Source organism: Curtobacterium flaccumfaciens (assembly GCF_051548005.1).
GTDB lineage: Bacteria > Actinomycetota > Actinomycetes > Actinomycetales > Microbacteriaceae > Curtobacterium.
The window spans coordinates 1-43,334 of record NZ_JBPUGH010000010.1 but is presented as its reverse complement, the minus strand read 5'-3'; the positions used below and the strand labels follow the sequence as shown (position 1 = coordinate 43,334).

At 71.1% G+C, this 43,334-nt stretch carries 41 protein-coding genes and 2 tRNA genes; 29 read left to right on the top strand and 14 right to left on the bottom strand.

The annotated features are described in order from the left end of the window. The first annotated feature begins 25 nt into the window (after nt 1-25). On the top strand, nt 26-724 hold the full coding sequence (locus ACSW7Y_RS02920) for a single-stranded DNA-binding protein (protein ID WP_438124842.1): 699 nt from the start codon (nt 26-28) through the stop codon (nt 722-724). Nucleotides 725-1,060: 336 nt separating this feature from the next. Here the strand turns inward: ACSW7Y_RS02920 and ACSW7Y_RS02915 are convergent, their stop codons facing one another. Then, complete coding sequence (locus ACSW7Y_RS02915) at nt 1,061-1,786, bottom strand: hypothetical protein (protein WP_438124841.1); 726 nt, start codon at nt 1,784-1,786, stop codon at nt 1,061-1,063. 182 nt (nt 1,787-1,968) lie between these two features. Between ACSW7Y_RS02915 and ettA the strand changes: the two genes are divergently transcribed. Both ettA and ACSW7Y_RS02905 read left to right on the top strand, forming a co-directional pair. After that, nucleotides 1,969-3,654 carry an energy-dependent translational throttle protein EttA gene (gene ettA / locus ACSW7Y_RS02910; protein WP_290132409.1) on the top strand — a complete coding sequence of 562 codons (1,686 nt, stop codon included), beginning with the start codon at nt 1,969-1,971 and terminating at the stop codon, nt 3,652-3,654. A gap of 30 nt (nt 3,655-3,684) precedes the next feature. Next, a complete protein-coding gene (locus ACSW7Y_RS02905) occupies nt 3,685-4,140 on the top strand; it encodes an acyl-CoA thioesterase (protein ID WP_438124840.1) in 456 nt (151 codons plus the stop codon). Between the two features lie 55 nt (nt 4,141-4,195). On the opposite strand, the gene ACSW7Y_RS02900 is transcribed toward ACSW7Y_RS02905, so the two are convergent. Then, nucleotides 4,196-5,050, bottom strand: a complete 855-nt coding sequence (locus ACSW7Y_RS02900; RefSeq protein ID WP_438124839.1) for an acyl-CoA thioesterase — start codon at nt 5,048-5,050, stop codon at nt 4,196-4,198. A gap of 44 nt (nt 5,051-5,094) precedes the next feature. On the opposite strand from ACSW7Y_RS02900, the gene ACSW7Y_RS02895 reads away from it, so the two are divergent. After that, nucleotides 5,095-5,796: a hypothetical protein gene (locus ACSW7Y_RS02895; RefSeq protein ID WP_438124838.1), complete on the top strand. Its 702-nt coding sequence runs from the start codon at nt 5,095-5,097 to the stop codon at nt 5,794-5,796. Here ACSW7Y_RS02895 and ACSW7Y_RS02890 read toward each other — a convergent pair. After that, entirely contained in the window at nt 5,786-5,950 is a 165-nt protein-coding gene (locus ACSW7Y_RS02890; protein ID WP_438124837.1) for a hypothetical protein, read from the bottom strand. The two genes, ACSW7Y_RS02895 and ACSW7Y_RS02890, sit on opposite strands and share 11 nt — an antisense overlap. Between ACSW7Y_RS02890 and ACSW7Y_RS02885 the strand changes: the two genes are divergently transcribed. Next, nucleotides 5,945-6,787 (top strand): NAD-dependent epimerase/dehydratase family protein, encoded by an 843-nt coding sequence (locus tag ACSW7Y_RS02885; RefSeq protein ID WP_438124836.1) that lies wholly within the window; start codon nt 5,945-5,947, stop codon nt 6,785-6,787. The genes ACSW7Y_RS02890 and ACSW7Y_RS02885 overlap by 6 nt on opposite strands. A gap of 99 nt (nt 6,788-6,886) precedes the next feature. On the opposite strand, the gene ACSW7Y_RS02880 is transcribed toward ACSW7Y_RS02885, so the two are convergent. The 3 genes from ACSW7Y_RS02880 to pepN all read right to left on the bottom strand — a co-directional run bounded on the left by ACSW7Y_RS02880 (nt 6,887) and on the right by pepN (nt 11,042). After that, nucleotides 6,887-7,357, bottom strand: a complete 471-nt coding sequence (locus ACSW7Y_RS02880) for a globin (RefSeq protein ID WP_438124835.1) — start codon at nt 7,355-7,357, stop codon at nt 6,887-6,889. 10 nt (nt 7,358-7,367) lie between these two features. After that, nucleotides 7,368-8,417 carry a mechanosensitive ion channel family protein gene (locus ACSW7Y_RS02875; RefSeq protein WP_438124834.1) on the bottom strand — a complete coding sequence of 350 codons (1,050 nt, stop codon included), beginning with the start codon at nt 8,415-8,417 and terminating at the stop codon, nt 7,368-7,370. 84 nt (nt 8,418-8,501) lie between these two features. Next, entirely contained in the window at nt 8,502-11,042 is a 2,541-nt protein-coding gene (gene pepN / locus ACSW7Y_RS02870) for an aminopeptidase N (protein WP_438124833.1), read from the bottom strand. 124 nt (nt 11,043-11,166) lie between these two features. Between pepN and ACSW7Y_RS02865 the strand changes: the two genes are divergently transcribed. Further along, on the top strand, nt 11,167-11,808 hold the full coding sequence (locus tag ACSW7Y_RS02865) for a mycothiol-dependent nitroreductase Rv2466c family protein (protein WP_438124832.1): 642 nt from the start codon (nt 11,167-11,169) through the stop codon (nt 11,806-11,808). A gap of 159 nt (nt 11,809-11,967) precedes the next feature. Here the strand turns inward: ACSW7Y_RS02865 and ACSW7Y_RS02860 are convergent, their stop codons facing one another. After that, nucleotides 11,968-12,495 carry an N-acetyltransferase family protein gene (locus tag ACSW7Y_RS02860; RefSeq protein ID WP_438124831.1) on the bottom strand — a complete coding sequence of 176 codons (528 nt, stop codon included), beginning with the start codon at nt 12,493-12,495 and terminating at the stop codon, nt 11,968-11,970. On the opposite strand from ACSW7Y_RS02860, the gene ACSW7Y_RS02855 reads away from it, so the two are divergent. The 3 genes from ACSW7Y_RS02855 to ACSW7Y_RS02845 are packed head-to-tail and all read left to right on the top strand — an operon-like array spanning nt 12,494 to nt 14,597. Continuing rightward, nucleotides 12,494-13,138 (top strand): helix-turn-helix domain-containing protein, encoded by a 645-nt coding sequence (locus ACSW7Y_RS02855; protein WP_438124830.1) that lies wholly within the window; start codon nt 12,494-12,496, stop codon nt 13,136-13,138. The two genes, ACSW7Y_RS02860 and ACSW7Y_RS02855, sit on opposite strands and share 2 nt — an antisense overlap. A 22-nt stretch (nt 13,139-13,160) precedes the next feature. Further along, nucleotides 13,161-13,649 carry a ribose-5-phosphate isomerase gene (locus ACSW7Y_RS02850; RefSeq protein ID WP_438124829.1) on the top strand — a complete coding sequence of 163 codons (489 nt, stop codon included), beginning with the start codon at nt 13,161-13,163 and terminating at the stop codon, nt 13,647-13,649. A gap of 18 nt (nt 13,650-13,667) precedes the next feature. Next, the gene (locus tag ACSW7Y_RS02845) at nt 13,668-14,597 is read left to right on the top strand and encodes an Fpg/Nei family DNA glycosylase (RefSeq protein WP_438124828.1); all 930 of its coding nucleotides are present in this window, start codon (nt 13,668-13,670) and stop codon (nt 14,595-14,597) included. Between the two features lie 11 nt (nt 14,598-14,608). Here ACSW7Y_RS02845 and ACSW7Y_RS02840 read toward each other — a convergent pair whose 3' ends face one another. Continuing rightward, entirely contained in the window at nt 14,609-16,081 is a 1,473-nt protein-coding gene (locus tag ACSW7Y_RS02840; protein WP_438124827.1) for an amidohydrolase, read from the bottom strand. 8 nt (nt 16,082-16,089) lie between these two features. Next, a complete protein-coding gene (locus ACSW7Y_RS02835; RefSeq protein WP_438124826.1) occupies nt 16,090-16,785 on the bottom strand; it encodes an FMN-binding negative transcriptional regulator in 696 nt (231 codons plus the stop codon). A 180-nt stretch (nt 16,786-16,965) separates the two neighbouring features. On the opposite strand from ACSW7Y_RS02835, the gene ACSW7Y_RS02830 reads away from it, so the two are divergent. From ACSW7Y_RS02830 to ACSW7Y_RS02800, 7 genes are all read left to right on the top strand, one after another. Next, nucleotides 16,966-18,561 carry a peptide ABC transporter substrate-binding protein gene (locus ACSW7Y_RS02830; protein WP_438124825.1) on the top strand — a complete coding sequence of 532 codons (1,596 nt, stop codon included), beginning with the start codon at nt 16,966-16,968 and terminating at the stop codon, nt 18,559-18,561. A gap of 16 nt (nt 18,562-18,577) precedes the next feature. Then, a complete protein-coding gene (locus tag ACSW7Y_RS02825; RefSeq protein WP_438124824.1) occupies nt 18,578-19,978 on the top strand; it encodes a M14 family zinc carboxypeptidase in 1,401 nt (466 codons plus the stop codon). Further along, nucleotides 19,978-20,919, top strand: a complete 942-nt coding sequence (locus ACSW7Y_RS02820; RefSeq protein ID WP_438124843.1) for an ABC transporter permease — start codon at nt 19,978-19,980, stop codon at nt 20,917-20,919. Before ACSW7Y_RS02825 ends, ACSW7Y_RS02820 begins: the two co-directional genes overlap by 1 nt. Continuing rightward, on the top strand, nt 20,916-21,806 hold the full coding sequence (locus ACSW7Y_RS02815; protein WP_438124823.1) for an ABC transporter permease: 891 nt from the start codon (nt 20,916-20,918) through the stop codon (nt 21,804-21,806). The genes ACSW7Y_RS02820 and ACSW7Y_RS02815 overlap by 4 nt, the downstream gene beginning before the upstream one ends. Nucleotides 21,807-21,882: 76 nt before the next feature. Beyond that, nucleotides 21,883-23,292 carry a serine hydrolase domain-containing protein gene (locus ACSW7Y_RS02810; protein ID WP_438124822.1) on the top strand — a complete coding sequence of 470 codons (1,410 nt, stop codon included), beginning with the start codon at nt 21,883-21,885 and terminating at the stop codon, nt 23,290-23,292. After that, nucleotides 23,289-23,894: a GbsR/MarR family transcriptional regulator gene (locus ACSW7Y_RS02805; protein ID WP_438124821.1), complete on the top strand. Its 606-nt coding sequence runs from the start codon at nt 23,289-23,291 to the stop codon at nt 23,892-23,894. Before ACSW7Y_RS02810 ends, ACSW7Y_RS02805 begins: the two co-directional genes overlap by 4 nt. Continuing rightward, nucleotides 23,891-25,558: a dipeptide ABC transporter ATP-binding protein gene (locus ACSW7Y_RS02800; RefSeq protein ID WP_438124820.1), complete on the top strand. Its 1,668-nt coding sequence runs from the start codon at nt 23,891-23,893 to the stop codon at nt 25,556-25,558. Before ACSW7Y_RS02805 ends, ACSW7Y_RS02800 begins: the two co-directional genes overlap by 4 nt. Nucleotides 25,559-25,719: 161 nt before the next feature. Here the strand turns inward: ACSW7Y_RS02800 and ACSW7Y_RS02795 are convergent, their stop codons facing one another. Then, nucleotides 25,720-26,568 (bottom strand): hypothetical protein, encoded by an 849-nt coding sequence (locus ACSW7Y_RS02795; protein WP_438124819.1) that lies wholly within the window; start codon nt 26,566-26,568, stop codon nt 25,720-25,722. Nucleotides 26,569-26,631: 63 nt separating this feature from the next. Beyond that, nucleotides 26,632-27,207, bottom strand: a complete 576-nt coding sequence (locus ACSW7Y_RS02790; protein WP_438124818.1) for a hypothetical protein — start codon at nt 27,205-27,207, stop codon at nt 26,632-26,634. Between the two features lie 95 nt (nt 27,208-27,302). Between ACSW7Y_RS02790 and ACSW7Y_RS02785 the strand changes: the two genes are divergently transcribed. The 3 genes from ACSW7Y_RS02785 to ACSW7Y_RS02775 are packed head-to-tail and all read left to right on the top strand — an operon-like array spanning nt 27,303 to nt 30,351. After that, a complete protein-coding gene (locus ACSW7Y_RS02785; protein WP_438124817.1) occupies nt 27,303-28,814 on the top strand; it encodes a sensor histidine kinase in 1,512 nt (503 codons plus the stop codon). A gap of 18 nt (nt 28,815-28,832) precedes the next feature. Continuing rightward, nucleotides 28,833-29,495 carry a response regulator transcription factor gene (locus ACSW7Y_RS02780; protein WP_438124816.1) on the top strand — a complete coding sequence of 221 codons (663 nt, stop codon included), beginning with the start codon at nt 28,833-28,835 and terminating at the stop codon, nt 29,493-29,495. A gap of 10 nt (nt 29,496-29,505) precedes the next feature. Further along, complete coding sequence (locus tag ACSW7Y_RS02775; protein WP_438124815.1) at nt 29,506-30,351, top strand: EamA family transporter; 846 nt, start codon at nt 29,506-29,508, stop codon at nt 30,349-30,351. Nucleotides 30,352-30,461: 110 nt separating this feature from the next. Here ACSW7Y_RS02775 and ACSW7Y_RS02770 read toward each other — a convergent pair whose 3' ends face one another. Then, nucleotides 30,462-30,614 (bottom strand): hypothetical protein, encoded by a 153-nt coding sequence (locus ACSW7Y_RS02770; protein ID WP_438124814.1) that lies wholly within the window; start codon nt 30,612-30,614, stop codon nt 30,462-30,464. Between the two features lie 137 nt (nt 30,615-30,751). Beyond that, on the bottom strand, nt 30,752-31,789 hold the full coding sequence (locus tag ACSW7Y_RS02765) for a LacI family DNA-binding transcriptional regulator (RefSeq protein WP_438124813.1): 1,038 nt from the start codon (nt 31,787-31,789) through the stop codon (nt 30,752-30,754). A gap of 101 nt (nt 31,790-31,890) precedes the next feature. Between ACSW7Y_RS02765 and ACSW7Y_RS02760 the strand changes: the two genes are divergently transcribed. The 7 genes from ACSW7Y_RS02760 to ACSW7Y_RS02730 all read left to right on the top strand — a co-directional run bounded on the left by ACSW7Y_RS02760 (nt 31,891) and on the right by ACSW7Y_RS02730 (nt 41,108). After that, nucleotides 31,891-33,177, top strand: a complete 1,287-nt coding sequence (locus ACSW7Y_RS02760; protein ID WP_438124812.1) for an ABC transporter substrate-binding protein — start codon at nt 31,891-31,893, stop codon at nt 33,175-33,177. Next, nucleotides 33,177-34,049: a carbohydrate ABC transporter permease gene (locus tag ACSW7Y_RS02755; RefSeq protein ID WP_438124811.1), complete on the top strand. Its 873-nt coding sequence runs from the start codon at nt 33,177-33,179 to the stop codon at nt 34,047-34,049. Before ACSW7Y_RS02760 ends, ACSW7Y_RS02755 begins: the two co-directional genes overlap by 1 nt. Continuing rightward, the gene (locus tag ACSW7Y_RS02750; protein WP_438124810.1) at nt 34,046-35,023 is read left to right on the top strand and encodes a carbohydrate ABC transporter permease; all 978 of its coding nucleotides are present in this window, start codon (nt 34,046-34,048) and stop codon (nt 35,021-35,023) included. The genes ACSW7Y_RS02755 and ACSW7Y_RS02750 overlap by 4 nt, the downstream gene beginning before the upstream one ends. Continuing rightward, entirely contained in the window at nt 35,023-36,429 is a 1,407-nt protein-coding gene (locus tag ACSW7Y_RS02745; RefSeq protein WP_438124809.1) for a glycoside hydrolase 5 family protein, read from the top strand. The genes ACSW7Y_RS02750 and ACSW7Y_RS02745 overlap by 1 nt, the downstream gene beginning before the upstream one ends. An 85-nt stretch (nt 36,430-36,514) precedes the next feature. After that, entirely contained in the window at nt 36,515-39,544 is a 3,030-nt protein-coding gene (locus ACSW7Y_RS02740) for an alpha-mannosidase (RefSeq protein ID WP_438124808.1), read from the top strand. A gap of 105 nt (nt 39,545-39,649) precedes the next feature. Beyond that, entirely contained in the window at nt 39,650-40,609 is a 960-nt protein-coding gene (locus ACSW7Y_RS02735) for an endo-beta-N-acetylglucosaminidase H (RefSeq protein WP_438124807.1), read from the top strand. Between the two features lie 208 nt (nt 40,610-40,817). Further along, nucleotides 40,818-41,108: a DUF1905 domain-containing protein gene (locus tag ACSW7Y_RS02730; protein ID WP_438124806.1), complete on the top strand. Its 291-nt coding sequence runs from the start codon at nt 40,818-40,820 to the stop codon at nt 41,106-41,108. A 224-nt stretch (nt 41,109-41,332) separates the two neighbouring features. Here ACSW7Y_RS02730 and ACSW7Y_RS02725 read toward each other — a convergent pair. Continuing rightward, nucleotides 41,333-41,406, bottom strand: a tRNA-Gly gene (locus ACSW7Y_RS02725). Nucleotides 41,407-41,460: 54 nt separating this feature from the next. On the opposite strand from ACSW7Y_RS02725, the gene ACSW7Y_RS02720 reads away from it, so the two are divergent. The 3 genes from ACSW7Y_RS02720 (at nt 41,461) to tig (ending at nt 43,296) form a co-directional block, all read left to right on the top strand. Further along, nucleotides 41,461-41,736, top strand: a complete 276-nt coding sequence (locus tag ACSW7Y_RS02720; RefSeq protein WP_438124805.1) for a hypothetical protein — start codon at nt 41,461-41,463, stop codon at nt 41,734-41,736. 139 nt (nt 41,737-41,875) lie between these two features. Next, nucleotides 41,876-41,952: transfer RNA gene (locus ACSW7Y_RS02715), tRNA-Pro, on the top strand. A gap of 36 nt (nt 41,953-41,988) precedes the next feature. Next, a complete protein-coding gene (gene tig / locus ACSW7Y_RS02710) occupies nt 41,989-43,296 on the top strand; it encodes a trigger factor (RefSeq protein WP_438124804.1) in 1,308 nt (435 codons plus the stop codon). Nucleotides 43,297-43,334: the final 38 nt, after the last annotated feature.

Genomic DNA, 43,334 nt, shown 5'->3' with positions numbered 1-43,334 from the left:
GCCCGGGCCCCGCGACGATCGCAGCATGAACGACACGATCACCATCTGCGGCATCGTCGCCACCGAACCCCGGCACCTCGTCACCGACACGGGTGTCGCCATCACGAGCCTCCGGCTGGCGTCGCCGTCGCGTCGCTTCGACCGGGCCACCGGGACCTGGACGAACGGCGCGACCAACTGGTTCACGGTCACCGCGTTCCGGTCACTGGCTGCGAACGTCCACAAGTCCCTCAAGAAGGGCGACCGCATCGTCGTCACCGGGCGTGTGCGCATCCGGACGTGGGAGCGCGACGGCCGCGGCGGCACCTCGGTCGAGGTCGACGCCGAGGGCATCGGCCACGACCTCGCGTGGGGGATCAGCAACTGGATCCGCGTCCCTCGGCAGGCCAGCGACGGACCGGCCGTCCCGGTCGGCGGTGCCCGGGTCGACCCACGCACCGGTGAGCTCCACGAGACCGAGCCGGACGGCCCGGGCGCGGACGGGTCGGACGCGCACCCCGCAGCGGACGGGTCCGGGGAGGAACTCCTTCCGGACCCGGCAGAGGCGGACCGCCACACCGCGGCGATCCTCGGTGACGAGGTCCCGTCGCCCGGCTTCGCAGGAGCGCCCGGGCTCGGCGCGCTCGCTGACCCTCGAGGACCCGGTGGGGCGGACGAGCCCGACGGGCCGGGCGCACGGGACGCCACGGCGGACGATCCCTTCGGCGAGCCCGAGGCGGCCTGACCGACCGGTCGTCCCAGGCCGGTCGTGCCAGGCCGGTCGTCCCAGGCCGGTGGTGCCAGGCCGGTGGTGCCAGGCCGGTCGTCCCAGGCCGGTCGTCCCAGGCCGGTCGTGCCATGCCGGTCGTGCCAGGCCGGTCGTGCCATGCCGGTCGTGCCAGGCCGGTCGTCCCAAGCCGGTCGTGCTCGCTCGGTCGTGCTCGCCCGGTCGTGCTCGCCCGGTCGTCCCCGCCCGGCCTTCGTTGCCCAGCCGTCCCCGCTCGGGACGACGAACGCGTCGGTCACCCGGAGGTGCCCGACGCGTTCGTCGTCCGTGGGCGCGGGGCACGCCCGCGCGGGATCAGCCCCAGTTCGGGGCGATCATCGCGATGCCCGAGACCTGGTCCGTGTCCCAGTCGTGGCCGCGGGCGAGCCCGGTCACGGTGCCGTCGATCGCGAAGCTCGCGCCCTGGCCACGGTTGTCGGCCTTCGTCTGCTTCGCTTTCAGACCGTGGAAGGTGAAGCCGGTGTTCCACTTCCCCGCCAGACCGGTCCGCTTGGTGGTGTCGTTGATCTTGATGCTGATGTCCTGCACCGTCGAGTGCACCGTGTCACCGTTCAGCCGGGCGTTCGCCTCGGCGTTGAAGAACAGCCGTCCGTCGAGGTTCACCCCGATGTTCTGGAGCACCTTGCCGTTCGCGACCACCGCGGCGACGTCGTTCTTGTACCAGCGCAGCCCGACCGAGGTCAGGTTGTTCGTCGCCGCGCTCAGGTAGCCGTAGCTGAACTTGCCGTTCTGCACCCGCTCCCAGATGAAGCGCGGCTTGCCCTTGCTCTGCGTCGAACCCGTGTCCGACTGGATGCCCCAGGCGAACGCGTTGTTGTGGGCATCGTGGATGTTGATGTACGACGAGTAGCCGGTGCCGGAGCCCTTCGCACTGATCTTCGCCGTGTAGTTGACGTACACCGTGCCCTTGGGCACGGCGGCGGCCGCGGATGCCGGCGCGGCGGGGAGGCTCACCGCCATCCCGAGCGCGAGTGCCCCGACGAGGGGCAGCACGAGACGACGGAGTCGTTGATTCGCCATGAGGTCCTGGTCCTGTCCTGATCGATGCCGAGATGGTGGTTCGGGTCCCGTCGGCGAGTTGATGCAGGTACCGTACGTCGACCGGCCTCGCCCCGTCAGCCCCCGAACGGGTCCGTGCGCGTTCCGGCGATCGTCAGACCGCCGCGCAGCCGGGCTCCGGGGTCACTACACTTGGGCGCGATATGGCTGAGTACATCTACCAGATGGTCCGCGCCCGCAAGTCGGTCGGCGACAAGCTGATCCTCGACGACGTCACGATGTCGTTCCTCCCCGGCGCGAAGATCGGCGTCGTCGGACCGAACGGCGCGGGCAAGTCGACGATCCTGAAGATCATGGCGGGTCTCGACCAGCCGTCCAACGGCGAGGCGAAGCTGACCCCCGGGTTCACCGTCGGCATCCTCATGCAGGAGCCCGAGCTGGACGAGGACAAGACGGTCCTCGAGAACGTCCAGCAGGGCGTCGGCGAGATCCACGGCAAGGTCGTCCGCTTCAACGAGATCTCCGCGCTGATGGCGGAGCCCGACGCGGACTTCGACGCGCTCCTCGCGGAGATGGGCACGCTGCAGGAGGAGATCGACGCAGCCGACGCGTGGGACCTCGACTCGCAGCTCGAGCAGGCCATGGCCGCGCTCCAGTGCCCCCCGGGGGACGAGATGGTCACCCACCTTTCCGGCGGTGAGAAGCGCCGTGTCGCCCTCTGCAAGCTCCTGCTGCAGAAGCCCGACCTGCTGCTCCTCGACGAGCCCACCAACCACCTCGACGCCGAGTCCGTCCTCTGGCTCGAGCAGCACCTGCAGCAGTACCACGGTGCCGTCCTCGCGGTCACCCACGACCGGTACTTCCTCGACCACGTCGCGCAGTGGATCGCCGAGGTCGACCGCGGACGCCTCTACCCGTACGAGGGCAACTACTCGACCTACCTCGAGAAGAAGCGTGCCCGCCTCGAGGTCCAGGGCAAGAAGGACGCCAAGCTCGCGAAGCGGCTGTCCTCCGAGCTCGACTGGGTGCGGAGCAACCAGAAGGGCCGCCAGGCGAAGTCGAAGGCGCGCCTCGCGCGCTACGAGGAGATGGTCGCCGAGGCCGAGCGCACGCGGAAGCTCGACTTCGAGGAGATCGTGATCCCGGTCGGGCCGCGACTCGGGTCGCAGGTCATCGACGCCGAGAAGCTGCACAAGCAGTTCGGTGAGCGCGTCATCATCGACGACCTCTCCTTCACCCTGCCCCGCAACGGCATCGTCGGCGTCATCGGCCCGAACGGCGTCGGCAAGACCACGCTGTTCAAGACGATCGTCGGCCTCGAGCCGCTCGACGGCGGCACGCTGAAGATCGGCGAGACGGTCGACATCTCGTACGTCGACCAGAGCCGTGGTGGCATCGATCCGAACAAGAACCTCTGGGAGGTCGTGTCCGACGGGCTCGACTACATCCAGGTCGGCAAGACCGAGATCCCGTCCCGCGCCTACGTGTCGCAGTTCGGCTTCAAGGGTCCGGACCAGCAGAAGAAGGCCGGCGTGCTCTCCGGTGGTGAGCGCAACCGCCTCAACCTGGCACTGACGCTGAAGCAGGGCGGCAACCTCCTGCTCCTCGACGAGCCGACCAACGACCTCGACGTCGAGACCCTCGGCAGCCTCGAGAACGCGCTGCTCGAGTACCCGGGCTGCGCCGTGGTGATCACCCACGACCGGTGGTTCCTCGACCGCATCGCCACGCACATCCTCGCGTGGGAAGGTCTGAACGAGGACGGGACGCCGAACTGGTACTGGTTCGAGGGCAACTTCGAGGCGTACGAGGAGAACAAGATCGAGCGCCTCGGTGCCGACGCCGCGAAGCCCGGTCGAGCGACGTACCGCAAGCTCACCCGCGACTGACCCGTGGCGGTCCTGCACGCTCCGATCCGCATGCGGTGGAGCGACATCGACGCGTACGGGCACGTCAACAACTCCGCGATGCTGCGCCTCCTGGAAGAGGCGCGCATCGTGGGGTTCTGGGGTGCCGACCCGGACGAGGTCGGCGCGGACGGCTCGATCCCCGAGCCGATCATCGACGGCCGCCCGGGCTCGGGCACGATGACGGTCATCGCGGCGCAGCGGCTCGAGTACCTCGCGTCGATCCCGTACTTCCGTCAGCCGCTCGACATCCGGATGTGGATCGGTCGGATCGGCGGCGCGAGCATCGACGTGTCGTACGAGGTCTGGACACCGGTCGGCCACGAGCCGGCGCAGCTCTACACGCGGGCGACGACGGCCCTCGTGATGGTCGATGCCGAGACGAACCGGCCGCGGCGGCTCACCGCGGCCGAGCGGGCGGCGTGTGAGCCCTACATCCAGGACCCGGTGCGGTTCTCCCGACCCTGAACCGCGGACCGGCCCCGGACCGCGGACGAGCCCTGATCAGCGGACCGGCCGCCGCTCACCGCGGGACGCGCATCATCCCCTCCTGCGCGACGCTCGCGAGCAGCCGACCGTCCCGCGAGAACATCCGTCCGAACGCGAGTCCCCGACCGCCCTGCGCACTCGGGGACTCCTGCGTGTAGAGCACCCAGTCGTCGGCCCGGCCGTCGCGGTGCCACCACATCGCGTGGTCGAGGCTCGCGCTCTTCACCCCGGGCGTGCCCCAGGCCACCCCGTGGCGGCGCATCACCGGCTCGAGGATGGAGAGGTCGCTGGCGTAGCCGAGGACCGCACGGTGCAGTGCCGGGTCCTCCGGCAGGTCGCCGTCCACCCGGAACCACACGGCCTGGTGGGGGAGCCGTTCCCCCTGCACGTCCACGAACACCGGGCCCTCGACGTGGCGGAGGTCGATCGAGCGCTCGGCCCAGGCGCGCGCGACCGGGTGGTCGATGGCGGAGAGGATCGACGCCGCCGACGGCAGGTCCTCCGGAGCCGGGGTGTCGACCGGGAACGGCTCCTGGTGCTCGACACCGTCGTCGGGCCGTTGGAACGAGGCGATCATCGAGAAGATCGGCACGCCCCGCTGGTACGCCTGCACCCGTCGGGTCGCGAACGACCGACCGTCGTGGATGCGCTCGACGCCGAACGTGATCGGCAGCTCGGTGTCGCCCGGCCGGAGGAAGTACCCGTGCATCGAGTGGATGTCGCGGTCCTCGATGGTGGCCTGCGCGGCGACGATGCACTGCGCGAGCACCTGCCCGCCGAAGACGCGACCGTTCGGCGACCAGTGGCTGGCCCCAGTCAGGATCGTCTCACCCGTGCTCGCGCCGGTGTCGTCGAGCCGCAGGGTCCGCAGGAAGTCCGGTTCGCTCACGGGCACATCCTACGAAGCGACCACCCCGGTAGGATCCACAGGACATGGGCACCACCTTCACCCTCCCCGACGTCGCCTCGCTCGGTGACCTCCGCACCTACCTCGGACGCGCCGCCCGGGTCGAGGACGGCTCGGTCCGGCTCATCGCCGACTCCGGCGTCCTGGCGGTCTACACGGCGATCCTCTACCCGGTGGGCCTGCTCGACGAACTGCCGACCGTCCTCGGTCTCCGCACGTTCTCACTCGCGGAACCGGCCACGATCGACGCGGTCGTGCCGCTCGCCTCGCTGCAGGAACGCCTCCGGTTGCTGGCCGAGGCACAGGACGCCGAGCACGCCGAAGGTGCCGACCCCACCCGCGCGACCCCGATCGAGGTCGAGCTCCCGCTCGAGGTCAACACGGTCACCTGGGCCGCCATCTCCCCGCCCCGCGGTGGGTGGGTCCCGCTGCCCGACGTCTCGTCGGAGCTCCTCAAGCGCGCCGCGAAGGCCGGCATCGCCGAGGTCGCCGAGGCCGTCCCGTCGAACGCCGGGGACGCGATCGTCCGCCGGGTCCGTTCCGAGGTCTGGGGCCGTCCGATCCCGATGATCGAGCACCTGCCGGCGGGCGCCGGGTTCGCGGGGGAGAGCCTCGGGTTCCTCGGGCACGACCCAGTCCGGGTGTTCGAGACCGGTCCGTGGAGCCGACTCACCACCTCCCGAGGGCACGTGCTCGTCAAGCGACGGGCCTGGTCGCTCAGCTCCTGACGGACCGCGCCTCCGCGCGAGCGGCGGCCAGCGCGACCACGAGGACGGCGACCGGCGCGACCACGAGCACGACGACCGGCGCGACCACGAGCACGACGACCGGCGCGACCGCCAGCGCGCACCGGGAACGGCGTGGTTGGCTGGACGCATGCACGTCTTCCTCACCGGTGCCTCCGGCTACATCGGCTCCTCCGTCCTCCGTGCCCTCGTCGCCCACGGCCACGAGGTGACGGCGATCGTCCGCTCCGATGAGAAGGCCCAGCGGGTCCGGGACGCCGGCGGCCACGCGATCGTCGGGGACGTCACGGACACCGACGTCGTCGAGCGACTCGCGCACGAGACCGACGGGGTCGTGCACACCGCCTCCGCCGAGCAGGTCGACCCCGGCTTCACCGCGACGGTGCTCCGTGCGCTCGAGGGCACCCCGAAACCGTTCGTGCACACCGGCGGCATCTTCACCTTCGGCAACTCGACGGACATCTCCGAGCAGTCACCGATCGACCCGCCCGCGCTGACCGCCTGGCGCGTGGCGAACGAGGCCGCAGTCCGATCGAGCTCGGCGCACACCACGATCGTCGCCCCGGGCATCGTCTACGGCCGTGGGGCCGGCATCCCCGCGATGTTCGTCGGTGACGGGGAGCACGAGGTCCGCCTCGTCGGCGACGGCTCGCAGCGGTGGACCACGGTGCACATCGACGACCTCGGCGAGCTGTACGTGCTGGCCCTCCACCGCGCTGAGCAGGACGGGTACGTCGTCGCCGCGACCGGCGACAACCCGACGCTGCGCGAGATCGCGGAGGCCGGGGCGCACGGTTCGCCCGTGGTCGCGGAGAGCGTGGACGAGTCCCGTGGTCGTCTCGGCGACGCCTTCGCGGACGCGCTGCTCCTCCACCAGGAGGCCTCGGGTGCGCACGCGCGCGCCGCGTTCGGTTGGAACCCGACGCGGCCCTCGCTCGTCGAGGACCTGGCCGACGGGTCCTACGTGCGCTGACGTCGCCCCGGCGTCGTCCCGGCCACCCACCGGACGGGAGGCACGGGTCGTCGCCGCCCCGCGCCTCCCGTCCGGTGCGTCGCGACCAGTCGACGGACGTCAGTCGAACGTGTTCGTCATGGCGTGCGCGGCGCGGTCGAGGTAGGCCCAGAGCTCGGCCTCGTCGAGGGGCGCGAGCTCCAGCGACTCGACCGCCTCGTGCATGTGGTGCAGCCAGCGTTCGCGGGCCTCGGGCGTGATCCGGAACGGGTTGTGCCGCATGCGGAGGCGGGGGTGACCGCGCTCCTCGCTGTACGTCCCCGGACCGCCCCAGTACTGCTGCAGGAACGCCGAGAGGCGCCAGATCGCGCCCTCGAGGTCGTCGGCCGGGTACATCGGCCAGATGACGTCGTCCCGCTGTACGCCCTCGTAGAAGCGGCGGACGAGCCGGTCGAAGGTCGGTGCACCGCCGATGCGGTCGTAGAGCGAACCGGTCGCCGAGACGCCGTGTTCGCCGACGCGGAGGGTGATGGGCTGCGCGGGGACACCACCGGGGCGGGGCGCACCGGTCGGGGCGACGTCGTCGTTCATGGCTGCTGGCTCACTTCTGGTCGGTCGTGTCGTCGTCGGTGCGGATGGCCTGGCCGAGCAGGTTCCGCTTCGGCTTCCGCGACTTCGTCGGGGCGGGGGTGGGCTGCGTCTTGACGGTGCGGAGTCCGTTGATCGAGGTCGCGTTCTCCCAGCCGGCGGGCATGATCATCGCCATGGCCGGCAGGGTCACGCCGAGCTCGTCGACCGAACGCTTCAGCCGGACCCGGAGCTCCCGGCCGACGGCGTCGAGCTCGGAGGCGCGGGTCTTCACGACGAGACGGAACACCATGCCCGCGTCGGTGATCGACTGCAGGCCCCAGATCTCCGGCTTCTCGACGATGCGCTGGCGCCAGCGGGGCTCCTGGGACATCGTGACCGCGGCCTTGAGGAGGGCGTCCTGCACGGCGTCGATGTCGGTGTCGTACGGGACGGTGATGTCCACGAGGACGCGCGACCAGCCCTGCGAGAGGTTGCCGACGCGCAGGATCTGGCCGTTCGGCACGAACCAGAGGATGCCGTTCACGTCGCGGATCTGCATCACGCGCAGCCCGACGTTCTCCACGACGCCGGTGGCCTGGCCGGTGTCGACGACGTCGCCCACGCCCGCTTGGTCCTCGAGGATCATGAAGACGCCGGAGAGCAGGTCGCGCACGATGCTCTGGGCGCCGACCGCGAGGCCGGCGGCGACGAGGGAGGCACCGCCGACGATGCCGACCGCGGCGTTCGGGATCGCGACCGGGATGATGATGGCGAGCGCCACGGCCACGACGATCACGGTGGCGAGGTTCTCGAGGACGCTGCCGAGCGTCCGGGTGCGCTGGACCACACGGGCGGTCTGCACGGGAGAGGCGATGAGCGCCTGCGTGTCGGTCGTGCCCTGGCGCTTCTTGACACCGAGCACGACGCGGTTCACGACGGTCGTGATCATCCGGCGGAGGATCAGTCGCACGACGATCGCGGCGAGGATCACGATGACGATCGTGATCGGCTTGCCCCAGACGCTCCAGAAGTCGTCGAGGGCGGAGTTCACGGCTGCGTTGGTTGATGCGGCGAGGAGCATGATCCGATCGATGCTAGAGGGCGGGGCCTTGGCGTCCCGTGAGGAACACCGAGACCCCGCCCGTCAGCGGTCAGTGCCGGCGGCTCAGGCGTCCGCCGCCTGGACCCGGAGCGCCCGCTCGGTGCCCGCGAGGTTCTCGGTCACGATGCGACGCAGCGCCGGGGTCTCGGGGTTGGCCTCGAGCCAGGCCCGGGCGGCGTCGCGCAGCTCGACCGAGGCGAGCGGCGCCGGGTAGAGCCCGGTGACGATCGTGTCGGCCATGTGGTAGCTGCGCTCGGCCCAGATGCGCGTGAGGACCTCGAAGTACTTCGGCACGAGGCCCTCGAGCACGACGGGGCTGTTCACGTGCTGGTACCCGACGGTGGTCTGGCGGACGATCGCGTTGGGCAGCGCGTCGGAGTCGACGAGCGACGAGAACGCGGCGAGCTTGCCCTCGGCGGTCGGGATGGACGCGCGGGCACGAGCGGCGGCCTGTTCGCCCGACGCGGTCTTGTCGGCAGCGAGCTCGGTGTCGACGTCGGCCCCGTCGGCGGCACCGGCGAGCACGAGGCCCTCCAGCAGCTCCCAGCGGAGGTCGGTGTCGATCTCGAGCCCGTCGAGCGCGACCGACCCGTCACGCAGCCCGCGGAGGGTCGCGACGTGCTCGGGCGTCGACGGGATCTGCGCGAAGAACTTCACGAACTGGAACTGCGCGTCGGAACCCGCCTCGGCCTCGGTCGCGAGGGTCCACAGCGTGTCGCCGACCTGGCGGATGATCGCCTCGGACTTCTCCGGTGCCACGTAGTTGCGCGCGGTGAGCAGCAGCTGCGAGAGGGTCGTGCGGATCGTCGTCGACTCGGTCTCGCTCGCGATGTTGCCGAGCACGAGCCGCACGTAGTCGCTCGCGGGGGCCTCGGCGTCGCGGGTCGCGTCCCAGATGGCACCCCAGACGATCGAGCGCGCGAGCGGGTTCGCGATGTCGGCGAGGTGCGCGATCGCGGTCTGGCGGGACTGCTCGTCGAGGCGGATCTTCGCGTAGGCGAGGTCGTCGTCGTTGAGGAGCACGAGGTCGCCGCGGTGGACGCCGACGAGCTCGGGGACGTCCGTGCGGGCACCGTCGACGTCGATCTCGACGCGGTGGGTGCGCTCCAGCTTGCCGCCCTCGGATGCCGTGTAGACGCCGATCGCCAGGCGGTGCGGGCGGAGCGTCGGGTACTCGGCCGGGGCTTCCTGCAGCACGGTGAACGAGGTGATCGTGCCGTCCGCGTCGACGTCGAACTCCGGACGGAGCGTGTTCACACCGGCGGTCTCGAGCCAGAGTGCCGACCAGTCCGAGAGGTCGCGGCCGCTGGTGGCCTCGAGCTCGACGAGCAGGTCACGCAGCTCGGTGTTCGAGTGGTGGTGCTTCTTGAAGTACGCCGAGACCCCGGCGAAGAAGGCGTCGATGCCGACCCAGGCGACGAGCTGCTTGAGGACCGAGCCGCCCTTCGCGTAGGTGATGCCGTCGAAGTTGACCTGGACGTCCTCGAGGTCGTTGATCGTCGCGACGATCGGGTGCGTCGACGGCAGCTGGTCCTGCCGGTACGCCCACGACTTCTCCATCGCCTGGAACGTGGTCCACGCCTCGGTCCACTCGGTGGCCTCGGCCGTCGCGATGGTCGACGCCCACTCGGCGAAGGACTCGTTGAGCCAGAGGTCGTTCCACCACTTCATCGTGACGAGGTCGCCGAACCACATGTGCGCGAGCTCGTGCAGGATCGTGACGACCCGGCGCTCCTTGATGGCGTCGGTGACCTTGGAGCGGAAGACGTAGGTCTCGGTGAAGGTCACGGCGCCGGCGTTCTCCATCGCGCCGGCGTTGAACTCCGGCACGAAGAGCTGGTCGTACTTCTCGAAGGGGTACGCGACGTCGAACTTCTCCTCGTAGTAGGCGAAGCCCTTCTTGGTGATGTCGAACACGTACTCGGGGTCGAGGTACCGGGCGAGCGACCTCCGCGCGAAGACCCCGAGCGGGATCGTGCGTCCGTCGCGGCTCGTCAGTTCGTCGCGCACGACCTCGTACGGGCCGGCGACGAGCGCGGTGATGTAGCTGGAGATCTTCGCGGTCGGCGCGAAGGACCACGTCGCGACCTCACCGTCGACGTGCGGCTCGGGCGTGGGGGAGTTCGACACGACCTGCCAGCGGGCCGGCGCCGTGACGGTGAAGGAGAACTCGGCCTTGAGGTCGGGCTGCTCGAACACGGCGAACATGCGCCGCGAGTCCGGGACCTCGAACTGGGAGTACAGGTACACCTCGTCGTCGACGGGGTCCACGAAGCGGTGCAGGCCCTCGCCCGTGTTCGTGTACAGCGCGTCGGCGACGACGACGAGCTCGTTCTGCTCCTGCAGCCCGTCGAGCTGGATGCGGACGCCGTCGTTCACCGCGGCGACGTCGAGCGCCGTGCCGTTCAGCTCGACGGAGTGCACGGTCTTCGTGATCGCGTCGATGAAGGTCGAGGCGCCGGCGGTCGCGGTGAACCGCACGCGCGTGGTGCTGCCGAAGGTCTCGGCGCCGCGGGTGAGGTCGAGCTCGACGTCGTACGACTGCACGTCGACGAGGTTCGCGCGCTCCTGGGCTTCGATTCGGGTGAGGTTCTCTCCGGGCACGGACGCTCCAACTTCCACTGTGGACGCGGACGGTCGTTGTCCGCGTGCGAGGGGTCCCGACGCGGCGTCGTGCACCGGCGGGACGGTCGACTCCAGCCTAGCGAGCGCGCGTACGCTCGCATCCGTGACCGACACGACTGTGGACAACCCGACCGAACGCACCGCTGTGGACTTCTGGTTCGACCCGAACTGCCCGTGGGCCTGGATGACGAGCCGCTGGGTCGGAGAGGTGGAGCGGCAGCGCCCGATCGACGTCACCTGGCACGTGATGAGCCTCTTCGTCCTGAACGAGCACCAGGACGTCCCGGAGAGCTACCGCGAGCGCCTCACGAAGGGGCAGGTCTACCCGCGCATCGTCACCGCAGCCCGGCTCCGGCACGGCGACGAGATCGTGAAGCCCCTGTACGACGCGCTCGGGGAGCACATCCACCACCGGCAGGAGGACGATCCCGAGCAGGTCGTCCCCGCCGTGCTCGCGGAGCTCGACCTCGAGGCCGACCTCGTCGAGTACGCCTGGACCGACGAGGTCGACCAGGCCGTCCGCGCGAGCCACCAGGACGGCATCGACCGTGTCGGCCAGGACGTCGGCACCCCGGTGATCGCCGTCGAGGGCACCGCGTTCTTCGGCCCGGTCATCTCGCCGGCGCCGAAGGGGCAGGAGGCGCTCGACCTCTGGGACGGTGTCGTCGCGGTCGCGAAGTACCCCGGGTTCTTCGAGCTCAAGCGCTCCCGCACGGTCGGCCCGGTCTTCGACACCACCGCCTGACGCGCAGCGGGACGGGCGGGAGCTCCGCGCCCCGTCACGGACATCGCGCCCCGTCACGACGGGGTGCGATGTCTCTTCGGGGGTGCGGTCCGAGCGAGCGGCCGCATCGGCCGGGAGGCACGGCGCGGCCCCGCCACGCCGGCGCGGCCCACGCGCGGCTCAGTCGAGCGGCAACCGCATGAGCGTCAGGTCGAGCCAGCGGTCGAACTTGCGCCCGACCTCGGGCAGCACGCCCACCGTCTCGAAGCCGAGCCGCTCGTGCAACGCGATCGACCCCGTGTTCGACGAGCAGATCCCCGCCATCAGCACGTGGTGGCCGTCGGCTCGCGCCCGGGCGACGAGGGCGTCCATGAGCACCGTCGCGACGCCCCGCCCCCGGAACGTGGGGACGACGTACACGCTGTGCTCGACCGTGTGCCGGTAGCCCGCGTGCGGCCGGAACCCGCTGTAGGTCGCGTACCCGGCCACGACGCCGCCCACCTCGGCCACGAGGACCGGGAAGCCGGCGGCCCGCCGCTCGGTGAGCCAGGCGTCGAACCACGGGCGCGGGTGCGGTTCGTCCTGCCAGATCGCGGTCGAGTGCAGCACGGCGTCGACGTGGAGGGCGTGGACGACGTCGAGATCGCCCGGCTCGCAGTCCCGCACGGTGACCGACGGGCCCGAGTTCGTCGCATATGCTGTCGGCATGTCTCAGATCGTAGACGACGCCGCGACGGAAGCGGAAACGGCGGACCCAGCGTCCGCCGACGGCGCCGAGCAGCGTCGACTCGGCGACCGACTCCGGCGGCTCCGGACCGAGCGGGGGTGGAGCCTTACCGAGCTCGCCGAGGAGTCCGGCGTCTCCCGCGCGATGATCAACCGCGTCGAACGCGGTGTGTCGAGCCCGACCGCGACGATCCTCGGGCGCCTGTCCGGGGCGTTCGGGCTCACGGTGTCGCAGCTCCTCGACGAGGGCCTCGAGCACGAGGTGCCCAGGGCGAGCGACCCCGACGAGGCGCGCGGCGTCCAGCGCGGCGCGACCGCCGACTCCTGGACCGATCCCGACACCGGGTACCGGCGCCGTCCCGTCTCGAGTGCGGACTTCCCCGCGGACGTGACCGAGGTGCGCCTCCCGGCCGGCCGCGAAGTGGCGTACCCGGCGTCCGCGTACGCCTTCCTGCGGCACTGCATCTGGGTGCTCGACGGCACGCTCGAACTCGTCGTCGGCGACGCGGTGACGCGCCTCGGTGCCGGTGACCGGATCGAGCTCGGCGAGCCGGCCGACGTCGTGTACCGGAACGCCGGCGACGACCCCGTGCGGTACGTCGTCGTCGTGGTCAGGGGCCGGTAGGCGCAGGAATAGGATCGGTCCCATGCGCATCCACCTCGGAACGGACCACGCCGGCCTCGAGTTCAACAAGACCCTCGCCCAGCACCTGACGGAGGCCGGGCACGAGGTGGTGGACCACGGTCCGACGGAGTACGACGCGCTCGACGACTACCCCTCGTTCTGCATCAACGCCGCGCACGCGGTCGTGCAGGACCAGCGCGCCGGGGTCCAGGCGCTCGGCGTCGTGTTCGGTGGCTCCGGGAACGGCGAGCAGATCGCCGCGAACAAGGTCGAGGGCATCCGCGCCGCGCTCGTCTGGAACGAGTCGACCGCGCTCCTGGCCCGTCAGCACAACGACGCGAACGTCATCTCCATCGGCGCCCGCCAGCACACCGAGGACGAGGCCATGCGCTTCGTCGACCTCTTCGTCGCGGAGCCCTTCTCGGGCGAGGAACGTCACGCCCGTCGCATCGCGCAGCTCGCCGAGTACGAGACGACGGGGCACATCGCCGGTAAGCAGATCGACGAGTAGGCCGGGTAGACAGGCTCCATGCCCGAGGGTCACTCCGTCCACCGCATCGCCAACCAGTTCTCCCGACACTTCGTCGGCAAGCGCTGCGAGGTGTCCAGCCCGCAGGGACGCTTCGCCGCCGGGGCCCAGCAGCTCGACGGCAAGCGGATGGTGGCCGCCCGGGCCGTCGCGAAGCAGCTCTTCCTGGAGTTCGAGGACGACCTGTTCCTCCGCGTCCACCTCGGTCTGTACGGTGCGTGGGACTTCGCCGGCGTGATCTCGTCGGCCGAGGCCCTGTCCGAGGACGGTGACGGCGAGGAGTCGCTGTCGTCGATCGGCGCGCCGCGGCTCGCCCGCTACCGGATGGCCGAGCAGGAGAAGGCCGAGGACCCGATCGAGTCCTTCCCGCCGGACCCGGTCGGCCAGGTGCGCGTCCGGATCCTCACCGAGGACACCGTCGCCGACCTCCGCGGCCCGACCGCCTGCGTCGTCGAGGACCCTGCCGGGGTGCAGCGCGCGCTCGACAAGCTCGGACCGGACCCGATCAACGACGACGGACCCGAGGCCGAGAAGACCTTCGTCGAGAACGTCCGGAAGCGGAACGTCGCGATCGGGCAACTGCTCATGGACCAGTCCGTCGTCGCGGGCATCGGCAACATCTACCGCGCCGAGCTGCTGTTCCGGCAGCGCATCGACCCGTACAAGCCCGGCAAGAAGATCACCGTGAAGCAGGCGAAGGCGCTGTGGCAGGACTGGTCGAAGCTGCTGCACGACGGTGTCCGAGACGGCCTCATGCTGACCATGGACGACCTCTCGGAAGCCGACCACGCGAAGGCCGTGCGCTCGCGGAAGGACCGCCACTGGGTGTACCACCGCGCGGGTGAGCCCTGCCGGGTCTGCGGCACCGAGATCCGGATGGCCGACATGGCCGGACGCAAGCTCTACTGGTGCCCGAAGGACCAGAAGTAGCGCGATCCCGCTCACACGTCGAGGTGGGTGAACCGCCCGTCGATCGCGGTCGCCAGCACGGACATGCCACGAAGCCCCGTCGAGGACGCGGCGAGCGGGTCCTCCGCCAGCAGCACGAGATCGGCGCCGTCCCCGACGCCGAGGCCCACGCGACCGCCCTCGGTCGACCCGCGCCAGGCCGTCAGTGCCGCGAGGCGCTCGGCCGGGTGCCAGGGCTCGCGGCCGTCACGGTCCCGCCCCACCGCAGCGGCCATCGACACCCACGGGTCGAGCGGTGCCACGGGTGCGTCGGACCCGAGCAGGAGGGTGGCGCCGGAGCGGTCGAGCGACGCGAACGCGAACGCCCGGTCGGTCACGCCTGCCCAGTACCGGTCCGCGATGTCCCGGTCGTCCATGGCGTGCTCGGGCTGCACCGACGCGGCCACCCCGAGCCGTGCGAACCGCTCCACGTCGTCCGCCTCGAGGAGCTGCGCGTGCTCGATCGTGCCGCGGGCGCCGACGGCCTCGAACACGTCGAGCGCGAGCGTGTTCGCCCGGTCGCCGATGGCGTGCACGGCGGGGACGAGTCCGGCGTCGACCGCTCGGCGGACCATCGCGACGAGGTCCTCGAACGCGTACGCGAGCACCCCCGACCCGTCCGCCATGGCCGCCGTCCGGGTGCCGAGCGACCCGTCCGTGATGACCTTGAACGGGCCCATCCGGACGAGGCCCCTGGTGCCCTCGACGACGTCGCCCGTCCGGAGTCCCCGAGCGACCGCGGACTCCAGCTCGGCCGGGTAGACGCCCGAGTCGACCCGCAGTCCGTCCGTCCCGGCCTGCACACGCCGGGTCCAGCGGTCGATCCCGAACACCATCTCGAGGTCGCGCACCCGCGTCACCCCGCGGGCAGCCGCTGCCTCGACGGCGTCCGCCACGAACCCGTCGAGCACGTCGTCCGGCACCCGGGAGAGCGCCCCGGTCACGTCGAACGCGTCCTGCTCGCGCAGGACGCCGTCCGCACCCGCCGCGAGCGGACGGCCGACGAGCGCGGCGAAGTGCGTGAGGGCGAGGGCGTTGCACCACACGGCGTGCAGGTCGGCGCTGATGACGACGACCGGGAGGCCCGGTGCGGCCTGGTCGAGCAACTCGCGTCGCGCAGGGCGTGGCCACATCCCGTCGCGGTACCCGTGCCCGACGAGCACGCGGTCCGTCACGCCGACTCGCGCGACGTCCGCCAGGAGGGCTGCGGTCGCCTCGGCGGAGTCGCAGCCCGAGACGTCGACCCGGCGACGCACGAGCGCCCACTGGTCGAAGTGCACGTGGTGGTCGACGAGCCCGGGGCCGAGCCACGCCCCGGCGGCCTCGACCAGCTGGGTGTCGGGGCCGGACGCGTCGAGCGTGCCGGCCGGTGCGATCGCGGCGACCCGCCCGTCGACGAGCCGCACGTCGGACGGGGCGCCGGACGTCCCCACGCGCCGGACGGTCCGGAGCAGTGTCTCCGTCATCCCCACCGTCACGGCCGGTCCGCCGCTGGCGCGTCGGCCCGGAACCGGCGGCGTGGGCCCCGCGCCTCCCGGCCGTGCACGCGGGCCATCTCGTCGGCGAGCGCCGGTGACGCGTAGGGGCCGTCGCCGCGCAGGCCGGCGATGATCCGCTCGACGACCTCGGGTGCCTTGTTCTGGGAGAGCTTCGCGCGGGCGTCGAACCGGGTGACCCGGATGCGGATGCCGACGGTGCCCTTCGCCATCGCGCGGGCGGTCTGCTCGTCGACCTCGAGGGACACCGGCTCCGGCATGCGCTGCTCGAAGTGGTCCACGAGCTCGCCGAGGACGCGGAAGTTCTCCTCGTCGGACAGGATCTCCGGCGTGCCCCAGCAGTGCGCGGTGACGTGGTTCCACGTGGGGACGAACTGTTCGGGTGGGTACCAGGCGGGGGAGACGTAGCCGTGCGGGCCCTGGAACACGACGAGGACCTCGTGCTGCCCGAGCTCGTGCGCGACCTCGTCGGGGCGGCCCACGTGCGAGACGAGGACGATCTCGGCAGTGTCGGTGTCGGTGTCGGCGCTCGTCGTGGTGTCGAGCAGCACCGGGTAGTGGGACGCGACGAGTCCGGCGGCGGTGTGCGACACGATCGTGGCCCACGGGTTCTCGCCGATGACCCGTCGGACCTCGTCGACGTCGGTCACCAGGAAGTGGGATGTGTGCCGCATGGGTCGAGCGTGGCACAGGTGGGCTCCGGCTCGCGACGGGTGTCGTTTCCGCTGTGTTTCAGTCCGGTAAAGGTTTCAGAGATCATTGAAACAAGCCTTGCGGTCGGGATTGCGCCGGCCCTAGCTTCCTCGACAACGACGACCGGGCCGGACCCGGGAGCGGGACCCGAGGAGCACGACATGCGAGGCAGGACGACGATCGCCGCGGTTGCAGCGGCGGCGACGGTGGCGCTGGTGGCAGCAGGGTGTTCGGCGGGCAGCACCGCCGACCAGACCCCCGGCGCGGGTGGCAGCCTGGTGTACGCCACCGGCGAGCCCGACCACCTGACCCCCGGACGCCAGACCGTGGCCTTCACGCAGGTGCTCAGCCTGTTCGCGCCGCTCACCGAGACGGACGCGAAGGGGAAGCTCCACGACGTCGCCGCGAAGAGCGTCACCTCGAGCGACAACACCACGTGGACGATCACCCTCCGCGACGGCTGGACGTTCCAGAACGGCGAGGAGGTCACGCCCGAGAGCTACGTCAAGGCGTGGAACCACACCGCCTACGGGCCGAACGCGTGGGAGAACAGCGGGGAACTCGCCGCGATCGTCGGGTACTCGGACCTCAACCCGACGTCGGGCACGCCGAAGACGAAGGAGATGTCGGGCCTGAAGGTCACCGGCAAGGACACCTTCACGGTGACCCTCGACCACGCCGACAGCCAGTTCCCGCTCCAGCTCAGCCAGGCGCAGACCGCGTTCTACCCGATGCCCGAAGCGGCCTACGAGGACCTCAAGGCGTACGACGCGAAGCCGATCGGCAACGGGCCGTACGAGATGACCGAGAAGTGGAAGGCGAACCAACCCTTCACGGTCCGCGCGTGGAAGGGCTACGAGGGCACGAAGGCGAAGACCGAGGACGTCACCTTCAAGAGCTACTCGGACATGAACACCGCCTACACCGACGTCCTCGCCGGCAACGCGGACGTGCTCTTCCTGCCGGCCGACAAGATGACGAGCGCCGGTGCCGACTTCGGTGACCGTCTGCACTCCTTCGACGCACCCGGCATCGACTACCTCGGGTTCCCGCTCTGGGACGACCGGTACGCGAACCCCGACGTCCGCCGCGCGATCTCGATGTCGATCGACCGCGAGCAGGTGAACAAGGCGATCTACGGCGGCCTGTACGAGCCCGCGACCGCGCTCACCCCACCGAGCATGTCCGGCACCCAGGAGGGCATCTGCGGCGAGGCGTGCGAGTTCTCGCCGTCGAAGGCCAAGGCGCTGCTCGCGAAGGCCGGCGGGTTCGACGGCACCATCACCCTCGTCTACCCGGGTGGCAACGGCCTCGACTCGCTCTACCAGGCCTACGCGAACCAGATCCGCCAGAACCTCGGCGTGGACACCGTCGCGAAGGCCACCACCGACTGGGCGTCGTACTACTCGGAGCTGACCGACAAGAAGATCGAGGGCCCGCACTTCGGACACTGGGGCGCGCTCTACGCCAGCCAGCAGAACACCCTCCGCGCGCTCTTCACCAAGGCCGGCGGCTGCGCACCCTGCACCGGCTACTACCAGTCGGACGAGGTCGACCAGCTCCTCGCGAAGGCGGACTCCGCCGGCTCGCAGGCCGAGGCGAACGAGTACTACGCCCAGACGCAGAAGGCGGTGCTGCAGGACTTCCCGGTCGTGCCGACCTTCTTCGACAAGTACGCCTACGTCGTCAGCGACAAGATCGACTCCCTGCCCGCCGTCGACGGCAGCCCCGTCGTCCCCGGCATCACCGTCAAGTAGGGACCGGCACCACCCGATGGACCAGCGCACCGTCCTCCGCCTCGCGGCCGAGGTCCCCGACCGCGACGGCTTCCCGCTCGTCGACGACCTCCACGCCGCATTCGACGCGCTCGCCGCGGCGCACCCGGAGCAGGTCACGGTCACCCGGATCGGCACCAGCCGACTCGGGGAACCGCTGCACAGCTACCGGATCGGCTCCGGGTCGCACGCCGCCGTCATCGTCGGCGGCGTGCACCCGAACGAACCGATCGGGTCGTGGACGGCACTGCACCTCGCCACGTGGCTGCTCGAGGACGCGGCGACCGCAGCGACGCTCGACGCCACGTGGCACATCGTGCCGACGATCGACCCGGACGGGATGCGGCTCAACGAGGCCTGGTTCCACGACCCCCACGACCGGGTGTCCTACGCTCGGCACTTCCACCGTCCGGCGCCGGACAGCCAGGTGGAGTGGACGTTCCCGAACAACTACCGGTCGGTGTACTTCGACCAGGTGCTCCCGGAGACGCTCGCGTTCATGCGACTCATCGACGACACCCGGCCGGACCTGCTCGTCTCGCTGCACAACGGCGAGATGGGCGGCGTCTACTACTACCTGTCCGAGGACCTGCCCGACGTCGTCGACACCCTGCACGCGGTGCCGACGGCGCTCGGCCTCCCGCTCGACACGGGGGAGCCCGAGTCGCCGCACCTCCGCACGCTCGCTCCCGCGGTGTTCGCGATGGACGGCGTCGAGGTCGCCTACGAGTACCTGGAAGGCCTCGGCGTCGACCCCCGTGAACACATCCACGGGGGCTCGAGCGCCGCGTGGGCGGCACGGCACGGCACCCTGTGCATGGTGGCGGAGCTGCCGTACTGGAGCCACCCCGACGCCGACGACCAGACCCCGACGGACGAGTCCTACGCGGACGTCCTCCGCCGGTGCGCCGACGCCCTCGGCAGCTCGGGGGTCGAACTGCAGGCGATCCTCGACGAGGCGTCCCCGATGCTCACGATCGACTCGCCGTTCCTCGAGGCCTCGCGCGCCTTCGTCCCGATGCTCGCCGGGACGGCTGCGACCGACCGGGCCCGGGCCGACCGGGAACCCGCCGCCCGGACGGCCACGGTCGCCGAGCGGTTCGGGTGCGAGGACCTGGTCCGCTGCTTCCGGCTCCGCTACGGCGGCATGCTGCTCCGAGCGCTCGAGGCCGAGACGGTCGCGGGCACGGCGCCGGCGCCGCTCCGACGGCTCCGCGACCGCCTCGCCGAGCGGTACGCGACCTGGCAGGCGGACGAGGCCACCGGGGCCGAACCGATCCCGATCAGCAAGCTGGTGGGGGTGCAGTTCGGCGCGATCCTCGCCTGCGCGAGCCACGTGGCGGGGCCGACGCGCGCCTCCCGTCCGCCCCTCGCCACGTCGCTGACGGGAGGCGCGTGATGCGCCCGGCGCTCGCCGTCGCCCGCCGACTCGGCGGCCTGGTCGTCGTGTTCCTCGGCGTGACCTTCCTCATCTACGCGATGACCGTCGCGCTGCCGGGCGACCCGAACAAGGCGCTCGGCGGGGACCGGCCGCTCACCGACGCGGTCGTCCGCGCGCTCCGGGCCGAGTACCACCTCGACCAGCCGCTGTGGCTGCAGTACCTGCAGTACCTCGGTGGGCTGTTCCGCGGCGACTTCGGCACCGACTTCAGCGGGCAGTCCGTCGGCGCGCAGATGGCCGCCCGGTGGCCGGTGACCATCACGCTCGCGCTGACCGCCTGGGCCATCGAGATCCTGCTCGGCATCGGGCTCGGCGTGCTCTCGGCCCTGAAGCGCGGCACCGTCCTCGACAAGACGGTGCTGGTCGGCACGATCGTGGTGGGGGCCGTCCCCGTGTTCGTCCTCGGCGTGGCCCTGCAGCTGGTGTTCTCGGTGCGCCTGCACTGGTTCCCGGTCGCCGGCGCCACCGCGGGTTGGCCCACCGCCTACCTGCTGCCGGCCTTCGTCGTCGCGCTGTTCGGGCTCGCGGCGGTGTCGCGGCTGACCCGGACGTCGATGATCGAGACGCTCGACGCCGACTTCGTCCGCACCGCCCGGGCGAAGGGCCTGGCGCCGGGTCGCGTCGTCGGCGTCCACGCGATGCGGAACTCGCTCATCCCCACCGCGACCTACCTCGCCACCGACCTCGGGTACCTGATGGGCGGAACCGTCATCGTCGAGGGCATCTTCAACCTCCCCGGCGTCGGCAACCTGCTCTTCCAGGGGATCCGGTCGCACGAGGGTGCGGTCGTCGTCGGGATCTCGACCGCCCTGATCCTGGTGTTCCTCGTCACGAGCGTGCTGGTCGACCTGCTGCACGCCGCCCTCGACCCGCGCGTCCGGACAGGAGCCGCAGCATGACCACCTCCGCCATCGGCGCCACCGTCGAGCCGACCGTCGTCACCCGGCGACGCCCCCTGCGTGCGGCGGTCCGGAAGCCCGGCTTCTGGCTGCCCGCGAGCATCCTCGCCGTCGTCCTGTTCGTCGCGGTCTTCCCGTCGTTCTTCGCCGGCTTCTTCGGGCACGGCGACCCCCGCGTGTGCGACCTCGGTCGAAGCGGTGCACCCGCCGCTGCCGGCCACCCGTTCGGCTACGACCTGCAGGGCTGCGACGTCTACGCGAACGTCGTCTTCGGTACGCGGTCGTCGATCGCGGTCGCGCTGCTGACCACCGTGCTCGCGGGCATCGTGGCGCTGGTCGTCGGGACCGTCGCGGGGATGGTCGGGGGGTGGGTCGACGCCGTGCTCGCCCGCCTGACCGACGTGTTCCTCGGCTTCCCGTTCCTGCTCGGCGCCGTCGTCGTGCTCAACAGCGTCGGCGAACGCTCGGTGCTGACCGTCTCGCTCGTGCTCGCACTGTTCGGCTGGCCGACCATGGCGCGGCTCGTCCGCTCCAGCGTGCGGAGCGTCCGGAACGCGGAGTTCGTGCTCGCCGCGCGGACGATGGGGCTCTCCACCTGGCGCATCACGACGCGCTACGTGCTGCCGGCATCGATCTCGCCGCTGCTCGTCCTCGCGACCATCACCGTCGGCGGGGTGATCGTGTCGGAGTCGTCGTTGACGTACCTCGGCATCGGACTCGAGAGCCCGGCCATCTCCTGGGGGCTCCAGCTGTCCGCCGCCACGTCCCAGTTCCTCCGTGCCCCGCACATGCTCATCGCGCCCGCCGCGTTCCTCGCGATCACCGTGCTGTCGGTGATCGCGCTCGGGGACACGTTGCGCGCCGCACTCGACCCACGACGACGTTGACGCGCGTCGCGCCGCACCCCGCGGCAAGCAGCCGTCAGACTCGTCACCACCGCCCCTCCGAAAGGACACCCCAGAAGTGACCGACACCCTCGCCGCGTACCGGAAGACCCTGCCCTACATCCACGACTGGGTGTCCTACAAGGTGTGGCAGCTCCGCGTGCCGGGCGTGCAGGTCGCCATCGGGTACGGCGGCGAGGTCGTGTTCGAGGAGGCCTGGGGCTACGCCGACGTCGAGGCCGAGCGACGCCTCACCACGACGGACCTCTTCCGGATCGCCTCGCACTCGAAGACGTTCACCGCCACCGCGCTCCTGCAGCTCGCCGAACGCGGGGCGCTCCGCCTCGACGACACGGTCGGCACGTACGTCCCGGCGCTCGTCGAGGGCGGCTCGCCGATCGCCGACGCCACCCTCCGTGAGCTCATGGAGATGGGCGCCGGCGTCATCCGCGACGGGCACGACGGGGACTACTGGTCGTTGCTGCGGCCGTTCCCGGACGAGCAGGAGCTCCTCGCGCTCGTGCTGGACCGCGGCCAGAAGGTCCCCGCGGGCTCGTCGTTCAACTACTCGAACCTCGGGTACTCGCTCCTCGGCCTCGTCATCGCGGCGGTGTCCGGGCGCTCGTACAACGACTTCGTCCGCGAGTCGATCACCGAACCCCTGGGGCTCCGCAACACCGGCCCCGACTGGGACCCGTCGCGCGCGGACGACTTCGTCGTCGGGTACACCGGGTTCCACACGCACCGCCGTCGACACCGCATCGACCACGTCGACACGCGGGCGATGGCGGCCGCGACCGGGTTCCACGGCACGGCGTCCGACCTCGTGCGGTACTTCTCGCAGCACGTCATCGGGCAGGGGACGCTGCTCAGCGACCACTCGAAGCGGCTCGCCCAGCGCAAGGCGTGGAGCTCGACCGACGACGTCGCGGACCGCGGCTACGGCGCCGGGTTCGTCGTCGACCGGATCGGCGGCCGCGAGGTCCGCGGGCACTCCGGCGGCTTCCCCGGGCACATCACGCAGTCGATGTTCGACCCGGCGTCCGGGCTCGTGGTGTCCGTGCTCACGAGCGCCGCGGCCGGTCCCGCCACGCTCATCGCGACGGCGATCATCGAGCTCCTCGATGCCGCGGCCGCCGAGGACGCACCCGGAGCGGCGGTGCCGGACGACATCGACGCGGCGACCTTCACCGGGCGCTTCGCGAACCCGTGGGGCGTCACCGACGTCGCGCTCATCGGCGACCGCCTCGTCGAGGTCGACCCCTCCGCTCCGGCACCGCTCGAGTCGCCCACGCGACTCGAGGTCGTCGATGCCGACACCCTCCGCATGACCCACGGCAACCGCTTCGGGTCGATCGACGAGGACATCGTCTACGACCGCGCTGCCGACGGCACCGTCCGGGCGATCCGGGCCGGCGGCGGCATGACGCAGGAACCGTGGGCGGTCCCGGTGGAACCGGCCGCCGTCGCCGCGGGACTCGAGGCATGACCAGCGGCGACCGGGCACCCGCCGACGTCGGCGCACGCGGCGCCGTCGAGGTGGACGGCGGTGGTGGCGTGCGTGACGACGTCGTCCTCGAACCGGCACGCCAGGCGTTCGTGGAGGAGTTCGCGCTCATGTTCAGCGAGCTCGCGGGCACGCCCCTCACGGACGCCCGGGTCCTCGGGTACCTCATGATGACCCGCGCCCCGCACTCGTCCTCGTCCGACCTGCAGACCGCGCTCGGCGCCAGCTCCGGATCGATCTCGATGTCCACCCGTCGCCTCGTCGACAGCGGGTTCGTGAAGCGCCACACCGTCCCCGGCGAGCGCAGCCACTACTTCCGCGCCGAGGCCGACGTTTGGGGCTCCTGGCTCGCCGGCGAACGCCGCTACCTGGACCGTCAGCGGGACGTCATCGGTCGGGGGCTCGCGATCGTCGAGTCCGGCGGGCACACCGGCACCGGCGACGTCGACGCCGAGGTCCGCGAACGCCTGCGCAACGGCCGTGACTACATGCAGTGGCTCCGCGGGCACCACTTCAAGATGCTCGAGGAGTGGGAGGCGTTCAAGGCCGCCCGCGACGACACCGACCGATCGGAGACCCCGTGAGCGACGTCCTGGCCGTGGAACACCTCACCGTCACCTTCGACGTGGAGGGCGAGACCGTCCGCGCGGTCGACGACGCATCGTTCACCGTCGGCCGTGGCGAGGTCGTCGCGGTCGTGGGGGAGTCGGGATCCGGCAAGAGCATGACCGCGATGACCGCGATGGGGATCGCTCCCGACGGCGCCCGTGCGACCGGCAGCATCCGGATCGGCGACCTCGAGGTGCTCGGTGCCGACGAGCGCACGCTCCGTTCGGTCCGCGGACGCCGGGTCTCGATGGTCTTCCAGGACCCGTCGGCCGCCCTCAACCCCGTCTTCACCGTCGGTTTCCAGCTCGCCGAAGCCGTCCGCCGCGCCGAGGCCGGACTCGACCGTGCCGCGGTCCGGGCGCGGTCGATCGAACTCCTGCGCTCCGTCGAGGTCCCCGAACCCGAGCGCCGACTCGGCCAGTACCCGCACGAACTGTCGGGCGGCCAGTGCCAGCGCGTCATGATCGCGATGGCGCTCGCCGCGGACCCCGACCTGCTCATCGCCGACGAACCCACCACCGCCCTCGACGTCACGGTGCAGGCCGAAGTGCTCGACGTGCTGCGGGCGCTCCGCGAGCGCACCGGGACCGCGATCCTGCTCATCACGCACGACATGGGCGTCGTCGCGGACATCGCGGACCGGGTCGTCGTCATGCGCCGTGGCCGCGTCGTCGAGACCGGTGGCACGGTCGACGTCCTCACGGCGCCCGTGGACGACTACACCCGGGAACTGCTCGCCGCGGTGCCCCGCCTGGGCGGGAGCAGCGCCGTCGACGAGGTCGGCCTGGAGGCTCGGCCCGCCCCCGCCACGGAGGTCCCGGCACCTGCCCTCGACGTCCGGCACCTCGTGGTCGAGTACGGCGGTGCGCTCAGGGGACGCTTCCGCGCCGTCGACGACGTGTCGTTCGGGGTCCGGCGCGGTGAGATCGTCGGGCTCGTGGGGGAGTCGGGCAGCGGCAAGACCACGATCGGCCGGGCCGCCGTCGGCCTCGCCCCGATCACCTCCGGGAACGTCCTCGTCGACGGCACCGACGTGGCGTCCGCGAGCCGCTCGGACCGTCGAGCGATGCGGCAACGTGTCGGCGTCGTCTTCCAGAACCCGCTGCGGTCACTGAACCCGCGGTACACGGTCGGCCAGACCGTCGCCGAGCCGCTGCGGCAGATCCTCCGGCTCCCCGCTGCCGAGGTCGCGGAACGGACCGAGCGGCTGTTGGCGGACGTGGGACTCGACGGCGGGTTCGCGGAGCGGTACCCGCACGAGCTCTCCGGCGGGCAACGGCAGCGTGTCGCGATCGCCCGCGCGGTCGCCCTCGACCCTGCGCTCCTCGTCGCTGACGAACCGACCAGCGCCCTCGACGTGTCCGTGCAGGCCCGGGTGCTCGACGTCTTCCGCGAACTCCAGGAGCGCCTCGGCTTCGCGTGTCTGTTCATCACGCACGACCTCGCCGTGGTGGACACCCTCTGCGACCGGGTCGTCGTGCTGCACGGCGGACGCGTCGCCGAGGAGGGCACCTGCGACGCGATCCTCCGCGCCCCGCAGGATGCCTACACGCGGCGACTCGTGCAGGCGGCGCCGGTTCCGGACCCCGTCGAACAGGCATCGCGCCGGGCCGAACGGCTGGCCTCGCTCCCGTCCTGACCGTCGCCCACCGTCCGCCCGGCCCCTCACCTCGCGCGCGGCAGGACGGAGCGGGCGCGAGTTCTGTTTCGTCCGTGGCCGATCGGGTTCGCCGAACTCGTGATCCGCGACCCCGATCGGCCACAGTGCAAGAAGAGGTCGCCTCCGCGATCCGCCTGGGATCACGTGTGCACGGCGGGGTGCACGGAGGAACCCGCGGAGAGGTGTCCGGACGGTGGACGGACGTTCGCCAGTGCGCGGCGCATCGCCGCCACGGACCCGTAGCCGTTCTCGGTCGCGACCGCTGCCGGATCGGTGCCGTCGCTCAGCGCTGCTCGGATCCGGAGTGATCGGTACCACTGCCCGAGCGGCACCGACGAAGCGCCGGTCGCCGCGAGGAACCGCCGTCGCATGGTCCGCTCGGACATCCGGGTGACGGCGAGCAGATCGTCGACGCGCACGGTCCGGCCGCTCGGGTCGAACAGGACGTCGAGGACCGCTCCGAGGCTGTTGTCCGCCGCGAGCACCGGCGGCGGGTTGTGCCGCAGGAGCGTCACCACGACGAGTCGGGCGAGGGCGTCAGCCTGCTCCTGACCCCACCGCTGCGGGAGCGCGGGCACCTGGCGCATCGCCTCGACGACGGACGGGACCGCGGCGCCGGGCGGCTGGGTCTCCAGGTGGTCGGGCAGGGCGAGTGCCTCGTCGGCGAGCGGCCCGAACGTCGCCGTGCCGACGAGCACACCGGTCACGCCCGGCCAGCCCGGGTCGAGGTCCACCGGTGGGTCGTTCCGCGTGATCGACGTGCCGATGGTCGCGTCGTGTCCGCCGCGGAGGAGCGCCGCGCACCCCGGGTACAGCAACCAGGAGCATCCCGCACGCTGCAGCACGACCGGCCGCTCGAGGGTCACGACCCAGGTGGACACCGTCGGGTCGAGCGGGAGCGTCCAGTCGGGGTGCGATGCGTACACCTCGCGCCCGAACCGGCACGTGAGACGCGCGACGTCGATCAGTGCTTGCAGCGCGTCGGGCACGACAGCATCGTGTCAGCGCGCCGGCGGTCGCGGAGCACGGACCGAGGATCTGTGGAGGAGCGGTCAGCGGACGTCGGCGGTCGACCAGAGGGCACGCGCGCCGTCCCGCACCGGACGCAGCAGCGGCGGCAGGAAGAGCACGGCCGCTGCCCCGTAGGCGACGGCCTGCACGACACCGGGTGCCAGCACGATGACGTCCAGGGCGGCCTGCGACACCGCCGCGAGCGGGGCGAACCAGCTCAGCGCGAAGTGCGACAGGACCAGCAGCCCACCGCCGACGGCCACGACCCACCCGAGGACCTGCCGGAAGCCCGACGAGCCGCGGACCACCTGGACGCCGAACGCCAGCAGCAGCACGATCGCGACGAGCGCCGCGAAGGACCCCACGATCCCGGGCACGGGCCACGAAACGGCGTACAGGAGCGTGGCCAGCGCGAAGGTCACCGTCGCCCGAGCACGGGTCAGCCACGCCGCCACGAGGACCACCACCGCGCCGAGCGCGCCGAGGACCGAGCCGGCGACGAGCCAGGTCTGCGGGACGAACACGATCGTCGCCTCCAGTGCGCCCCGGACCGCCGGAGCGAGGGCCGCGACCACGGCAGCGAGTGCGATCCAGCGTTCCCCCGTGCTCCTGTGCATGACCGCAGCGTACGCCGGACCGGGGGACAACCCCACCCCGACTCCGGGAGGCGGCAGGATGGGACGACGACGGCCCCGACGCGAGGCTTGGTGTCATGACCGACACCGCCCGCCTCGACCAGGCCGAGACCGTCCCGCTCAACGACTCGCTGCCGACAGGAGCCACGCGACCCATGCCCGAGCAGCCGACCCCGCCGCACGGCTGGCAGGGGACCCCGCCGCCGTCCCAGCGACCGCCCGCGACCGGTGGCCCGGGCGCGGGGAGCGCAGGCGTCGGGGGCACCGGCTCCGGGATGACCGCCGGCGCCTTCTACCGCGAGGCCTGGCGCCGCCTGCCCCGTGACTTCGGCTACATGGCCCTCACCGCGGTGCTGCTCTGCACGCTGTACGCGGCGTTCCCCGCTGCGGTGTTCGGTGGCGGCTTCCGCGACCTCTTCAACCCGTTCGTGCTGCTGATGTTCTTCATCGCGTTGTTCGTCGCGCGGTGGCTCGGACAGTTCGAGAAGCTGCGGATCGGTTGGGCGGACCGGCGTCCCATCCGCCCGGTCGACTGGACGCCGCGCTGGCAGCAGAACTGGTGGACCCGCACCGGCTCCGCGGTCGCCAACCCGCACTACTGGCTCTACCTGCTGCACGCGGCCGTCGTCTACCCGATCGCGGCGCTCGTCACGGTCGGGGTGGGCGCCCTCCTCATCGCCGGGTTCACGTGGCCGATCGTCATCGGTGGGATCGCCCTGCTGAACCGCGCCACGGTCGGGTACTTCGGTGGGGTCGACAGCGCGTCGGTCGTCACCCTCGGGTTCCTCGGCCTGCTCTCGATGGCGGCGTCGGTCGCGCTGTTCCCGCTCTGGGCGCGCGGCTCGGTCATCGCGCACTGGTGGATCGACTTCGGCCTCCTCGGCGGCTTCCGTGCCGAGGTGCTCGAGCGGCGGGTGGCTGGCCTCCAGGCCTCCCGCGCCGGAGCCGTGACCGCCGAGGGGCAGGCGCTCCGGCAGATCGAGCGCGACCTCCACGACGGTCCGCAGCAGCGCCTCGTGCGGCTCCGGATGGACCTGTCCGCCGCCGAGCGAGCGATCGACAAGGACCCGGCGAAGGCCCGGCAGCTCATCGGCGAGGCCTCCACGCACGCGCAGGACGCCCTCGACGAACTGCGTGCCCTGTCCCGCGGGTTCGCGCCGCCGATCCTGCTCGACCGAGGACTCGTCGCCGCCCTCGAGGCCCTGGTCGCCCGCACGCCGATCCCCGTCGCGCTCGAGGTCCGCCTCCCCGACGGGCTGGAGCTCGCGACCGAGATCCAGCGCAACGTGTACTTCACCGTGAGCGAGCTGCTCACGAACACGACGAAGCACGCAGGTGCCTCCACGGGCGCGGTGTACCTCGGGCTCGTGGTCGACGCCTCCGGTGTCTGGTACCTCACGGTCAGCGTCACCGACGACGGCCGCGGCGGTGCCCGTCCCGAGGAGGGCCACGGCATCGAGGGGCTGATGGGCCGGATGCGCGCCCTCGACGGCGAACTCACCGTGTCGAGCCCCGAGGGCGGCCCCACCGAGGCCACCGCCCGCATCCCCCTCGGCGCACTGAACGGGGTGCCGGTCCAGCACCGGTAGGTCGGTAGGATCGTCGGCATGAGCGACGGCCCGGGTGCAGCACGCATCCGGGCCGTCGTCGTCGACGACGCCGTGCTCCTCCGCGAAGGACTGGCCCGTGTGCTCGACGAAGCCGGCATCGACGTCGTCGGACAGCACGCCGACGCGGTCTCCTTCCTCGCGACGCTGCCCGACGAGGCTCCCGACGTGGTGGTGATGGACGTCCGCATGCCCCCCACGTTCACGGACGAGGGCGTCCGGGCAGCGGTCGAGACCCGACGGGTCAGCCCCCGGACCGGTGTCCTCCTGCTGTCCCAGTACGTCGAGGCCACCTACGCCGAGGACGTCCTCGCTGCCGGCGCGACCGGCATCGGCTACCTGCTCAAGGACCGTGTGACCCGGCTCGAGGAGATCGACGACGCCGTCCGACGCATCGCCGCCGGAGGGACGGTCCTCGACCCCGAGGTCGTCACGCAGCTCATGAGCCGCCGCCGTGACCCCCTCGCAGCGCTCACCCCGCGCGAGCGGGAGGTCCTCGGACTCATGGCCGAGGGACGCACCAACGCCGCGATCGCCCGCGCGCTCGTCATCGGCACCGGCGCCGTCGAGAAGCACGTGTCGAGCATCTTCGGCAAGCTCGCCCTCGAGGACACGGGCGAGGACCACCGCCGCGTGCTCGCCGTGCTCGCCTACCTCGGCTGAGCGCGCACCCGTGACGCGCGTCCCCGCCCCGCTCCTCGCCCTCGCGGCGATCGTCTCCGTCCAACTCGGCGCGGCGATCGCGAAGACCCGCTTCGACGAGGTCGGGTCGGTCGGGGCCGCGACGCTCCGCCTGGTGATCGGTGCAGTCGTCCTCGCGCTCCTCGTGCGCCCACGGGTGCGCCACTGGACGCGCGGGCAGTGGATCGGTGCCGTCGGGCTCGGGGTGGCACTCGGTGGGATGAACGTCTTCATCTACGTCGCCTTCGCGAGCATCCCGATCGGGGTCGCGGTCACGATCGAGTTCCTCGGGCCGCTCACCCTGTCGCTCGTGCACACCCGTCGCTGGCGGGACGCGCTCTGGGCCGTGCTCGCGCTCGCCGGGGTCGTGCTGCTCGGGGTCGGGCCGTCCGCCGTGACCTCGGTGTCCGGGGTCGTGTTCGCGGTCCTCGCGGCGGGGTGCTGGGCGGGCTACATCGTCATGAACCGGCACGTCGGACGGGCGATCCCGGGCGTGGACGGCCTCGCGGTGTCGATGCTCGTCGCGATGCTCGTCGCGCTGCCGTTCGGTGCCGGCGAGGCGGTGCGGGGTGTCGTCGCGGATCCGTCGCTGCTGATCGTCTTCGGTGCCGTCGCGGTCCTGTCGAGCGTGCTGCCCTACGCGCTCGAGATGCTCGCGCTCCGGCGGATGCCGACGCGGGTCTTCGGGGTGTTGCAGAGCCTCGGTCCGGCGATCGCGGCGCTGGCCGGCCTGCTCGTCCTCGCCGAGGAGCTCTCGGCGCAGGAGGTCGTGGCACTCGCGTGCGTGACCGCGGCGAGCGTGGGCGTCACGCTGTCCGCGCGCCGCAGGCGCATGTGAACGCAGCTCGACCTGCAGTCGGACGTCGGGCCCGGACTCGGACCGGAGGCACGCACCACGCTCCGTACGGACGGAACGCGAGCGCGGCCTCCAGTCCGGACAAGACCCGCCTACTCGTCGCGGAGGAAGTCCGCGTACGTGGGTTCCGACGTCTCACCCGACAGGAGCGACGGATCGTTGACCCGACGTTCGACGTAGGCCGAGATGACCTCGGGCGGGGTGAGCACGTGCGCGACCCAGGACGGCACCTCGCTCTTCTTCATGGTGCCTCCTCCCAGTACGTTGCTCGTGTGACCGAAAGCCTCGATCATCGAGTTACTTGCAGTACCGGTGTGGCGTAAACGATCCTCGGGTTGCCGACGCATGTCAATGCAGTGCGCTGTGCGGACTCCGACCGGCGTCACCGGGCGTTGCGGACCGGGCCCGTCGAGTCCCGGACGCTGAGTGTGAGTGCGGGGCCCGGCAGGGACGGCAGGGGCGCCGCAGCGTCGATCTGCGCGCGCAGCAGGGTGGCGGCGCGTTGGCCGAGCTCGACCGTGTCGCGGGTGAGCGAGGTGATCGCGGGGCGGACGAGCCGGACCATGGCGGAGTCGTCGAACGACACGATCGACACGTCCCCGGGCACCTGCACGCCCATCTCGCTCGCCACCCCGAGCCCCGCCACGGCGAGCACGTCGTTGTCGTACACGATCGCGGTCGGGCGCTCCCTGCGGGACAGCAGTTCGCGGGTCGCTCGTGCGCCGGCCTCGGCGGAGTAGTCGGTCGGCACGGACACCGCGTCGTCGAGGTCTCCGGCGGTCGCGAAGGACCGCACTCGCTCGATGCGCATCGCGGTGTGCTCGTACTCGGGGCGGCCGGCGACGTGCGCGATGCGCCGGTGCCCGAGGGCGAGCAGGTAGCGCAGGACGGTGTCGGTCGCGTCCGAGTCGTCGATCCAGACGGTCGGCGCGGCTCCGGACGGCGCGGGGTGCGACCCCACGACGACGGTCGGCATCCCGAGCTCGGCGAGCAGGGACAGTCGCGGGTCGTCACGTCGCGGGTCGATCACGATCACGCCGTCGACCCGGTGTCCGCGCCACCAGTCGCGGTAGGTCGCCAGTTCCTCGTCGGCGTCGCGGGCGACGAGCAGGTTCATGCCGACGTGGCTGCCGGCGAGCCCGAGCTGTATGCCGGAGATGAGGTCGCCGAAGAACGACTCGGTCCCGAGCGTGCGGGCCGGGCGGTTCAGCACGAAGCCGATCGAACCGGCCTTCGCTCCGCCGAGGGCCCGTGCTGCGGTGTGCGGCTGCCAGTCGAGCTCGCGGGCGATCTCCTGCACCCGGAGCCGCGTCTCGGGGGAGACCCCCGGTCGGTCGTTGAGCGCGAAGGAGACCGCGCTGATGGACACGCCAGCGCGCGCTGCGATGTCGGCGATCGTCGTCCGGCGTTTCGGGGCCACGACTTGACTATAGCGTTTTAGTCGTGCATCGTCGCTGCCACGCGCTGGTTCGGCGACAGGAACTGAACCGTTTGAGCACGATGACGAAGGAGTCACATCCCATGAGGACCACGACACGGAAGCGGGGCGGCGCCGTCGCCCTGCTCGCCACGGCCGCAGCAGCCGCACTCGCCCTGACCGGATGCTCGAGCGGCGGTGGCGCGGCCACCGGCGGCGGGACGATCGACGGCACCATCACGCTCCAGACCTGGGCGCTCACGCCGACGTACACCGACTACCTCAACGGGGTCATCAAGGGCTTCGAGCAGGAGCACCCGGACGCGAAGGTGAAGCTGCAGGACCAGCCCGGCGACGGCTACGCGGACAAGGTGCTCAGCCAGGCGTCCTCGAACACGCTGCCCGACGTCATCAACCTCCCGCCGGACATCGCCCTCCCCCTCGCCAAGCGCGGGTTCCTGCAGGACGTGTCGAAGGACGACAGCAAGCTCGCGAGCACCTACGTCTCCGGCGCGCTGGACTCCTACAAGTACAAGGGACTCGACGGTACGTACGGCTACCCGTGGTACCTCAACACCGACGTCGACTACTGGAACACGACGATGTTCGACAAGTGCGGCCTCGACGCGGACAACCCGCCGAAGACCACCGACGACCTCTTCACGCAGGCGAAGACGATGCACGACAAGTGCCCTGACGACTACCTGATGAGCCGCAAGCCCGGCCTCGGTGACTTCACGCTCGCCGGCGTGAAGGTCCTCAACAGCGACGGCACGAAGTTCACCTTCGCCGACTCCTCGAAGGCCGCCGACCTCATCGGCCGCTACAAGGAGGCCTACCAGGACGGCTACATGCCCTCGAACGTCCTGAACAGCGACTACCTCGGCAACTCGACCCTGTTCACGCAGCAGAAGGTCGCCTGGACCACCGGCGGCGCCACGGCCCTGTCGGACATGGTGAAGAACAACCCCTCGCTGAAGGGCAACGTCACGGTGAGCCCCGCGCTCGACACTCCGCCGCTGTACGTGCAGGGCCTGTCCGTGTCGTCGAAGTCGAAGCACCTCGCCACCGCCGAGGCCTTCGCGCAGTACATGACGAACGCGAAGAACCAGGAGGCCTTCGCCCACCTGGTGAACATCTTCCCGTCGACCACGTCGTCGCAGTCCGACCCGTACTTCTCGAAGGACGACGGCACCGTGAACGGCAAGGCGCGCGTCCTCGCGAACGAGGCCCTCAAGCAGGCGAAGGTGCTCAACCCGGTCGAGGCGAACTCCGCGATGACCGACTTCCTCGACCAGCAGATCGCCCTCGCCATGAAGGGGCAGGTCTCGCCGGAGAAGGCCCTCCAGACGGCGCAGACCAAGATGAACACGCTCCTGGCCAACGGCTGATGCGCGCCAACCGCTGGTTCACGCCCTGGCTGCTCGTCCTGCCGGCACTCGTCTGGCTGCTCGCGTTCAGCCTCTGGCCGTCGATCAACACCGTCCGGCTGTCGTTCACGAACGCCAGCCCCCTCGGGGGCGTGAGCCAGTGGGTGGGTCTCGCGAACTTCAGGACCCTGCTCGCCGACCCGCAGGTGTGGGAGGCGCTGCTCAACAGCGTCATCTACATGGCGGTCTGCCTGCCGTTGCTGACCGTGCTGCCGCTGCTCATCGCGGTGCTCGTGCAGCAGAAGCTCCCGGGCATCGCGTTCTTCCGCACGGCGTACTACACGCCCGTGATCGCCTCCGCGGTCGTCGTCGGCCTCATCTGGACCTGGATCCTCGACGACCGCGGGGTCATCAACGAGATCGTGAAGGCCCTCGGCGGCGCGGGCATCCCGTTCCTCACCGACCGGTGGCTGCTGCTCGTCAGCGCGATCAGCCTGACGGTCTGGAAGGGCCTCGGCTACTACATGATCATCTTCCTCGCGGCCCTCGGGAACGTCGGCAAGGACCTCCACGAGGCCGCGGCGCTCGACGGCGCCGGTGCCGTGCGGCGGTTCTGGTCGGTCACGATGCCCGGGGTCCGCGGGACGATGACGCTCGTCGGCATCCTCGTGTGCGTCAGCGCGCTCCGCGTGTTCAGCGAGCTCTACATCCTCACCAACGGCACGGGTGGGCCCGGCGGGCAGGACAACTCGCTCGTCATGCTCATCCAGCAGTACGCCCGCGGGTTCACCGGCAACCTCGGCTACGCGTCCGCCCTGAGCCTCCTGCTCTTCGTCGTGACGCTCATCCCGATGCTCGCCCTCGCCCGCATGAACAGCAAGGCCGACAAGTGACGAACACGACCAACACGACCGAGCCGGTCATCGGGGGCGCCGCCGGCGCGGCGGCCCCCGCGCCGGACGTGACCGGCGCGACGGAAGCGCACCGCGCCTCCAGGCCGAACGGACGGGACGGACACAAGCGCCGCCGCCAGGTCTGGGGCGTCATGTCCACCCGCGAGAAGGTGGTCCGCTACGTCCTGCTGATCGTCGTCCTCTTCATCACGATCGGCCCGTTCCTCTGGCAGCTCTCGACCTCGCTCAAGGGCGCGGGCGAGGACATCTACACCGCGAACCCGTCGTTCATCCCGACCGAGCCGACCATCGAGAACTACCTCAAGGTGGCGGCCGCGATCCCGGTCTGGCGGTACATCGGCAACTCGCTGCTCGTCGCCGCGATCGACGTGTTCGGCAACATCGTGTTCGCGACGCTCGCCGGGTTCGCCCTCGCCCGCCTGCAGTGGCGCTTCCGGAAGGTCGTGCTCGGGCTCTTCCTCGCCACCCTCGTGCTGCCGGGCGAGGCCACGATCATCAGCCAGTTCGTCACCGTGAAGGACCTCGGCCTCGCCGACAACCTCGTCGGTGTCGCGCTGCCCGGCATGATCGCGGCGCTCAACGTGCTGCTCATGTTCAACGCGTTCCGACAGATCCCCGAGGAGATCGACCAGGCCGCGGTGATGGACGGCGCGAACGCGATGCAGCGCCTCCGCTACATCTCGCTGCCAGCCGTGCAGGGCACCATCGCCGTGATCGCGATCTTCTCGTTCATCGGCGCGTGGGACGACTTCCTCTGGCCGCTCATCGTGCTGCAGTCGCCGCAGAACCTGACCCTCACGGTCGGCCTGCAGTACCTCCAGGGCACGTTCGCCACCGACCAGCGGATGATCGCCGCCGGCACGATGATCGCGTTCATCCCGATCGCGGTGATCTTCGCGGTGCTCCAGCGCTTCTTCTTCAAGGGCGTCGAAGAGGGCGGGGTGAAGGGCTGATGCGTTTCGGCGTCAACTACACCCCGGCCGTCGGCTGGTTCCACTCCTGGCTGGACTTCTCGCCGTCGGACACGGCGCGGGACCTCGAGGCGATCGCGTCGCTCGGCGCGGACCACGTGCGGATCTTCCCGCTGTGGCCGGTCGTGCAGCCGAACCGGACGCTCATCCGCGCCTCGGCGCTGCGGGACGTCGCGACCGTCGTCGACCTCGCGGGGTCCTTCGGCCTCGACGTCAACGTCGACGCGCTGCAGGGCCACCTGTCGAGCTTCGACTTCGTGCCGTCGTGGTTGGACAGCTGGCACCGTCGGAACATGTTCACCGACCCGGACGTCGTCGCGTCCACGGCCGCCTACGTCGAGGCGCTCGCCGGAGCCGTCGCGGACCGACCGAACCTGCTCGGCATCTCGATCGGCAACGAGGTCAACCAGTTCGCGCACGCCCCACACCCGGCCCCGCACGACATCACGGCGGAGCAGGGGCACGCCTGGGCGGCGGCGATGGTCGCGGCCGCCAGGCGGGGACTGTCCGGCGCTGTCGGCGCGTCCGGCGCCGTCGGCGCATCGGGTGCCGTCGACACGCCCGGCCGGCAGGCACGGCTCGGGTCCGACTCGTCGGTCCGGTCCGCCGCCGGGTCGCGTCCACTGCCGCTGGTCACCGTCGCGCAGTACGACGCGGCCTGGTACGACGACGCCCAGCCCTTCGGGCCGGAGCACGCGGCGGACCACGGGGACGCGACGGTCACGCACTCGTGGGTGTTCAACGGCACGGCGGCGCTGCACGGACCGCTCGGTGCCGGGTCGGTCCGGCACGGGGAGTACCTCCTCCAGCTCGCGGCGGCCTGGAACCGGGAGCCCGGACGGCCGAACTGGCTCCAGGAGGTCGGGGCCCCGACGAACGTCGTCCCGCCGTCGGACGCCGCAGCGTTCACCGAGCAGACCATCCGCCACGTCGCGGGTGCGCAGGACGTCCTCGGTGTCACGTGGTGGTGCTCGCACGACGTCGCCCGGTCCCTCGCCGACTTCCCCGAGCTCGAGTACGACCTCGGCCTGTTCACGAACGACGGTGCCCTGAAGCCGGCGGGGGAGGCCTTCGCCGCCCTCGCCCGCAGCGGGATCGCCGCACCGGTGGAGCCGCCGTCGACCGCGCTCGTCCTCGACGACGTGCTGGCCGACGGGTCGCCCCGCTACGGCACCCGGGCCGACTGTGCGCCCGGCGGTCGGTTCGCCGCTGCGTGGCTCGCCCTCGCCGAGTCCTCGGACGACGGCCGGGGCCCCCAGGTCGTCCTCCGTTCCCGACTCGCCGACGAGACGCTCCGCACCGCACGGGGGATCACGAGCATCGTGGAGGTGCCGACGGACCTCGACGGCACCACACTCACGGTCGCGCACCCCGCGACCATGCCCTGACCCTCGGGTGCCCTGACCCCCGCCAGTCCCGACCATCCGCCCTGCTGCCGGCAGCGACGCCGGCCCTCCCTCCCGGAAGGACCCCATGCACGACGACATCCCCCTCACCACCGGACGCGCCCGACGGGTCCTCGACGAGCGGATCCTGCCCGCGGTGCACGCCACGGCGACGCCGCTCGACACCGCCTGGCACGAACTCCCCGGTGAGCCGATCCCGCCGGCGTCCGGACTCGCGCTCGACTTCGAGCCCTACGAGGTCGGCACGACGTGGGGCGCCGCGTGGGGCACGACGTGGTTCCGGCTGACCGGGACCGTGCCGGCGGACTGGGCGGGACGGCGCGTCGAGGCCGTGATCGACCTCGGGTTCGACAAGAACATGCCGGGCTTCCAGTGCGAGGGGCTCGTGTACCTCGCCGACGGCACCCCGGTGAAGTCGATCAACCCGCGGAACCAGTGGGTGCTCGTCGCCGAGGAAGCAGTGGGCGGCGAGACCGTCGAGCTCTTCGTCGAGGCCGCGTCGAACCCCGTGTTGCTCGACTACCACCCCTTCCTCGTCACGCACGAGGGCGACATCGAGACCTCGTCGCCGAAGCGCCTCTACACGTCGCGCCGGATGGACCTCGCCGTCTTCGAGTCCGACGTGCACGAGCTCGCGCTCGACATCGAGGTCCTCCTCGAACTCCAGGCGCAGCTGCCCGAGGGACCCCGGCGGATGCGCATCCTGCAGGCCCTCGACGACGCGCTCGACCGGCTCGACCTGCAGCACATCCCGGCGACCGCCGGGGACGCCCGGGCGGCGCTCGCCGACGTCCTCGCCGCACCGGCCGACGCCTCGGCGCACACGATCTCGGCGGTCGGGCACGCCCACATCGACTCCGCCTGGCTCTGGCCGGTGCGCGAGACGATCCGGAAGGTCGCTCGGACGACGTCGACGATGACCGAGCTCATCGACCAGACCGACGACTTCCTCTACGGCATGTCGAGCGCGCAGCAGTACGCCTGGATCAAGGAGCACCGGCCCGAGGTCTACGCGCGGGTGCAGGCCGCGGTCGAGGCCGGGCGCTTCCTGCCCCTCGGTGGCATGTGGGTCGAGTCCGACACGGTGATGCCCACGGGCGAGAGCATCGTGCGGCAGTTCTCGCAGGGCCAGCGGTTCTTCGAGCGGGAGTTCGGCATCCGGCCGAAGGGCGTCTGGCTGCCGGACAGCTTCGGGTACTCGCCATCGCTGCCGCAGCTCATGCGGCGCGCGGGCTTCGAGTGGTTCTTCACGCAGAAGATCTCGTGGAACCAGGTCAACAAGTTCCCGCACCACACGTTCCTGTGGGAGGGCATCGACGGGTCCCGGGTGTTCTCGCACTTCCCGTCGATGGACACCTACAACTCCCGGCTCTCCGGTGAGGAGGTGGCGAAGGCCTCCCGGCAGTTCCGGGAGAACCGTCTCGCCACGGGATCGATCGCGCCCGTCGGCTGGGGCGACGGCGGTGGCGGCACGACCCGCGAGATGACCGGCACGGCCGCCCGGCTCGCCGACCTCGAGGGCAGCGCCAAGGTCCGCTGGGAGCACCCGGACGCGTTCTTCGACCGGGCGAAGTCCGAGCTGCCGAACCCGCCGGTGTGGGTGGGGGAGCTCTACCTCGAGCTGCACCGGGCCACGCTCACGAGCCAGCACCAGACCAAGCAGGGCAACCGCCGGAGCGAGCAGCTGCTGATCGAGGCGGAGCTCTGGGCGGCGACCGCGGCCGCACGCACCGACTTCGCGTACCCGTACGACGAGCTCGACGCCCTGTGGCAGCAGGTCCTCCTGCAGCAGTTCCACGACATCCTGCCCGGGACGTCGATCGCCTGGGTGCACCGCGAGGCGGTGGCGAAGTACGCCGAGACGGCCGCGCGCCTCGAGGCGGTCATCGCCGACGCCCTGTCGGCACTGACGGGTGCCGGTGACGCGACGGTCGTCGCGAACCCGGCCCCGTTCCTCCAGGCTGGTGCACCCGCGCAGGGCGCGCTCCTGGCGACCGACGTGCCGGGGGCGACCCCGGTGTCGCTCACCGCACACGACGGCGGGTACGTGTTGACGAACGACCTCGTTCGCGTCGTCGTCGATGCGCGCGGCCTCGTGACCAGCGCGGTCGACCTCGGCACCGGGCGTGACGCGATCGCGCCCGGCCAGGTCGGGAACCTGCTGCAGCTGCACCAGGACTTCCCGAACATGTGGGACGCGTGGGACGTCGACCGCTACTACCGCAACCGGGTCGAGGACCTGGTCGCGGTCCGGACGCTCGACGCATCGGTCGACGACGGCGGTGTCGCACGGGTCGTGGTCACGCGCGCCTTCGGCGAGTCGACCGTCCGGCAGGAGATCCTCCTCGCGCCGGGCTCCCGCACGCTCGAGTTCGACCAGGTGACGGACTGGCATGAGACCGAGAAGTTCCTCAAGGTCGCGTTCCCGCTCGACGTCCGCGCCGAGCACACCGTCGCCGAGACGCAGTTCGGCGCGCAGAAGCGGGTGACGCACACGAACACCTCGTGGGAGGCCGCGAAGTTCGAGACCTCGATGCACCGGTACGTGCTCGTCGAGGAGCCGGGGTTCGGGGTGGCGCTCGTGAACGACTCGATCCACGGGTTCGACACCACGCGCGACGCGGTCGACGGGCACGTCACCACCACCGTGCGGCTCTCGCTGCTCCGGGCACCGCGGTTCCCCGACCCCGAGACCGACCAGGGCGAGCAGACGCACCGGTACGGCATCGTCATCGGCACCGACCAGCTCGGCGCGACGGCGGCCGGCGTCGTCATGAACGCGGGCGCGCGGACGGTCACGGGTGCGCACGGGTTCGAACCGCTCGTGCAGGCGTCCGGCGACGTCGTGCTGTCGAGCGTCAAGCTCGCCGACGACCGTTCGGGCGACCTGATCGTGCGCGTGTACGAGCCGTCCGGGCGACGGGGGACCGGCGGCATCGCGGTGGACGGCTCGTGGGCGGCACCCGTCGAGGTCACCCTCCTCGAGGACGGCGACGACTCGCTGCCCGGCGTGGCCTCGGTCACCGACGGCGTCGCGGCGTTCCCGGTCGACGCCTACGAGGTCCGGACGTTCCGCTTCGCACGGACGACCGCCTGAGACCCCGCCGCCGGGGCTTCGGGTGCCCCGGCGGCGGATCCCGGTCGGCACTCGCCGGCCCCGGTCGGCACTCGCCGGCCGGTTCATCACTCGAAGAGGAGTGTCATGAAGCAGTCCACGAAGTTCGGGATCGTCGCGGCGATCGTCGCGATGGCGGCGGCACCGCTCGTGCCGTCCGCCGCCTCGGCGGCGCCGTCGCCCACCGGCCTGGCGCACGGCGTCGGCGCGCACCACGGCGTCGGGCACGGCGCACAGCCGCACGCGACGCCCACGAAGTCCGGGCCGACCAGCATCGCCTACGTCGAGGTGAACAACGACCAGCTGTCGAACGTCGGCCGGTACACCCTGGCGAACGGCGCGAACGCGTTCGACGTGGCGATCATCTTCGCCGCGAACATCAACTGGGACGGGTCGAAGGCCGTCCTGTACAACAACGAGAACGTCCAGCGCACCCTCGACGACGCCGCGACCCAGATCCGGCCGCTGCAGGCCGAGGGCATCAAGGTCTCGCTGTCGATCCTCGGCAACCACCAGGGCGCCGGCATCGCGAACTTCCCGACGCAGGCCGCTGCCGAGGACTTCGCGGCGCAGGTCTCAGCGACCGTCGCGAAGTACGGGCTCGACGGGGTCGACCTCGACGACGAGTACTCCGACTACGGTGCGAACGGCACCCCGCAGCCGAACCAGCAGTCGATCGGGTGGCTCATCAGTGCGCTCCGCGCCGACATGCCCGGCAAGCTCATCTCGTTCTACGACATCGGCCCGGCGTCCTCCGCGCTGTCCTCGTCGAGCTCCACGATCGGTTCACAGCTCGACTACGCCTGGAACCCCTACTACGGCACCTACTCGGCGCCGTCGATCCCGGGGCTCGGGAAGGACCGGCTGTCGGCAGCCGCGGTCGACATCCAGAACACGTCGCAGTCCACGGCCGTCTCGCTCGCGCAGCGCACGAAGGCCGACGGGTACGGCGTCTTCATGACGTACAACCTGCCGGACGGTGACGTCTCGCCCTACGTGTCGTCGCTCACGCAGGTGCTCTACGGGCAGGCCGCGTCCTACCACTGACGCGCGTCGCTCCGGCGGCTCGCCCAGCGCGCCCCGCACCTCCGGCACCTGCCTGGAGGCGCGGGGCGCGTCCGTCCAGCTGCTCGCGTCGGGCGGTGGTTCCTCTTCCGTTCGTGGCCGATCCGGTGCACGATCCTCGGGATCCGTGCACCGGAACGGCCATCTCCCGATCCGGAGACCGGCTCGGTCGCCGTCGTACGAGCGCGGCGTGGAGATCGAGTTCGACGGCGAGGTCATCGAGTGGCGCGGCCCGGCGCCGTTCTTCTACGCCGTCGTGCCGCCGGACGCCGCGGAGACGATCCACGAGCTGGCGCCGATGCTCACCTACGGCTGGGGCGTCATCCCCGCCCGGGTGACGATCGGCACCGTGACGTGGACGACCTCGCTCTTCCCGAAGGACGGCGGGTACCTCGTGCCGCTGCGGGCGGTCGAGCGTCGTCGCGCCGGGGTCGAGCTCGGGGACCACCCGCACGTGACGCTCACCTTCGGCAGCGCCTGAGCGGCTCGGAGCCAGGACCCGCCCGTGGGGGCGTGGAGAGATGATGGGGATCGAGCATCGCCGCCGCGACCGGAGCGGGAGCGCAGGGCCGACGACCGGCGCGGAGCGCCCGATGAGCACGGAGGGGATGACGGGAATCGAGCGTCGGCGCAGTGCCGGTTCGGGGTCCGTTGGAAGTGGAGGGGATGACGGGAATCGAGCGTCGGCGCAGTGCCAGTTCGAAGTGGAGGGGATGACGGGAATCGAACCCGCGTAGCCAGTTTGGAAGACTGGGGCTCTACCATTGAGCTACATCCCCGCGGCCGCGCACGAGTCGCAGCCCCATCATCGTAGCGGACGAACAGCGACCGACATGCCACCCCTCGTGACGCTCCCGCCGAGCGACCGCGATGCCCGTCGGATCCGGTGGTCGCGGATCGTCTCGTACGTCCTGGTGCTCCTCGCCGCGGTCGTGTTCTCGCTCCGCCCGGCGCTGTTCGGCGATCCTCATGACCAGCCAGCGCATGCGCTCCTGCACGTCTGGCGCATCGTCCTGGGCGTCGTGCTCGTGCTCGCCGCGGCGGCGGTCCAGGTCGTCGTCGGCATCCGCTGGCGACGAGGGCTCCGACGCCGTGCCGAGGACGACTGATCCCTCCGTGAGCGCGCGCCGAGCAACACGGATCCACGACGCTCCACACCTCCCGGGAACCGCGCGCCCGCAGACCGCTACACTCATCGGGGTCGCATGCGCCCTCCCGGCGTGCGTGGCCACCCCTGGCCCAGTCAAACGGGGCGTAGCTCAGCTTGGTAGAGCGCCCGCTTTGGGAGCGGGAGGTCGCAGGTTCAAATCCTGTCGCCCCGACCAGGTCCACAAGAACGTCAACCAACAGGAGTACATCCCTTGGCCACCAGCACCGTCGACAAGCTGAGCGACACCCGCGTCAAGCTCACCGTGAACGTGACGCCGGAAGACCTCAAGCCGAGCATCGACCACGCGTACAAGCACATCGCCGAGCAGATCAACATCCCGGGCTTCCGCAAGGGCAAGGTCCCGCCGGCGATCGTCGACCAGCGTGTCGGCCGTGGCGAGGTCCTGAACCACGCCGTCGGCGACGCGATCGACAACTTCTACCGCCAGGCGGTGGAGGAGCAGGAGCTGCGCATCCTCGGTCGTGCCGAGGCCGACGTCGCCGAGCTCCCGAACGTGAAGGACTTCACGGGCGACCTCGTCCTCACCTTCGAGGTCGACGTCCGTCCGGAGTTCGACCTCCCGGACTACTCGAACTACGAGCTCACGGTCGACGCCGTGGACGTCACCGACGACGAGATCGAGGAGGAGCTGCAGAACCTGCGCACCCGCTTCGGCACGCTCGTCACGGTCGACCGTCCGGCGACGAAGGGCGACTTCGCGCAGATCGACCTCACCGCCACGATCGGCGACGACGAGGTCGACTCGGCCACCGGCGTCTCCTACGAGCTCGGCTCGGGCGACCTGCTCGAGGGCATCGACGAGGCGCTCGAGTCCCTCACCGCCGGTGAGTCGACGACCTTCGAGTCGACGCTCGTCGGTGGCGACCGCGAGGGCGAGACCGCGCAGATCGCCGTGACCGTCACCGCCGTCAAGGAGCGCGAGCTCCCCGAGGCCGACGACGAGTTCGCCCAGATCGCGAGCCAGTTCGACACGATCGACGAGCTCAAGGCGGACCTCAAGGAGCAGATCGCGAAGTCGAAGACCTTCGGTCAGGGCGCCGCCGCCCGCGACAAGCTCGTCGAGAAGCTCATCGAGGACGTCAACATCCCGATCTCGGAGAAGCTCATCGAGGACGAGGTGCACCGTCACCTCGAACAGGAGAACCGCCTCGAGGACGACGAGCACCGCAAGGAGGTCTCGGAGTCCAGCGAGAAGGCCTTCCGCTCGCAGATCCTCCTCGACGCGATCGCCGAGAAGGAAGAGATCCAGGTCTCGCAGGAGGAGCTCACGCAGTACCTCATCCAGGCCGCTGCGCAGTACGGCATGGAGCCGGCCGAGTTCATCCGCGTCATCGACCAGAACGGGCAGATCCCGGGCATGGTCGGCGAGGTGGCCCGCTCGAAGGCCGTCGCGACCGTCCTCTCCAAGGTGACCGTCAAGGACTCCAACGGCGGCGACGTCGACCTCTCCGCCTTCACCGCGGGTGTCGCGCAGACCCCGGCGGAGGACGCCGAGTAGGCGTCCCCACCCTTCGAACGGGAGGCGCGGTGCCAGCT

What these genes read in the sequence shown, in the direction of transcription:
- ACSW7Y_RS02920 (WP_438124842.1), top strand. Translation starts at nt 26, where the DNA reads ATGAACGACACGATCACCATCTGCGGCATCGTCGCCACCGAACCCCGG.
- ACSW7Y_RS02915 (WP_438124841.1), bottom strand. Translation starts at nt 1,786, where the DNA reads ATGGCGAATCAACGACTCCGTCGTCTCGTGCTGCCCCTCGTCGGGGCA.
- ettA (WP_290132409.1), top strand. Translation starts at nt 1,969, where the DNA reads ATGGCTGAGTACATCTACCAGATGGTCCGCGCCCGCAAGTCGGTCGGC.
- ACSW7Y_RS02905 (WP_438124840.1), top strand. Translation starts at nt 3,685, where the DNA reads ATGCGGTGGAGCGACATCGACGCGTACGGGCACGTCAACAACTCCGCG.
- ACSW7Y_RS02895 (WP_438124838.1), top strand. Translation starts at nt 5,095, where the DNA reads ATGGGCACCACCTTCACCCTCCCCGACGTCGCCTCGCTCGGTGACCTC.
- ACSW7Y_RS02885 (WP_438124836.1), top strand. Translation starts at nt 5,945, where the DNA reads ATGCACGTCTTCCTCACCGGTGCCTCCGGCTACATCGGCTCCTCCGTC.
- ACSW7Y_RS02880 (WP_438124835.1), bottom strand. Translation starts at nt 7,357, where the DNA reads ATGAACGACGACGTCGCCCCGACCGGTGCGCCCCGCCCCGGTGGTGTC.
- ACSW7Y_RS02875 (WP_438124834.1), bottom strand. Translation starts at nt 8,417, where the DNA reads ATGCTCCTCGCCGCATCAACCAACGCAGCCGTGAACTCCGCCCTCGAC.
- ACSW7Y_RS02855 (WP_438124830.1), top strand. Translation starts at nt 12,494, where the DNA reads ATGTCTCAGATCGTAGACGACGCCGCGACGGAAGCGGAAACGGCGGAC.
- ACSW7Y_RS02860 (WP_438124831.1), bottom strand. Translation starts at nt 12,495, where the DNA reads ATGCCGACAGCATATGCGACGAACTCGGGCCCGTCGGTCACCGTGCGG.
- ACSW7Y_RS02850 (WP_438124829.1), top strand. Translation starts at nt 13,161, where the DNA reads ATGCGCATCCACCTCGGAACGGACCACGCCGGCCTCGAGTTCAACAAG.
- ACSW7Y_RS02845 (WP_438124828.1), top strand. Translation starts at nt 13,668, where the DNA reads ATGCCCGAGGGTCACTCCGTCCACCGCATCGCCAACCAGTTCTCCCGA.
- ACSW7Y_RS02840 (WP_438124827.1), bottom strand. Translation starts at nt 16,081, where the DNA reads ATGACGGAGACACTGCTCCGGACCGTCCGGCGCGTGGGGACGTCCGGC.
- ACSW7Y_RS02835 (WP_438124826.1), bottom strand. Translation starts at nt 16,785, where the DNA reads ATGCGGCACACATCCCACTTCCTGGTGACCGACGTCGACGAGGTCCGA.
- ACSW7Y_RS02830 (WP_438124825.1), top strand. Translation starts at nt 16,966, where the DNA reads ATGCGAGGCAGGACGACGATCGCCGCGGTTGCAGCGGCGGCGACGGTG.
- ACSW7Y_RS02825 (WP_438124824.1), top strand. Translation starts at nt 18,578, where the DNA reads ATGGACCAGCGCACCGTCCTCCGCCTCGCGGCCGAGGTCCCCGACCGC.
- ACSW7Y_RS02820 (WP_438124843.1), top strand. Translation starts at nt 19,978, where the DNA reads ATGCGCCCGGCGCTCGCCGTCGCCCGCCGACTCGGCGGCCTGGTCGTC.
- ACSW7Y_RS02815 (WP_438124823.1), top strand. Translation starts at nt 20,916, where the DNA reads ATGACCACCTCCGCCATCGGCGCCACCGTCGAGCCGACCGTCGTCACC.
- ACSW7Y_RS02805 (WP_438124821.1), top strand. Translation starts at nt 23,289, where the DNA reads ATGACCAGCGGCGACCGGGCACCCGCCGACGTCGGCGCACGCGGCGCC.
- ACSW7Y_RS02790 (WP_438124818.1), bottom strand. Translation starts at nt 27,207, where the DNA reads ATGCACAGGAGCACGGGGGAACGCTGGATCGCACTCGCTGCCGTGGTC.
- ACSW7Y_RS02785 (WP_438124817.1), top strand. Translation starts at nt 27,303, where the DNA reads ATGACCGACACCGCCCGCCTCGACCAGGCCGAGACCGTCCCGCTCAAC.
- ACSW7Y_RS02780 (WP_438124816.1), top strand. Translation starts at nt 28,833, where the DNA reads ATGAGCGACGGCCCGGGTGCAGCACGCATCCGGGCCGTCGTCGTCGAC.
- ACSW7Y_RS02770 (WP_438124814.1), bottom strand. Translation starts at nt 30,614, where the DNA reads ATGAAGAAGAGCGAGGTGCCGTCCTGGGTCGCGCACGTGCTCACCCCG.
- ACSW7Y_RS02760 (WP_438124812.1), top strand. Translation starts at nt 31,891, where the DNA reads ATGAGGACCACGACACGGAAGCGGGGCGGCGCCGTCGCCCTGCTCGCC.
- ACSW7Y_RS02755 (WP_438124811.1), top strand. Translation starts at nt 33,177, where the DNA reads ATGCGCGCCAACCGCTGGTTCACGCCCTGGCTGCTCGTCCTGCCGGCA.
- ACSW7Y_RS02745 (WP_438124809.1), top strand. Translation starts at nt 35,023, where the DNA reads ATGCGTTTCGGCGTCAACTACACCCCGGCCGTCGGCTGGTTCCACTCC.
- ACSW7Y_RS02740 (WP_438124808.1), top strand. Translation starts at nt 36,515, where the DNA reads ATGCACGACGACATCCCCCTCACCACCGGACGCGCCCGACGGGTCCTC.
- ACSW7Y_RS02735 (WP_438124807.1), top strand. Translation starts at nt 39,650, where the DNA reads ATGAAGCAGTCCACGAAGTTCGGGATCGTCGCGGCGATCGTCGCGATG.
- ACSW7Y_RS02720 (WP_438124805.1), top strand. Translation starts at nt 41,461, where the DNA reads ATGCCACCCCTCGTGACGCTCCCGCCGAGCGACCGCGATGCCCGTCGG.